Source organism: Lactobacillus sp. B4026 (genome assembly GCF_026535825.1).
GTDB classification, from domain to species: Bacteria; Bacillota; Bacilli; order Lactobacillales; family Lactobacillaceae; genus Lactobacillus; species Lactobacillus panisapium.
This window is the reverse complement of sequence record NZ_JAFNPD010000005.1, coordinates 1-57,671: the sequence shown is the minus strand read 5'-3', so window position 1 is coordinate 57,671 and position 57,671 is coordinate 1. Positions and strand designations below refer to the sequence as shown.

Annotated in this window: 50 protein-coding genes, 2 tRNA genes and 1 riboswitch (1 of these 53 running past the window's edge); of the genes, 5 read left to right on the top strand and 47 right to left on the bottom strand. The window is 39.1% G+C overall.

The genetic code is table 11. The features are described 5' to 3' along the window. The 23 genes from J3U69_RS05620 to trpS form a co-directional block, all read right to left on the bottom strand. Window positions 1–1,664 carry the 5' portion of a glucose PTS transporter subunit IIA gene (locus tag J3U69_RS05620; protein ID WP_267413339.1) on the bottom strand. Its footprint begins 307 nt before the window's first position, so the window shows 1,664 of its 1,971 coding nt (coding positions 1–1,664); the start codon lies at window positions 1,662–1,664; its stop codon lies beyond the left edge, outside the window. Between the two features lie 204 nt (window positions 1,665–1,868). Continuing rightward, the gene (locus J3U69_RS05615; protein ID WP_220220165.1) at window positions 1,869–2,351 is read right to left on the bottom strand and encodes an isochorismatase family cysteine hydrolase; all 483 of its coding nucleotides are present in this window, start codon (window positions 2,349–2,351) and stop codon (window positions 1,869–1,871) included. Window positions 2,352–2,594: 243 nt separating this feature from the next. Beyond that, the gene (locus tag J3U69_RS05610; protein ID WP_267413338.1) at window positions 2,595–3,644 is read right to left on the bottom strand and encodes a DUF871 domain-containing protein; all 1,050 of its coding nucleotides are present in this window, start codon (window positions 3,642–3,644) and stop codon (window positions 2,595–2,597) included. A gap of 142 nt (window positions 3,645–3,786) precedes the next feature. Further along, a complete protein-coding gene (locus J3U69_RS05605) occupies window positions 3,787–4,884 on the bottom strand; it encodes a DUF871 domain-containing protein (protein ID WP_267413337.1) in 1,098 nt (365 codons plus the stop codon). 10 nt (window positions 4,885–4,894) lie between these two features. Then, window positions 4,895–6,259 (bottom strand): PTS sugar transporter subunit IIC, encoded by a 1,365-nt coding sequence (locus J3U69_RS05600; RefSeq protein WP_267413336.1) that lies wholly within the window; start codon window positions 6,257–6,259, stop codon window positions 4,895–4,897. Window positions 6,260–6,585: 326 nt separating this feature from the next. Continuing rightward, window positions 6,586–7,917, bottom strand: a complete 1,332-nt coding sequence (locus J3U69_RS05595; protein ID WP_267413335.1) for a PTS sugar transporter subunit IIC — start codon at window positions 7,915–7,917, stop codon at window positions 6,586–6,588. Window positions 7,918–8,096: 179 nt separating this feature from the next. After that, entirely contained in the window at window positions 8,097–9,428 is a 1,332-nt protein-coding gene (locus J3U69_RS05590) for an alpha-L-fucosidase (protein WP_267413334.1), read from the bottom strand. Beyond that, window positions 9,421–10,404, bottom strand: coding sequence for a LacI family DNA-binding transcriptional regulator (locus J3U69_RS05585; RefSeq protein WP_267413332.1), 984 nt, complete (start codon window positions 10,402–10,404; stop codon window positions 9,421–9,423). The genes J3U69_RS05590 and J3U69_RS05585 overlap by 8 nt, the downstream gene beginning before the upstream one ends. Window positions 10,405–10,433: 29 nt before the next feature. After that, window positions 10,434–11,804 carry a glycoside hydrolase family 1 protein gene (locus J3U69_RS05580; protein WP_267413331.1) on the bottom strand — a complete coding sequence of 457 codons (1,371 nt, stop codon included), beginning with the start codon at window positions 11,802–11,804 and terminating at the stop codon, window positions 10,434–10,436. A gap of 189 nt (window positions 11,805–11,993) precedes the next feature. Next, complete coding sequence (locus tag J3U69_RS05575; protein WP_220268502.1) at window positions 11,994–12,386, bottom strand: nuclear transport factor 2 family protein; 393 nt, start codon at window positions 12,384–12,386, stop codon at window positions 11,994–11,996. 88 nt (window positions 12,387–12,474) lie between these two features. Next, entirely contained in the window at window positions 12,475–14,025 is a 1,551-nt protein-coding gene (locus tag J3U69_RS05570; RefSeq protein WP_267413330.1) for an SLAP domain-containing protein, read from the bottom strand. A 182-nt stretch (window positions 14,026–14,207) separates the two neighbouring features. Beyond that, window positions 14,208–15,551 (bottom strand): MFS transporter, encoded by a 1,344-nt coding sequence (locus tag J3U69_RS05565; RefSeq protein WP_220220170.1) that lies wholly within the window; start codon window positions 15,549–15,551, stop codon window positions 14,208–14,210. A 96-nt stretch (window positions 15,552–15,647) separates the two neighbouring features. After that, window positions 15,648–17,033, bottom strand: coding sequence for a bifunctional UDP-N-acetylglucosamine diphosphorylase/glucosamine-1-phosphate N-acetyltransferase GlmU (gene glmU / locus J3U69_RS05560; protein ID WP_103752270.1), 1,386 nt, complete (start codon window positions 17,031–17,033; stop codon window positions 15,648–15,650). Between the two features lie 58 nt (window positions 17,034–17,091). After that, complete coding sequence (gene purR, locus J3U69_RS05555; protein WP_103752269.1) at window positions 17,092–17,922, bottom strand: pur operon repressor; 831 nt, start codon at window positions 17,920–17,922, stop codon at window positions 17,092–17,094. A 119-nt stretch (window positions 17,923–18,041) separates the two neighbouring features. Next, on the bottom strand, window positions 18,042–18,287 hold the full coding sequence (locus J3U69_RS05550) for a Veg family protein (RefSeq protein WP_103752268.1): 246 nt from the start codon (window positions 18,285–18,287) through the stop codon (window positions 18,042–18,044). Between the two features lie 85 nt (window positions 18,288–18,372). Further along, window positions 18,373–19,260 (bottom strand): 16S rRNA (adenine(1518)-N(6)/adenine(1519)-N(6))-dimethyltransferase RsmA, encoded by an 888-nt coding sequence (gene rsmA / locus J3U69_RS05545; protein ID WP_267413329.1) that lies wholly within the window; start codon window positions 19,258–19,260, stop codon window positions 18,373–18,375. Beyond that, window positions 19,253–19,825 carry a ribonuclease M5 gene (gene rnmV, locus J3U69_RS05540; protein WP_267413328.1) on the bottom strand — a complete coding sequence of 191 codons (573 nt, stop codon included), beginning with the start codon at window positions 19,823–19,825 and terminating at the stop codon, window positions 19,253–19,255. The genes rsmA and rnmV overlap by 8 nt, the downstream gene beginning before the upstream one ends. Continuing rightward, complete coding sequence (locus J3U69_RS05535; RefSeq protein ID WP_267413326.1) at window positions 19,812–20,579, bottom strand: TatD family hydrolase; 768 nt, start codon at window positions 20,577–20,579, stop codon at window positions 19,812–19,814. Before J3U69_RS05535 ends, rnmV begins: the two co-directional genes overlap by 14 nt. Then, complete coding sequence (gene metG, locus J3U69_RS05530; RefSeq protein ID WP_267413325.1) at window positions 20,579–22,555, bottom strand: methionine--tRNA ligase; 1,977 nt, start codon at window positions 22,553–22,555, stop codon at window positions 20,579–20,581. Before metG ends, J3U69_RS05535 begins: the two co-directional genes overlap by 1 nt. Before the next feature lie 319 nt (window positions 22,556–22,874). Next, window positions 22,875–25,568 (bottom strand): magnesium-translocating P-type ATPase, encoded by a 2,694-nt coding sequence (mgtA, locus tag J3U69_RS05525; RefSeq protein ID WP_374106523.1) that lies wholly within the window; start codon window positions 25,566–25,568, stop codon window positions 22,875–22,877. Between the two features lie 87 nt (window positions 25,569–25,655). After that, window positions 25,656–25,820, bottom strand: a riboswitch (M-box (ykoK) riboswitch). 63 nt (window positions 25,821–25,883) lie between these two features. Then, a complete protein-coding gene (locus tag J3U69_RS05520) occupies window positions 25,884–26,429 on the bottom strand; it encodes a TPM domain-containing protein (RefSeq protein WP_267413323.1) in 546 nt (181 codons plus the stop codon). A 40-nt stretch (window positions 26,430–26,469) separates the two neighbouring features. Beyond that, window positions 26,470–26,949, bottom strand: coding sequence for a deoxycytidylate deaminase (locus J3U69_RS05515; protein ID WP_103752263.1), 480 nt, complete (start codon window positions 26,947–26,949; stop codon window positions 26,470–26,472). 4 nt (window positions 26,950–26,953) lie between these two features. Beyond that, entirely contained in the window at window positions 26,954–27,973 is a 1,020-nt protein-coding gene (gene trpS, locus J3U69_RS05510; RefSeq protein ID WP_103752262.1) for a tryptophan--tRNA ligase, read from the bottom strand. 96 nt (window positions 27,974–28,069) lie between these two features. Here trpS and J3U69_RS05505 point away from each other — a divergent pair, with 96 nt between their 5' ends. Together J3U69_RS05505 and J3U69_RS05500 are read left to right on the top strand one after the other, a co-directional pair. Then, the gene (locus J3U69_RS05505) at window positions 28,070–28,675 is read left to right on the top strand and encodes an SOS response-associated peptidase family protein (RefSeq protein ID WP_103752261.1); all 606 of its coding nucleotides are present in this window, start codon (window positions 28,070–28,072) and stop codon (window positions 28,673–28,675) included. A gap of 98 nt (window positions 28,676–28,773) precedes the next feature. Further along, window positions 28,774–28,844 (top strand) — tRNA-Gly (locus J3U69_RS05500). A gap of 52 nt (window positions 28,845–28,896) precedes the next feature. On the opposite strand, the gene J3U69_RS05495 is transcribed toward J3U69_RS05500, so the two are convergent. The 3 genes from J3U69_RS05495 to greA form a co-directional block, all read right to left on the bottom strand. Next, window positions 28,897–29,559: a CPBP family intramembrane glutamic endopeptidase gene (locus J3U69_RS05495; protein WP_103752260.1), complete on the bottom strand. Its 663-nt coding sequence runs from the start codon at window positions 29,557–29,559 to the stop codon at window positions 28,897–28,899. 230 nt (window positions 29,560–29,789) lie between these two features. Further along, on the bottom strand, window positions 29,790–31,103 hold the full coding sequence (locus J3U69_RS05490; protein WP_220234811.1) for a nucleotidyltransferase: 1,314 nt from the start codon (window positions 31,101–31,103) through the stop codon (window positions 29,790–29,792). Window positions 31,104–31,183: 80 nt separating this feature from the next. Beyond that, the gene (gene greA / locus J3U69_RS05485; RefSeq protein ID WP_103752258.1) at window positions 31,184–31,645 is read right to left on the bottom strand and encodes a transcription elongation factor GreA; all 462 of its coding nucleotides are present in this window, start codon (window positions 31,643–31,645) and stop codon (window positions 31,184–31,186) included. Window positions 31,646–31,857: 212 nt separating this feature from the next. On the opposite strand from greA, the gene J3U69_RS05480 reads away from it, so the two are divergent. Beyond that, window positions 31,858–32,286 carry an Hsp20/alpha crystallin family protein gene (locus J3U69_RS05480; RefSeq protein WP_103752257.1) on the top strand — a complete coding sequence of 143 codons (429 nt, stop codon included), beginning with the start codon at window positions 31,858–31,860 and terminating at the stop codon, window positions 32,284–32,286. 144 nt (window positions 32,287–32,430) lie between these two features. Further along, window positions 32,431–33,747: a C1 family peptidase gene (locus J3U69_RS05475; RefSeq protein ID WP_220220177.1), complete on the top strand. Its 1,317-nt coding sequence runs from the start codon at window positions 32,431–32,433 to the stop codon at window positions 33,745–33,747. Between the two features lie 68 nt (window positions 33,748–33,815). Here the strand turns inward: J3U69_RS05475 and J3U69_RS05470 are convergent, their stop codons facing one another. The 6 genes from J3U69_RS05470 to J3U69_RS05445 all read right to left on the bottom strand — a co-directional run bounded on the left by J3U69_RS05470 (window position 33,816) and on the right by J3U69_RS05445 (window position 40,760). Further along, window positions 33,816–34,754: a nucleoside hydrolase gene (locus J3U69_RS05470; protein ID WP_267413322.1), complete on the bottom strand. Its 939-nt coding sequence runs from the start codon at window positions 34,752–34,754 to the stop codon at window positions 33,816–33,818. Window positions 34,755–34,763: 9 nt separating this feature from the next. Further along, window positions 34,764–35,720: an ABC transporter permease gene (locus tag J3U69_RS05465; RefSeq protein WP_103752254.1), complete on the bottom strand. Its 957-nt coding sequence runs from the start codon at window positions 35,718–35,720 to the stop codon at window positions 34,764–34,766. Beyond that, entirely contained in the window at window positions 35,720–36,865 is a 1,146-nt protein-coding gene (locus J3U69_RS05460; RefSeq protein ID WP_103752253.1) for an ABC transporter permease, read from the bottom strand. Before J3U69_RS05460 ends, J3U69_RS05465 begins: the two co-directional genes overlap by 1 nt. Continuing rightward, window positions 36,858–38,393, bottom strand: a complete 1,536-nt coding sequence (locus tag J3U69_RS05455; RefSeq protein WP_103752252.1) for an ABC transporter ATP-binding protein — start codon at window positions 38,391–38,393, stop codon at window positions 36,858–36,860. Before J3U69_RS05455 ends, J3U69_RS05460 begins: the two co-directional genes overlap by 8 nt. Window positions 38,394–38,472: 79 nt before the next feature. Next, window positions 38,473–39,543 (bottom strand): BMP family lipoprotein, encoded by a 1,071-nt coding sequence (locus J3U69_RS05450; protein WP_220268515.1) that lies wholly within the window; start codon window positions 39,541–39,543, stop codon window positions 38,473–38,475. A gap of 125 nt (window positions 39,544–39,668) precedes the next feature. Continuing rightward, window positions 39,669–40,760, bottom strand: coding sequence for a BMP family lipoprotein (locus J3U69_RS05445; RefSeq protein WP_103752250.1), 1,092 nt, complete (start codon window positions 40,758–40,760; stop codon window positions 39,669–39,671). Between the two features lie 334 nt (window positions 40,761–41,094). Here J3U69_RS05445 and J3U69_RS05440 point away from each other — a divergent pair, with 334 nt between their 5' ends. Further along, window positions 41,095–41,595, top strand: coding sequence for a methylated-DNA--[protein]-cysteine S-methyltransferase (locus J3U69_RS05440; protein WP_267413411.1), 501 nt, complete (start codon window positions 41,095–41,097; stop codon window positions 41,593–41,595). A 5-nt stretch (window positions 41,596–41,600) separates the two neighbouring features. Here J3U69_RS05440 and J3U69_RS05435 read toward each other — a convergent pair whose 3' ends face one another. From J3U69_RS05435 to J3U69_RS05365, 15 genes are all read right to left on the bottom strand, one after another. Next, on the bottom strand, window positions 41,601–42,254 hold the full coding sequence (locus J3U69_RS05435) for an HD domain-containing protein (RefSeq protein WP_220220181.1): 654 nt from the start codon (window positions 42,252–42,254) through the stop codon (window positions 41,601–41,603). Between the two features lie 24 nt (window positions 42,255–42,278). Further along, window positions 42,279–42,351: transfer RNA gene (locus J3U69_RS05430), tRNA-Thr, on the bottom strand. Between the two features lie 59 nt (window positions 42,352–42,410). After that, the gene (locus J3U69_RS05425; protein ID WP_103752923.1) at window positions 42,411–42,749 is read right to left on the bottom strand and encodes a heavy metal-binding domain-containing protein; all 339 of its coding nucleotides are present in this window, start codon (window positions 42,747–42,749) and stop codon (window positions 42,411–42,413) included. A gap of 126 nt (window positions 42,750–42,875) precedes the next feature. Beyond that, the gene (locus J3U69_RS05420; protein ID WP_267413320.1) at window positions 42,876–43,265 is read right to left on the bottom strand and encodes an NUDIX domain-containing protein; all 390 of its coding nucleotides are present in this window, start codon (window positions 43,263–43,265) and stop codon (window positions 42,876–42,878) included. A gap of 128 nt (window positions 43,266–43,393) precedes the next feature. Continuing rightward, window positions 43,394–44,659, bottom strand: a complete 1,266-nt coding sequence (gene tyrS, locus J3U69_RS05415) for a tyrosine--tRNA ligase (protein WP_267413319.1) — start codon at window positions 44,657–44,659, stop codon at window positions 43,394–43,396. 270 nt (window positions 44,660–44,929) lie between these two features. Then, window positions 44,930–47,905 carry an LTA synthase family protein gene (locus tag J3U69_RS05410; RefSeq protein WP_267413318.1) on the bottom strand — a complete coding sequence of 992 codons (2,976 nt, stop codon included), beginning with the start codon at window positions 47,903–47,905 and terminating at the stop codon, window positions 44,930–44,932. 40 nt (window positions 47,906–47,945) lie between these two features. Then, window positions 47,946–48,563, bottom strand: coding sequence for a glycerol-3-phosphate acyltransferase (locus tag J3U69_RS05405; protein ID WP_220220184.1), 618 nt, complete (start codon window positions 48,561–48,563; stop codon window positions 47,946–47,948). Further along, on the bottom strand, window positions 48,563–49,678 hold the full coding sequence (locus tag J3U69_RS05400; RefSeq protein ID WP_267413317.1) for an LCP family protein: 1,116 nt from the start codon (window positions 49,676–49,678) through the stop codon (window positions 48,563–48,565). Before J3U69_RS05400 ends, J3U69_RS05405 begins: the two co-directional genes overlap by 1 nt. 106 nt (window positions 49,679–49,784) lie before the next feature. Further along, the gene (locus tag J3U69_RS05395; RefSeq protein WP_267413316.1) at window positions 49,785–50,351 is read right to left on the bottom strand and encodes an aldose epimerase; all 567 of its coding nucleotides are present in this window, start codon (window positions 50,349–50,351) and stop codon (window positions 49,785–49,787) included. 345 nt (window positions 50,352–50,696) lie between these two features. After that, on the bottom strand, window positions 50,697–50,984 hold the full coding sequence (locus tag J3U69_RS05390) for a type II toxin-antitoxin system HicB family antitoxin (RefSeq protein WP_220220187.1): 288 nt from the start codon (window positions 50,982–50,984) through the stop codon (window positions 50,697–50,699). A 249-nt stretch (window positions 50,985–51,233) separates the two neighbouring features. Then, window positions 51,234–52,673 carry an MFS transporter gene (locus tag J3U69_RS05385; protein WP_267413315.1) on the bottom strand — a complete coding sequence of 480 codons (1,440 nt, stop codon included), beginning with the start codon at window positions 52,671–52,673 and terminating at the stop codon, window positions 51,234–51,236. Between the two features lie 361 nt (window positions 52,674–53,034). Next, window positions 53,035–55,089, bottom strand: a complete 2,055-nt coding sequence (locus J3U69_RS05380; RefSeq protein ID WP_267413314.1) for a BglG family transcription antiterminator — start codon at window positions 55,087–55,089, stop codon at window positions 53,035–53,037. 102 nt (window positions 55,090–55,191) lie between these two features. Next, window positions 55,192–55,482, bottom strand: coding sequence for a PTS sugar transporter subunit IIB (locus J3U69_RS05375; protein ID WP_103752936.1), 291 nt, complete (start codon window positions 55,480–55,482; stop codon window positions 55,192–55,194). 34 nt (window positions 55,483–55,516) lie between these two features. Further along, a complete protein-coding gene (locus tag J3U69_RS05370; RefSeq protein ID WP_267413313.1) occupies window positions 55,517–56,914 on the bottom strand; it encodes a PTS galactitol transporter subunit IIC in 1,398 nt (465 codons plus the stop codon). Window positions 56,915–56,935: 21 nt separating this feature from the next. Further along, window positions 56,936–57,391, bottom strand: a complete 456-nt coding sequence (locus tag J3U69_RS05365) for a PTS sugar transporter subunit IIA (protein WP_267413312.1) — start codon at window positions 57,389–57,391, stop codon at window positions 56,936–56,938. Between the last annotated feature and the right edge of the window lie 280 nt (window positions 57,392–57,671).

The following is a 57,671-nucleotide window of genomic DNA, read 5'->3' as shown; positions in this document are numbered from 1 at the left end:
GTTAATATCCGCCCATCAACAGGCGCAATAATGGTACCTTCATTAGGAATAACAGCGAAGCCGTCTCCAAGCATTTTTTTAGAAAAAACATCATCTGGAACTGCCGTTAGGCTCTCAATCTGACCGCTTACGGGACTGGCCAATGTAATTTCTGTTGCAGTCGCAGACTCTGCTGGCTCTGCAGTACCAGCTACTAATGAGCCATCTTCGTTTTTAGCTACCATTGCACTCTTAGGAATGCCCCAAAGGTAGGTAAGAACAAAACCGCCAAGATAAGCTGCTAATAAACCAAAACAGTAAATCAACGCCTTGTTATTAGCAATCAACGGAATTAACGCAATGCCTGAGGTACCGATAGCAATTGATCCGACATTACCAAAGGCTCCCAGAACGGCACCACCAATTCCGCCGCCAAGGCAAGCAGTTATAAATGGCCGACCGAGTGGTAGCGAAACACCGTAAATAAGCGGTTCGCCAACACCCAAAATGCCGACTGGCAAGGCACCCTTAATTAGTTTAGTGAGTTCTTTATTTTTCCGGCATTTAACCCACAATGCAATCGCCGTACCAACTTGGCCAGCTCCAGCCATTGCTAAAATTGGCAAAAGCGGTGTATAGCCCATTTTTTGAATCATTTGCAAGTGAATTGGCGTCAGAATCTGATGTAAACCAAACAGAACCATTGGTAAAAAGGCGGTACCTAAGATAAAACCAGCAACTGGCCCACCAACATGCAAGATCCAATTTATGCCACCGACTAGTGAATTTGATATCCAACCGGCAAACGGCATAATTAGAAAAATGGTAACTAATCCCATAATTAATAAAGTTAAAAATGGCGTAAAAATTAAATCTAATGATTCTGCCATGTGATCATGGAAAAATTTTTCAACATAGGACATGAGCCAGACGCTAAGTAAGACACCGATGATTCCGCCTTGACCCGCTGCAAGAGGCAACTTGTCAAAAATATTGGGAATGGTCATTGGTGCAACTACTCCGGGTAAATAAACAATCCCGCCAATAATCCCACCTAGTCCAGGAGTGGCGCCAAATTCTTTGGCCGCATTAATACCGACGTAAATATTTAGGTAAATAAAAAGCCCGTTGGCAATGACGCCAAGAACAGTAACCCCTAGGTTCCAACTAAGCGGAAGCATCTTGGCTGTCATCATATTACGTAAGATTCCAGCTACACCAGAAATCAGTCCCGCACCAACAAATGCTGGAATTAGTGGAACAAAAATAGCTGAAATATGCTCCAATGCACTGCGCCACCAAGTATTTTTTAAACTAGCCTTTTGGGCGGTGTGAACGCTAGCTGCCTTTTGCATAACCGCTGTTTTATTTTCGTCATATGAACTAGTCGAGTTTTGCTCAAGATTCTCCGGAAAAGGATCATTTTCTTGAACACCAGCAGCCTTAACCATCGACTGTGCTACCTTGGTATTAACACCTGGACCAACAACTACCTCTAGTGTCTCCCCAGCTACAACGCCGATAACTCCAGGAACTTGCTTAAGCTTTTCAAGATCGACTCGATCTGGATCTTTAAGTGCTATTCTGATTCTAGTCATACAATGGTAAAGCGATTTAACGTTAGCGATTCCGCCAATCTGCTCGTAAATTTGCCTACCCATTTCATCATATTTGTCTGAGCTCATTTTTCCCTCCTATTTAAAATACAAGCTAAGTATATTATTAAATAGACCAATTTTCAATTGTTACCGCTCAATCAATTGATGTTGACTTTTATTTCTTTTTATTTTAGGGCTATACCAATATATCAAAATTAATTATATTATTGCCATAACGTAAAAAAACTGCAGCTAACGCACTTAAACGTTCCTGCAGTTTTATTAACTTTACTATTTAACTAATAAAAATTCGTCAGTCGTCAGCCGATGTGCACCAAGCTTAGTTAACAAGTGGTTATAATGCTCACGGATTGGCTTTACAACTGAATCGTGGTTATATGAAATTAGCGTGATCGAGTACTTTTCGTCCAATGCACTCTGAACAGTTGCCTTCAAACAAGTTTGACTCATTAATCCAACCACAAAGATATTCTTTGGTCTCATTTCGTGAATTCGCTGAACAAGGTTTGATTGAGTAAAGGCACTCGCAAATTTTTTAGTATAAACAGGGGCTGAATCTGCTACTTCCAATTGAGGAGACAAGCTACCATGATTTTCCTGTTTAATGTAAAAAATAGGTTCATTACTTTTTTCAAAGGTTTTAATAATACGATTAATTTGATTAATCCTTCTTGTTTGTCCGGCTTTTCCTCCCCAGAATGGCTTTGATTGCTCTTGAACATCAACAACTAACAATAAATTATCGGCTGACATAGTTAACCTCTCGCTTGATGAAAAATAAATAAGATCTAAAACTTTTGTGTATACTATATATGCATACATAAACTTAAAGTTCATCGATTCAGCAACTTTTCTCTGAATCTGCTTTCATTATAACGCGATAATGTCAACTTTCAATATAATCATTATTACAATTAAGAAAAATTGTAATAAATTGGTAATAATCGCTCTATGACGGTCTTTTGAACGAATTGTAATTTCTATTTTTTTAGAATTTTATTCTGCCGCCGTAAAAATTAGCTCTTGCCCCGCTTCAACTTGATCAAGCAAAGCCAAATCGGCCGAAACGACATTAGCAATCACATTAACGCGCTCATCAGCTGGCAGGTCACGCTTGGTTATTTGTAATTCACCTTGATAACGTAAGTAACGTTCATTATCACATGTCAGACTTCCCTTGGGACGTGGCTTAGGACTTGTTTGCGCATTCACATCAAATAACTGCCTTTTTCTACCTTCCACTAAGCGCACAACATCGCGGGCAGCATCAGGACGATTATGCCATTCATTCGTCAATAATTCAGGCACTTCCCGATCCAAGTGTAAAGTAAGGGCATTTTTCTTTGTATAATTAGTGAAACTAGCAATTGTGGTCGCCTTTAAAGCAGCATCCCCAATAAACACATGATCACAGCCTAACTTTTGCAATTCCAGCGTTGCTGCCAACGGATTTTCATTGCGGTGCTTTTCTAAAGTTGGCAAGCCAGCATGAATAGGTCCGCGCCGACAACTATCCCCAGCAACAAAAGCAACGGTCTTCAGATTTGCTTGGTGCAACCATTCATTCTTTTCTTTAAGCCATGAGCTAGCAAGCCCAGTCTCAGGTCGTGGATAAAAATTGTGCCATGCCTGCAAATGATCAAAATTAGCACCGTGAACGCGCAAAGCAGCTAGTTCATCTTCGCTAATTGTACTTGCATTCAAGGCAATCGGCATTTCTTTTGATAGCCTTGCGATTGTATTAACATTCACACCGGCATCGATGCGCAATCCCGATAAATTCAGCTGACTAAGCTGCGTCACGTCGTTAATTGCTACTCCTAATCGTTCTAAGCCATCTCGCGAAACATCGGCAATAATTGCTGTTTCCAAGTTCTGACACCATTTAGTCAGTTCATGCAGACGTTTTAAAACTTGCGCGGGATCATCTTCCGGAATATTTAAGGATGTAAAAACTGTGGTTAAGCCAGCATTGCGCATTGCAAGTAGATAATTATAGTCTTCAGCCGTTAAATCATGATTAAGATATATTGAAAAGCCCAACATGTCTTTTTGCTCTCCCATTTCTATTATTAAAGTGAAAACACTTACAAATAATATTATACTATTTTAATTCACTAATTGATTATAAAACAAAAAGTCGTGATTTTTTTCACGACTCTTCATTTATCCATATTTAATTTGTATATTAGTTCTCTTGAAGGTTAAAAGTACTCCAAGGTTCTACCAAATCGAGCAGGTCTAAGTCATCTGCTCTTAGGTGTCCGACTACGTTTCGTCTACCATCATTTTCAAATGGGGTTAAGACAATTTGTAATTCACCTTTATAACGTGGGTATTGCTCGTTAACAACAACGATGTCCCCACATTCAAAAGTAGTCTTTTGATTGTTATGGGCAGGAATATCTTCCTTGGCATAAACAACACGTGGTTTAGTATCTCGCAACAAAAATTCCGATGCATCTCCGCGGTATAAATGCGGTTCTTTCAAGCAAATTGTGCGTTCAATTGGCAAAACATCGCTTTCAAATTCTATTCCTAAAACTGGAAATGGACTATTAAAAGCCTTGGAAGCTGCTGCCAATTCTTCTTCACTAGCAAAAGCATTACCGATAATAATATCGTCAATCATTTTACTTAAGCGTAAATGTGTGACTTGACTAGCAATATTGCGCAAACGGTCACTTTCCATTGTTGGCAAGCCTTCATGAACAGGCCATGGACCAAACTTAGCATTTTTAGAAGAAATGAACGCAGCGGTATGCAACCCGTATTCACGGTACTTGAACGAATAATCCATAAAGATATCTTCGCTCAGTCCCGTATATTCCTGAGGATAGAAGTTGTGACAACCAATTAGGTTATCAGGCTCTGGGTCATAGGACATAATACTGTCAAGGTAATTTGTACCACGACTCATATTTAGTTCAATTTTCAGACCATATGGATTATGCGTCATTGCCGCTTCTTCCATTCCGCTGAAGCCTTCATCTAACCGAAGACCCCAAACGCCTAAATCATGGAAGAAAACCAAGTTGTTGTAATCAATCTTTAATTCCTTAAATAATCCAGGGTTGATATCAACTACGGTCGTAAAGCCTAACTTATTAGCATAAGCAATATCTTGCTTTAATTTAGCAAGCAGGTCTTCGCCATCAGCACTCTTTAATTGCAGAAGTGAGGTGAAAATTCTGCGATAGCCATATTTGTAGGCTAAATCCATATATTTCTTATCCTGTTCAAATGTGCTCTGCTCAGGATAAAGTGATATACCTAACTGTTTCATATTTTACTCCTTAGGCTTTATTAACTTTACTTGGATCGACATTGTTTGAAGCAATGACGAATGGGACATAGATTAAGAAGCCAACTACCATATTAACAATTTGTAATACTAGTGAACGCCAATCAAAGGTTGCCAAAATAGCATTTAAAAATGGTGGCATTGACCAAACAGATTGTGCTCTAACTGGGTTAACCCATCCTAAGCTTAGGGCACCGTATGCAATGGAAACCATAACCATTGGTGCAAGGACAAATGGAATTAAGTAAATTGGGTTCAAAACAACTGGAATACCAAACATTGTTGGCTCGTTAATATTGAAGAAACCTGGAATAATTGAAAGCTTGGCCACAGCACGCTCATCTTCACGTTTAGAGAAGACTAAGATAGCAAGTAGCAAAAGTAATGTGGCACCTGCTCCTCCGATCCAAACATAAAGGTCAAAGTCTGTTCTAGTCCAAAGGTAAGGCAATGGCTTTCCTTTTGAACTAGCATTAACATTAGCAACTAAAGCGGTCATCCAAATACTTTCGGTAACTGGTGCCAAGACATTGGTACCGTGAATACCGAAGAACCAGAATAATTGAACTAAGAACGTAATCAGTAAGACTGACCAGTACCCTTGTCCGATCTTCATCAATGGCTCTTGAATTGTTTGTGAGATAAAGTCAATAACTGTTGTACCATTAAGGCTAAACAGATAGTCGATAATACCAACAACATATAAACCGGCAATAGCTGGAATAATACCAGTAAAGGCATTTGCAACTGCAGGAGGTACGCTATCAGGCATCTTAATTGTAATGTGTTTCTTCATTAAGAAGATGTAGATTGCAACAGCAATACCACCCATAATCATAACAGTGAAGAAGCCATAAGCGCCAAAGTATTTATTAAAGTTGAAGTAACCCCAAGCACTAACATTTTTACCAGCAACAGCTGCGCCAGCATCAGTTAAGCTCTTGATATCACCTTTAGTCAAAGCAGTCTTTAAGTCTAAAGAAAAACTTTGTGGCAATCCCATGATAAAGGTACCTAAAGTAACCAAACCACCGGCAATAGGCTCAGCCTTGTATTGTACACACATGTGATAACCAAACGTAAAGGCAAACAGTAAACCTAAAATAGCTGTCGAACCTGTCCATACAGTAGCGTTAATGTTAATTAACCACTGCATTGAGTTAACAAAGCCCATCCAGCCAAATTTAGTAGGCATATCTCTAACTAAAGCATTAAGAACATTAGCAATAGATCCAGCCAATACTAACGGCATAATGGAAATAAACGCGTCACGCAAAGCTACAAGCCAGCGAATTGACCCAATCTTGGCTGCGACTGGGACGACATGCTTATTTAACCAATTTATTAAAGCATTCATAATAATTCTCCTTACTATATTTCTACTCCAACTGAATTATAACACATAATTTGGAAACGCTTTAGTATTTTTGGGCAGAAATCCGCGTGGCTGTAGCACTGACGGCATTGGTATACACCAAAGTAAGCTCTTAATCACGGTGTATTTATTGATTATCATTAATAATGGTATATACCAAAAAACTTTTAAAAAAATACCATAAATTAAATTACAAAGAAAGCTTTTTCAGCGTTTGTATAGCAAAGACAGGCAATTCTGAGAAAATTTCGCGACAATCTTTTTGATTGCAACAAAAAACCAAGCAGTAATTACCACTTGGCTTTTACTTATTTAGTTTTTGCCATTTTTATTCCTTTATTGCTGGCCAGTACAAATGGTAGATACAGGAAGATATCTAAAATAAAGAGGAGTAGCGACAAAATGGTCGCAGGTATATCCCCAGCAGTAGTAATCCAGGTGGTTAAGATCGGTGGAATCGTCCATGCTGGGATAACAACGCTTTTGGCTACCAGTCCAAGAACCGTCAACGGATAAGCGATTGCTAAGTTGATTAAAGGAACAAAAATAAAGGGAATTAGAAAGTAAGGATTCATGACCACCGGCATTCCAAACATAATTGGTTCAGAAACATTGAAGAAGCTCGGTAATAAACCCAACTTAGCAACATCACGGTAGTCTTTTCGCTTGGAGGCAATAAAAATTGCAATCAAAAATGGTAGAATGGCACCCGTCCCGCCAAATAAGGTATACATTCCAATCCAAGGATTAGTAACGATGTTGGGAACAGCTTTATGTGCCGCAAAAGCTGCCATATTTTGTTGAATTGCAGCAATCATTGATGGCGAAGTGACCGAAGCAACAATATTTTGGCCATGAAGACCGAAAAACCAAAGGAACTGGGTTACAAATTGAATTACAAACAGACCGAGCCAAGATTCCATTGCCACTTGTAGGGGTCTGGAAATAACGGCTTGCACTAAATCCGTAAAGGATTGATGAAAAATTTGAACATACGCAAAACTAACGACTGCAAAAACAATTACAACAAGTGATTCTGGAATCAGTGAGTTAAACGACTGGGCAACTGCTGGCGGAACACCTTCAGGCATTTTTATTCGTAATTTCTTTGCCCGGTAAAAAAACAGCAGAAGTTCGGTACTTAAAAGCGCAGCAATTAAGCCGACAAACATGCCTCCCGAAGAAGTCAGGGCTTGTGAATACACGCCTGTAACCGTCACGTTTTTAATGGTTCCTGCTACCACGGCTTGATTATTTAACGGAAATAGAATTAATGCCGTCGCTACGCTTAAAATTCCGGCATGGATTGGGTTGATGTCATTTGTTGTAATCTTACCATCGGCAATATAACTATTAAGTAACCGGTAACCAATAATAAAAGTTACAAAAATTGTCATAAAACCCATGGTACCATTATTTACCATCGTTCCCATTTCTGTGAGCTTAGTAGCATAGGGAAAGGCCTTTATTACCGCTGAATTGCTAAACACTAAAGAATTAAGCAATATAAAAAGCGAATTAACCATAATAATGGGGGTTATGTCGACAAAGGCGTCACGGATCGCAACAAGATGGCGCTGATTACCAACTTTGACCGCAATTGGCAAAACCAATTTATTAATTTTATTAGTAATACTCATTTTTACTCCTTGGATTTTCTTAATGGATGATAGTAATGAGGTTTTATATTTTTGAAACGTTTCAATAATTGTATTATACACTGCTGCAGCAATTTTGTAAACGTTTCAATTAATAAAGAGTGACTTATTCTTAAGCACGATACCAAAAAAAGAAGCTCAACAGAGCTTCTAATCTGGGGCTAGTTGCTTTCTGCGGTAATCTTTAACACACCATAGGGGTAAGCTGTAACTGGCAGAACAACCATATTATTGGTTACCGCCACCGTTTTATTACTTTCAAGATCTACTACTTTACTATTTTTCAAAGGTAGTGCACAAAGATTTTTCGCTTGGCCGCTTTCCTCCTTAGCAAAAAAGAGATAGTAAGTTTTACCCTTTTTCGTTAGCCGCAAGTTCTTGCTGACAGCCTCGGGACATCCCCGCGTCCCATAAACCGCGTCGCCAAAAATCTTAAGCCAATCACCTAACTGCGCCATTAATGTTAGTGCTTGTTGTGGCAATGTCCCATCGGGCTTGGGCCCGACGCCTAAAATAACATTGCCACCCAAAGTAATGATTGCAACAATATTACTCAGAATTTCTGGAAAACTCTTATATTGATCATTGGGAACATAGCCCCAGTTCTTGGCTAATGTGATATTGCTTTCCCACACTTTTTTAGGTGGAATGGCAGGAATCTTCCGTTCTGGTGTTACATAGTTTTCGTATAATCCGCCAATTGTTCTATCTACGATCAAAGTATCAGGCTTAATCTTCCAGATTTTATGAGCAATTTCTGCCATCGGCAAGTTTTCATGGTGCATGCTATTCACCCAACCCGCATCAAGCCAGAGAATATCAATCGGTCCGTAATTTTGACAGATTTCCACTAGTTGATTTTCGACATAAGTTTGAAATTGGTGCCATAACTGCGGCTTTTCTTGCGGATCATAACTAGCATAGCGTCCCTTGGGATCAGAATTAGGCTCCCAGTAAGCCGAACTATGCCAATCTGCTTTTGAATAATAGGCTCCCGTTGCAATCCCTTCATGCCGGAAAGCATTGTTGATATCTTTTAAAACATCCGCATGAGCGCTAGTATGGAAAGCACAATTTGCATCAGTAATCTTGTAATTACTATATTTTGTATCATACATATTAAAGCCATCATGGTGCTTAGTCGTAAAAATCATGTACTTGAACCCAGCATTTTTAGCCGCCTTAGCCCAACTTTCTGGGTTAAAGTTAACGGGATTAAATTGCCGTTCCAAGTTCCAGTAATCGCGGCGCAAAGTTGCTAAATCACTGCGCCAGGCACTGTGCTTTCGCGCCCAATCATCTTCTTTGGATAATTGCCATGATTCCACAATTCCTGCTTGTGAATACAAGCCCCAATGAAAAATAACTCCTAATTTTTGATCCTGAAACCAGGCTAATTTGTTTTTAATTGCTTCCGGTAAGTCCTGATAACGCTCTTGCTCGGCTGCCTGACTTTCGACAATATCTAGTCTGTCATTATTTTGCTTATTCACCCGATAACTCCTTTTGCCAGAAAATCTGGTCCTGAATAAATGTTTGATGTTGAACCGCTTGGTGATCAAGCAACTTTAAGGTTACTTCCGCCACTTTTTCAGCCACCATATCCACCGGCTGTTTGATCAAAGTTACCGGCAATCTCATATTAAGCAAAAAGTGCGAATATCCGAACCCAGCAACAGCAATATCTTTACCAACTATTTTTTTCGCATCTTTAATGCTTTGAACTACTTGAATTGCATTCGTATAATTGGTTACAAAAATGGCATCAAATTCCTTCTCGATGAGCTCGGTAACTGCATCATATGCCTCGGTAGTGCCATAATTGACGTATTTAACATAATCAGGCGGTAACTTCTCCTGAACGTCGTCAAAGGCCGCATTAACGCCTGCCAATCTTTGCTGAAGAACATAGTCACTTTCAGTTGGAATGATAAAGGCCGTTTTTTTACGTTTCAGTAGCAATTGCTTGACGACTTGTTCGGCGGCACACATGTCGGCGGTTAATATTTCCGGAACACTTTCATTGGCAAGCGATGCCTCTACCGAAATTACCGGTACATTCAGATTGCCGATTTCTTGAAAAGACTGCCATTCACTCTCAGCTTTTAAAATAATTAAAGCGTCAACCGATCTCTCGATTAGTTTGTGCAGCTTATAATTAAAAGTTTTTTCACTGTTACGGTGACTCGTCAAAAGCAAAAAATAACCTGCCCGGTCGAATAACTGTTCCAACTTCGCTAATAACTGGGCACTATAAAAGTTATCCATGTTATCAACAAGGATGCCAATTGAAGACGATTTATTCATTTTTAAAGACTTGGCGGTTTGGTTGGGGATATAGTTCAAATCCTGAATTGCTTTTTTTACTTTCTCTTCGTTTCCCTGCTTTAAGCGATAACCATTCAAGTAGCGTGAAACTGACCCCACCGAAACACCGGCTTGAGTTGCAATATCCTTAATTGTGACCATTTTAGTTCTCTCTTCCAGTTTGTTTATTTTTAATCTAGCTCAGCTCCATTAGACTTAATTACTTTTTGAAACCACCAGTAACTTTTCTTCGGAATCCGCTTGAGATCGAGCAGTTCGTGATTAGTACGGTTAACATAAATCATCCCATAACGCTTATCCATGTCTCCGCTAGAGCTGGGAATATCAATTAAGCCCCAGACTAAGTAACCGATAATTTCGACGCCATCAGCAAATTTTGCTTGTTTCAATGCCTTTAAATGCTCTCGGTGATAGCTGATCCTATCGTCATCACTAATTTGCTCACCCTGATATTTATCACGAATGCCAATGCCATTTTCAATTGGAAATAATGGCAAATGATATTGATTATAGGTTTTGGTTAAAATATCCCTGAAGCCGCTTGGATCAATCGACCAACCCCATTCATTTACAGGCAGAAAGGGATTTTCCTTACCACCAAATTTAAGATAGTAGTTTGGTGCCGTATTTTCCGGAACCAGAGTACTACTAATTGTTGCACTTTGATAATAACTAAAGGCAAAGTAATCACTGCGTAAATGACTTATTTCTTCCAGATCTTCTGGAAAAACGTCCTTGGTCAAATCGTGTTTTTGAGCAAAATGCACGACTTCTGTTGAATAATGACCGTAAACAAATGCATCAAGCAAATTTTTATTTAAAAATTCATCAATTTGGCGAGCATATTGAATGTCCTTAGGCAGCGATGAAACAGGATAAACCTCGCTATATGCAAGCATGCCACCAATTTGACAATCGGTTTTTTCATGCAAATAATTGGCAATCCGCGCGTGTGCCAGCATCACGTGATGACTAATGGTATAAATACCACCCAGTGTTTCCTTGCCCTTAAGACAGCCAGCAATTTTATATGCTCCTGGCATGAAGTAAAGATTTTGCTCATTAAAGGTAAGCCAATATTTTACCCGCTTACCAAATAAATCAATCATTTTTTTGCCATAACGGACAAAGGCATCAACCACGTGCCGATCTAAGAAGCCATTATACTTTTGCGCTAAATTTAACGGCATGTCAAAATGATATAGACAAATCATAGGCTCAATTTGGCGCTTTAATAACTCATCAATCAATTTTGAATAAAAGTCGATTCCATCTTGGTTAAAGTCCCCATCTCCTTTTGGGTTTACCCTACTCCAAGAAATCTGAAAACGATAGCAATTAATTCCCTGCTTAGCCATCAAATCTAGATCTTCCGCATAACGGTGGTACTCATCAATTGCATCATCCCAGACTGAAGAACCATCATTATTGCGGTAAGTATCATAAACAGACGGACCTTTTCCGCCCTCATGAACGCCACCTTCAGTCTGCATACTTGAAGTTGAATTGCCCCATAAAAAGTTCTTAGGTAGTGCTTGCATATCTATTTTTACCTCATTAAGTTAAAATTGAAACGTTTCAATACTATTATAATAAAGCGTGTTATAGTTGTAAAGCTCAAGCAAATGATTTATGGTTATCTATCCGCTCCTAGAAGTTATTACCTAGCCAAAGATAGCAAAAAGCATCCCAATCCATAATCGAATTTATTTTAGGGATGCTTTTCTTTGTTATTCGGTTTGATAAGGTCGATAAGTTTTGTGTTCAGTTGAATATTCCACTACCCTTTTGATCTTTAGTCCAGAAAAATCGATCAGGGACACACCATCAAAACAGTATTCCTTTTCCTCTCTTGCTTGGAAAAACCACGTAACAACAAATTGACCCGAGGTGGTTTGTTCGATCTTAAAAATTGTCCACTTTAAGACCGTCTGTTTCTGGGCCGCCACTTTAATATATGCTTTAAGTTCAGCTAGACCTTGGTAAGTAGCTCCGTAACACTCACGGTAGAACATGTCTTGTTCAAACCATTGATCAAGCTTGGAAAAATCTTTCTTAACCCAGGAATCAAAATAATCTCTGATAATTTGCTCCTTTGCATTCACAATCTGCTCTTTAGTCATAGTGCATATCCTTTTTTATTTACTACTGCAATTTACCTTAGAAAAAAAGGCGGCACCTATTCGGCGTCGCCTTCTATTTTTTACGTGACTACTTGTTAGTAGTTGCGTAATCAGATATGTTCAAAACTTGTTGGAACCCATTTGCACTAGTAATTGTTAAAACTGTATTGTTGTTACTAAACTGAATAGCACTCTTGTCTACCCCATTAACAGTTGCAATTAATTGCACAATTTGGTCAGCTTCAGTACTAGTTAAGTTCTTTAAATCAGCAACTACAACTTTTTTACCGTTAAGAGCTGCTTTTGCAGTATTAATTTTACTTACCGCATCATTAACTTGCGCAATAGTTGAACCAGCTGAATTAATTTGGTTACCAGTGGTAATTGCAGCATCGTAAGCATCACGAAGTGACTTAGCTGAAAGCTTGTAAGCGTCACTTGCCTTAACCGTTGCATCTTGGTTTAAAAGATCTTGCAAAGCCTTCTTATCGGAGGCAGCAGCATTTACAGTGGCGTTTTTAGCTGATTCCGGTGTATTAACTGGCGTCAGTTTTTGACCACTGATTGTGCTGACATCGTCTTCTTTAATGAAGCCATTCTTATCGCTTTGCAGCTTGTAGAATAAGACAGCTTTATTTTCAGCTTCAACCCAAATATAACGCAGTTCGCTTACCCGAGCAGTGTGACCCTTAGCAAACGTCTTGGTAGTTTGAAGAACACCTTTATCGTTGTATACATTAGCATCACGAGCAAGAGTTACAAGAGTAGAGTTAGGATCTTGTTCTGGCTTAGAATTTGCTGGTTTTAATTGCTTACCGGTAATTACACCTACATTATTCTTCTTAACCCATTGATCAGTACCAGGATAATTGCTGTCGCTAATCCGGTAGTATAATTTACTTCCGATGTATTGCAATTTATCAACTTGAATTTGTTGACCAGTTCTAAGCAATTTCTTAGTTGAATGGCCTTCACCATCATAGATGTAGGCATTGTGGCTCAATGTAATAACAGTTGGGTCATTTTGATTGTCACTTGGTGTGTTATCAGTATCAGCAGGCTTTAACTTACCAGAAAGCTTGCCAACATTAGCTGCCTTGATAAATTGATTATCTTGACCACTAATTCTGTAGTACAGCTTTTTGCCAATATGAATTGATTGGTCAAAGCTTACGGTTTGACCCTTCTTGATCTTCTTTTTATTGGTCTTACCCTTAGCATCATAGATATAAGCATTGTGCTTAATCTTGCCTGTTACAGCTGTATTTGCTGCTGGAGTTGTTTTACCAACTTTCTTGCCGTCAACATAGCCAACGTTAGCAGCTTTTACAAAAGCACCATTACCAATGTCATAGTAGTCCTTGCCAGAAATTGTAACCTTTGAACGGTAATTCAAGGTAATGCCCTTAACAATTTTAGTATTCTTGGCACTGCCCATGTAAGTCTTCAGGCGCTTTCCATCCTTGTCATAAACATATGCATTATGACTTAACTTAATTGTGCCTTTTTTCGAAGTTTTCTTCTTAGCCGTTGCCTTTTTGGCAGCTTGTACAGTTACAGCTTGACTAGTACTTATTACTGGACTAACACCAATCAGTGCAGCAGTCGATACCATCATTAACTTATGACTTAGTTTCATCTATTTATCTACCTCGTTTTAAAAAACAATCTCAATACAGTAATTGTATACTAAAAAAGAGATTTTATAAATCAAGTTGGTAATAACTTAACTTTTCTTAATACTCTTAATTAAATACTAAAAACAAAAGTTATTGCGCCAATTTTTGTAATAATTATACTTTACTTTGCTAAAAGAACAAACTATTCAGCAGCTTTTTTACGCATTTGCCGCTCACTAATTGCAGTATAAAGCAAAAACAGGACTGCTACTATTGATGCACCGTAAAGCACGGTATTGCTGGCAATCCAGCCAAAATGATCAACTAAAATACCAATTAATGCTGTCGCCAATGTCTCGCCAAAAATGTACTGGAAAAAGCCCATAAATCCCGTCGAAGCACCAACGGCAAACTTTGGCACAACTTCATTGATCATTAAGCCAACAAGCGTCAGCGGGGCATAAATCAAGTTACCCATAATAATTAGGGCAATAATAATTACAGTGTGATTGCTACTGAAAAAGTAGCAGGTTAAACAAAGCAGCATTCCAATTACGCAGACAATTGAAACTGTGGCCCGCCGACCCTTTAAAGCGTCAGAAATTGCACCAATGATAATTACGCCTGGCACAGAAGCTAATTCAAAAATACCAATTACCCATTTGGCTGCTGCTGGATCAAAACCCTTATTTTGAACTAAATAAGAAGGAATCCAGCTTTGAATACCATAGCGTACAAGGTATAAAGACATTGATGTTAAGGTTACCGCCCAAACAAGCTTATTTTTCAAAATGTATTTAATAAAAATTTGCGTGATGCTTAAATCTGTTTGATCGGAGGTAGAAACTTGGCCATTATCAAGGATGACTTTGTCACCGGTATAAGTTGAAATATCTGGCAAGCCCACTACCTTTGGCCGATCAGCTCCTAATAGCAAGATCAAGATGCAAATTATGAATGAAATAACCGAGGCGGTGTAGAAAACTGCGGGAATCGAGCCAGAAAAAAGAAAGACCGCTAGTTGTACTATGGCAACGCAGATAAATGAACCGGCATTGTGGGCAGAAGACCAGATCGAATACATTGTGCCCCGCATTCTTGGTCCCCACCAAAGCTGAATCATTTTTTGACAAGCCGCTGCACCCATTCCTTGGGTTACGGCCATTAAAAACATTAAGAGCATCATTAAATATAAGTTTTTGGTTGAGCCCAAGAAAATATTTAATACTGCCGACAAAAACAGGCCTGCCATCAGGTAGCGGTTGGAATCACATTTATCAGCAAAAACGCCCATGAATAACTTAGCCACACCGTAGCCAATGCCAAAGCAGGATAAAATCAAGCCAATGTTAGCCGTGGAAAAATGATAGGCCTTCATAATATCATTTTGCTCGGTTGTAAATACTAAACGAATAATGTAATAACCAATGTAGCCAATACAAGTTGCGAGCAGCACGCCAAATTGCCGCCACTTATACGTACTTGCGACCTTTTCAGGTGGCACAATTTTCTGTGAGTCAGGTTGTTTTAAGATCCATTTAAACATTTTTTCACTCCCTTTTTATTCATGATAGCACTTTCTTAGAAATTTTAAAAAACTAAAAAAGCTTTAGCAATTTTGCTAAAGCTTTAACTATTATAGTTATTTCCAATTTGGATCATCGGCCAACGGTAATTTGTGCCAATAATCTGCTTTGTTAACTTGACGACCGCGAGCAATCGCCATGTCATACTTGTTAACATCCTTAGTAATCGTTGAATCCGCAGCTACAAAAGCGTGATCAGCAATATTTACTGGCGCAATCAAAGTTGAGCCTGAGCCGATAAATGCTCGGTCACCAACATTAATATGGTCCTTTTTAACACCATCGTAATTGGCAAAAATCGTACCGCAGCCAACATTAATGTCTTTACCCAAAGTTGCGTCGCCAACATATGTTAAATGACCAACCTTCGAGTTTTCACCAATTTCAGCATTTTTAATTTCCACAAAGTTGCCAATGTGTGCTCCCTTGCAAATAAGTGAATTTGGTCGTAAATGAGAATTTGGTCCGATATCAGTATGAGCAGCCATTTCCGAATTCTCAATCGTTGATGAAGTTACAGTAACATGATCGCCAATCTTAGAATCAATGATTCTTGAACCAGAAGTAATCAGACAGTCACTGCCAATTTCTGAATTGCCCTTGATAACCACATTACCTTCAATGACAGTATCACAAGCGATTTTAACATCTGCATCAATATAAGCAGTATCCGGATCAATAAACGTTACACCGTTTTCCATGTGCATTTGATTAATCCGCTTTTGCATAATTTTAGTAGCTTGAGCCAGCGCAATCCGATCGTTGACACCAATACTTTCACTAAAGTCACGCATCCTGTAGGCACCAATTCTTTGGCCGGCATTACGCAAGATTTCCAAGACATCAGTCAGGTAGTATTCACCCTGAGCATTCTGATTATTGACATGCTTTAACGCATCAAAAAGTAGTTTATTGTCAAAACAAAAAACACCAGTGTTAATCTCCTTGATCTTTAAATCTTCGGGGCTACCATCTTTTTGCTCAACAATTCGCAGCACGTTATCTTGATCATCACGGATAATTCGTCCATAGCCATAAGGATCAGGAGCCTGAGCTGTTAAAACTGTAGCTGCATTACCCTTGTTCTGATGGTAATCAAATAGTTTTTGGAAGGTTTCACTGGTAAAAAGCGGAGTATCTCCCGTAATTACCAGAGTAGCGCCATCTTTATCAGCCAGTTCTTTTTCGGCAGTTAAAACGGCGTCACCAGTACCCAACTGCTTTTTCTGTAAAGCGAATTCGGATTTGCCAGCAAGCACTTTTTCAACTTCCTGAGCACCATTACCAACGACCGTCACAATTTTGTCAGGCTTAATCGCTTGGGCTGCTTGAACAACGTGTTCAACCATTGATTTACCACATACTTGGTGCAAGACTTTGTAAAGGCGGGACTTCATCCTTGTACCTTTACCAGCTGCAAGAACAACTACAAACTTTTTCATTACTTTTAGCCTCTTTTATTCTCAGATTAATTCTTTATTTTTTAGTATAACATTTATCCTAAAAGCGGTTAAAGTCCGTATGTGCTATAAGCGTGCCCGGTTCGGCCAGGATTACTTTCTTTTTACCGTCAACTCGCTTTATTTTAACTAAAGAAAGATGTCCCTCTATTAGTTTTTCATCTTCAAAATCGGCTTCACATAGTACACAAACACCAGCAATATTACTGTTAAATTCTCTAACTAGTTGCTGCATTCCAGTTAGCGTACCACCAGCCATCATAAAGTCATCGACTAATAAAACATTTGAGTTTTCTTTCAAAACCCTTGTTGGCAACTCCATTTTAGACACGCGATCCAGAGAAGAAGAAATATAATTAACCGAAACGGTGGCCCCTTCTGTCACCTTCGAGCGTTTACGCGCAATAATAAACGGAACGTTCAAATAACGAGCGACAGCCTGAGCAAGTGAAATCCCTTTAGTTTCAATTGTCATCACCACATCTATATCGGCATAAGCGTAACGCGTTGCAATCAGCTTGCCAATTTTTTCAAGGTCTTGGGGATTGCCCAGAATATCAGAAAGATAAACAAAGCCTCCAGCTAAAATACGTTCTGGATCCTCAATTCGCGTTGCCAAATCCTGCAGGTAATGTTGCGCATGCTTTTTACCCCAAAATGGAACATAGCGGACACCACCAGCAGCACCTGCTACAGTTTCTAAGATTCCATCCTGGTTATCAGCTAAAGTATGCTTTAAAATTGCCAAGTCTTCAGAAATGGATGATTTAGCGGCACCATAACGTTTGGCAAAAAACGGTAATGGAATTAAGTCGTGTGGTCGCTCCATTAAATATTTAGTCATGTCAACTAATCGCTCTGAACGTTTCATAAAATCTCCTCCCCAATGTTTGTTTTTTACATGTTTCTACTATACACTGAACCACAAAAAAAGACACTAACATTTTTCAATGTTAATGCCAAAAAATTATTTTTTCACCCTAACTTGATTTATTCAGCTGAATCATCAAATTTTAATGTAATATTTTTGGTTAACAAATCCGTGTAACTGTAGGAAACATGTTCAAAGTTATTTTGATCTTGGTCTAAATCGACTACAAAAACTGCTGGAAATGTTTCCTTTAATACACCGCGTCTCTTGGTAACCTTCTTACGTCCTGCTCTTGCAACAACAGTTAAAGAATCTCCTAAATGTGAATCTAATTTCTGCTTTATGGTAGTAATAGATGTTGGCACTGATAACAACTCCTTTAGGAGCCTATTTTACCACAATATTATTATTTTTTCAATTCTTTTTAAGAGCAGCCCAAGGTCGCTTTCATCAACCAGCAGCCGGGATTTCCTTTGCCAATTGAATAAATTGGGCAATTTGTAATTGTTCGGGCCTGATGCGCGGTTCTACTCCGATAGCGGCAATAATTCGGGCACGTTCGTCACTATCAGATACCAAATTTTTCAAGTTATTGTTTAAAGTTTTTCGTCTTTGAGCAAAACACATTTTTACTACCCAATTAAAGTGTTTAACATCGCCAACATCTGGCTTATCTGCTAAAGGCTTAAGCACTACAACGCAGGAATCAACCTTCGGACGTGGAATAAACGAACTGCTTTTAACAGTTAAAGCATTCCGAACACTCATCTGCGTTTGAACAGCAATTGTTAGTGGTCCGTACTCCTTGCTATTGGGCTGAGCGCCAAGACGCTCGGCTACTTCCTGCTGCATCATTAAGGTTAAACTAGTGAAGTTTAAGTCTGATTGATTTAAAAAGAAAATAATTGGAGTTGTTATATAGTACGGTAAATTTGCGACTACTTTGATTGGTTTATTCATATCAAAAAAGCCACTTAGATCCTTAGCAAAATCTGCTTTCAAAATATCTTTTAATAACAGTTTGAAACGGTCCTGCAACAATGCGCCATTAACTTTGGCTGGTAACTCATTATGCAAAATTTCAGGCAAGCTCTCGTCAACTTCATAAGCAAAAACTTTCGCGCCTGCTAACAATAATTGTTCCGTCAACGAACCAATGCCTGGTCCAATTTCAATTACTTGGTCATCAGGTTTTATTTCAGCCGCTTGAACAATGCCCTGAATAGCATCTAAATCAACCAGAAAGTTTTGACCAAGATTTTTCTTTGCATGGACGAAATAACGGTTAATAATTGCTTGAGTCCTGACAAATGAGCCAATTGGAATTTCATTATTCATTTTTTGCCTCCTTAACTGCCTGCTCAAGCTCAGCAAGTGTCACACCAAAGGTATGCAGCCTTTTATAAAACTGCTTGGCATTGCCATAGCCAACCCGCAATTTTATGCCGACTTGCTCTCGTAATTTGCGAGAATCTACACCGCTGGACAGCCCCAGCCTCTGGTAATCGCTTTTAGTTAAGTCACTTGGTAAAGCTTGGCTTTCATGTAAGTCCTGCAAGGCTTTCACGAGTGCTTGTTTTGAAGCATGCTCTACCCCCAATGAACTACCGCGACCATGCTTAGTCGGTTCTCCTTCTTTGCGCGTGATAAACGCCTGCTTGGCATTAGGGACAGCTTCTGTCACTAACCGCCGAATTCGTTCACCGTTGAGATCTGGGTCAGTTAGCACAATAATTTCACGCTTTTTAGCCAATTCCTTCAGTTCTGTTAAAACCGCCTCCGGAACATCTGAACCGTTGGTTTCAATTGTTTCGATCCCAGGAAAAAATTGGTTTAAGCGAATCGTATCATCTTTGCCCTCAACGACCACAACAGCATTAAATTGTTTTTTATTTAAGACCATAAACCCTCATTGTATTTGTGTACGTGGCTTCTGCAACTTCTTCTAACGAAATATTTTTAAGCTGAGCAATTGCTTTTGCTACATAGTAGACATTACCCGGCTCGTTTTGACGGCCACGGTAAGGCTTAGGCGTTAGAAATGGTGCATCGGTTTCTACTAGCAAACGGTCGAGCGGCGTATTTTTGGCCGCCTCATGAACCTCGGTTGCCTTGGTAAACGAAACAACACCCGAATATGAGAAACAAACATTTAAGTCCAAAAACTTTGCTAGCCACGATGAATCGCCGTTAAAGCTATGGAGAACTGCACCGTATTCCAGATTGCTATTTTTTAAAATATCATAACAATCAGCAAACGCATCCCTTGTATGGATGTCCACGGGCTTCTTCAATTCGTGGGCAACCTCAATCTGGCGGGCAAACACTTCACGTTGCTTTTGGCGCGGAGACTCATCCCAATAATAATCAAGGCCGATTTCTCCCATTGCAACAACACCAGGTATTTGCAACTGCTCGATTAATTGGTCTTCAGCTTCTTGATTGTAATCCTTAGCTACATCGGGGCAGTACCCCACCATTGCATACACTTGGCTAAAGCGCTGACTGAGTTCAATCGCACGCTTATTAAAATCCGGATCTTGCCCGACGCAAATTAGTTTAGTTACACCTAACTTTTGCGCACGATCAAGGTAAAATTCTTCTTTTCCTCGAAAAGGCTCATCCTGCAAATGCATATGGTTATCAATTAATTCCATTAAGCTAAATCTGCCCCAATTTCATGTTCATCGCCAACTAGTGCCAATTTGACTTGACCATTCTTTTCGCTTGAAAGCAGCATTCCTTGGCTCAGATGACCTAACATCTTGCGTGGCTTTAAATTAGTCACAGCCAGAACTTTTTTACCTAATAATTCACTTGCATTAGGGTAATATTTCCGAATACCGCTCAGAATTTGCCGCTCATCACCATTACCAAAATCCAATTGGAATTGCAGCAATTTGCTTGAACCTTGAACTGGCTCAACTGCTAAAATTTTACCAACTTGGATCTTAACTTTATCAAAATCATCAATCGTGATTTCTGGTCCTTGTTCTTTTTCACTCCGGCTTTGCTTTTTTGGCTTAGCCTTTGCCATTTCATCTTGAATATACTTAATTTCTTCTTCAGGCTTTAAGCGTGGATAAATTGGTTCTGGCTTTTCAGTAACTTGGACATTCCAGTCGAAATCGCCAAAGTGAAGCTTCTTTTGGTCCTCATTATTCCAGTCCAGACCAAGTTGCTTAAACATTTCTACTGGTGTTCTAGTCATAATTGGCGCAATTAATAACGCAATAATCCGCAAGCTTTCAGCCAGGTTGGTCATTACACGCGCTAAATCGTCCTTTTTACCTTCTTTATTCAAGGCCCAAGGCATCGTTTCATCAATATATTTATTAGCGCGACTAACTAGTTGCCAGATATCTTCGATGGCTTGAGTGAAGTGAAGTGTATCCATTTTCTTCAGATAATCAGTGATTACGTTGTTAGCAACTTTAATTAGATCTTGACCTAATTCATCTTGCTCTGATGCAATTGGGCTAACCTTGCCGTCTTGATACTGATTGATCATAGATACCGTTCTGTTCAATAAGTTGCCTAAATCATTAGCTAAATCATAGTTAACTCTCTCAACGAAATCTTCTGGAGTAAAAATACCATCTGCACCAAATGGCAATGCACGCATTAAGTAGTAGCGCAAAGCGTCAACACCATAACGGTTAATGATTGATTCTGGGTAAACGGCATTGCCCTTAGACTTGGACATTTTACCGTCTTTCATCAATACCCAGCCATGACCAATAATGTGCTTTGGCAGTGGCAATCCTAATGCCATCAACATAATTGGCCAGTAGATTGTATGGAAGCGAACAATCTCTTTACCTACAAGGTGAACATCAGCAGGCCAGTATTTCTTAAATAAAGAATCGTCATCAGAGCCATACCCTAATGCAGTAATATAGTTGGACAACGCGTCAATCCAAACATAAACCACGTGCTTAGGATCACTTGGCACAGGAATTCCCCAAGAAACAGTTGTCCGCGTGACGGAAAGATCTTCAAGACCTGGTTTAATAAAGTTATTAACCATTTCCTTTTCACGTGAATGAGGCAAAATGAAATCAGGATGATCTTGATAATACTGGTAAAGTCTATCAGCGTACTTGCTCATCTTGAAGAAATATGATGGCTCTTTAACTAATTGCACTTCATGGCCTGATGGTGCCTTACCACCAATTACATTGCCTGTGTCATCTTTATAGACTTCGGCCAATTGCGATTCTGTAAAGTATTCTTCATCTTCAACTGAATACCAGCCAGTGTATTCACCAAGATAAATATCACCCTGCTTTAAAAGCTGTTCAAAAATCTTTTGAACACCCTTAACGTGCTCTTCGTCAGTAGTGCGAATAAATTTGTCATATGAGATATCTAGGCTTTTCCATAACTTTTTGTATGTTTTAACCATCTTGTCGACAAACTCTTGGGGTTTAATACCTTGTTTTTCAGCTTTTTGTTCAATTTTTAAGCCGTGTTCATCGGTACCAGTTAAAAAGAAAGTATCGTAACCCTGACTACGCTTGTAGCGTGCCATTACATCAGCCGCAATTGTTGTGTATGCATTACCAATTGTTAGACGACCAGACGGATAGTAGATTGGGGTTGTAATATAAAAAGTTTTTTTATCAGCCATGTTCATTTTCTCCTTAAGATTCGTTTAATTTCATTATATTATACTACATCAATAAAAAAGAGAATTCCTTACGGAGTTCTCTTTTTTACTATTTCATAACGTAATTTGCTTAAAATAGCCTGCTTTTTGCCCTTTTGCTTAGTACTTGGTCCTAACAAGCTCTCTGCGCTTGGAAGACGCAGCTTTAAGAAATAACCTGAAAATTCTTTAATTAAAAAGTGCGCTTCTTTACCACTAAGACGTAGGACTGAATATTAAATCCCCTGTAACTAAAGGTTTTTTTATACTTTTTAGCAGACTTTTTTAGGCAAGTATAACCTTAGATTAAAAACTTTTCGTTTTTAAGGTAGAAGTGCTTAACAATCGTTGTTAACAGGATGTAAAGAACAAGAATTGCCAAAACTACCCAAATAAAGCTGACGGGCATTTTGCCAAAGCCCAATTTATTTGCAAGAAATGAAAACGGAATTAGTGTCCCAATGACGCCGGCGCCAAAAGTTGCTAGCGTTACGCCAGGTGCAGCATGTTGACCAATAAACGGCAAGCGTGGGTCCCGCAATGCATGAATAACCATTTCTTGCGTCCACAGTGATTCAATGAACCAACCAGTGTGGAACAATGCAATAAAGGCAGCTTGCTGTGCTGGATTAAGCGTTTGATAGCTGCCACCAACAAGGTGTGGACAAATCACAAAGAAGAGTAAGCCAAAAGTCAAAATATCAAATATTGATGATGTTGGTCCAAAATAAAACATAAATTTAGGCAATTTTTTCGTCGACCAACTACGCGGCTCACTTAAAAATTCATTTGACATGTCATCAAATGGTAACGACAAGCAGCTTGTGCCGTAAAGCAAATCTAAAACTAGTAACTGTAATGGCAACATTGGCAAAAATGGTAAGAAGGACGAAGCCACCATGATTGATAAAATATTACCGAAATTGGAAGATAAAGTTATCTTAATGTATTTCATCGTGTTGCCAAATACTTTGCGCCCGATTCTTACTCCGGTTTCCAGCACATTTAAGTCTTTATGCAGCAAAATAATATCAGCGGATTCCTTTGCAATATCCACCGCAGTATCCACAGAAATCGATACATCAGCGGCCTTCATTGCTGGCGCGTCATTGATACCGTCTCCCATATAACCGACGGTATGACCATTTTGCTTGAGTAAGTTAATAATATTGGTTTTATCTTCTGGCGATAACTTAACAAAGATATTGCATTCTTCTACCATCTTAGCTAATTCTTCTGGCTTTTTGCCTTCTAAATCAGCTCCGGAATAAACCGTGTCGACATTGAGCCCAACTTGCAGGCCCACAGTTCTTGTAACGGCTTCATTATCACCAGTTAAAATCTTAACGGTAATCCCATCCTTTTTAAGTCTAGCCAAAGCATCTTTAGCACTTTCCTTAGGTGGATCAAGGAATGCTAAGAAACCACAAAGGATTAAGTCGCTTTCATCTTTGACCGAGAATTCGCCTACTGGAGCAGGATTACGCTTGTAAGCAAGCATAATTACCCGTAAGCCGTCATCATTCATGTCATTGACTTTTGCCATTACTTTCTGCTTGCGTTCAGGTGTTAATGGCAAAATCTGTCCGTCAACCTCGATCTTAGTGGAAACAGCAATCATTTCCTCGGACGCACCTTTAGTCACAAGTAGGTGTTCGCCGTGCTCACGGTCAGAATTTTCCACAACAACGCTCATTCTTCTACGAGAGAAGTCAAATGGAATCTCATCAATTTTGTTATAATCACGCTGAATTTCATTGATATCAAGCTCATCACCAGCAGCTTCAATGATGGCCTTATCAATTAGATTTTTCATCCCCGTTTGGTAGTAAGAATTGAGGTAACCCAGTTCCAAAATAGTGGAATTTTCGTGTAAATTTAAGTCATAATGCCGCTCCAAAACAACTTTGTCCTGCGTCAAAGTTCCAGTTTTATCCGTACATAAGATATCAGCTGAACCGAAGTTTTGGATTGAATTCATCTTTTTGACGATTGTGCCCTTTTTCGACATTTCGATTGAACCCTTAACAAGGTTAGTCGTCACAATAACGGGCAGCATCTCTGGCGTTAAACCAACAGCGGTTGCAATTGAGAAAATCAGTGCGTTAACCCAATCGCCTTTAGTCAAACCGTTAATAATAAAAACAAGCGGGGCAATAATTGCCGTCATAATAATTAACAGCTTGGAGACATTTTTAATCCCAACATCAAAGGCAGTATTTTTAACATCGTGGTGTGAAATATCATGAGCAAGCTTACCAAACATGGTTCGTTCGCCCGTCGCAAACACGACACCCAAGCCTGAACCCGAAACAATTGTCGTCCCCTCATAAAGAATATTAGGGTAATCCAGATAGTCACGGTCAGCACCAATCTTGGGCTTTTTAGTCGCAATTTTCTCAACCGGATTAGATTCACCGTTAAGAGAACTTGAGGAGCAAAAGAGGTCTTTGCTTGAAAGCAGCCGCATATCTGCTGGCACCATATCACCAGCAGCCAGACGAATGACGTCTCCTACTACCACTTCACTGGTATCAATTTCCTGGTCTTTACCGTCTCTGATAATGTCAGTTGTTACGGAAACCATCTTCAATAATGAATCAACCGCATTTGAAGACCTGACATTTTGAATAAAGCTTGTAATCCCAGAAATGAATACCATTATTAGCATAATGGCAACAGTTGTTAAATCTTTTTCACCAGCAGGAACAAAGATATAATCCGTAAATAGCGACAGGGTCGCTAAGACCAGCAGTACTAATGTAAACGGCGTAATAAATGCTTCCGCTAAGAAACGTAACTTAGAATTATGCTTATTGGACGCAATCGTATTTGCCCCATATTCCGCGCGATTTTTTTCTGCCTGCCTTGTGGATAAACCATTACTGCTAGCATGCAGTCTTGCTAAGGTCTCTGATCTGCCTTCATTAGCAATTGCTTTGACCAATGCTAGATCTTTGTTGCTGGTTGTCTCACTTGGTTTTCTCAGCATCATTCTCACTCTCCCTTTTTCCAAAAACGCAAACAAACTAAAAAGGGACCCACCTAAGCTGCCGCTGGTGACCCCCTTTTAAACAAGGTATCATTATACTCGTCGTTCAGTTTTAACACTACGCAACGTAAGCCTATAGCTAGCTATCTGGTTACCGCCTTATGTCGACGGAAACTATTTAACTCGTTGGCATCTCTGGATGTTTCCGGGCGATAGCATATGTTCACGTAGGAGTCTCACCTAACAGTTTATTTGTTTACTTATTTAATTTGCATTGTGAGTGTAATACAAAACTGCGCATTAAGTCAACCTTTTTACTTATTTTTTCAAATGCAGGTTATTTCTAAAGAAGTACATTAAGCCGCCAATTACTAAAACTAGACAAAGTGCAATTGGTAAGGCAAGTCGACGAGGATGTGACAGTTGAGCACGCTCTTCACTTGAAAGATCATATTTATCTAACGCGTACTGGTAGCGCTGATCAATCGTGGTCGCACAGGCACGAAAGACAAAGCGCAATCCACGGTTAAATTCTTTTTTATTATTACTTCGCAATTGGTTAGACTGCGAGCGGATAATCGTTCCCCTAACATCAGCCGTAAAAGCACCGTGCAAATCTTTACTTGAATAGATTTGCACATTACGTTTCTTATTGGCACTACCTACAACAATAAAAACTGTCCGCTTATATTTGTTTAACTTTTTGGGTGTTAAATGGTCAACCCGATTGACCGTTTTTACAATGATTACTGGTTGCTCGCTTGTTTGCAGGTAGCGATCATTTTTTTCCTTAATCAGCTTACTCGTTTTCTTTTCTAATAAATGCCCATTATCGTGAACATATGGGTTAGAAAAAGCAGTCATCGTAAAAAAAATGCCCAGTAAAGCTGTTAGCAAGGTCAGCTTAATTCTCAGCTTCCTCCAATTTATGTGCCAATTGCTCCACATATTTACGGTCAATTTTAATTTGTTCATAAGGAACCCCACAATCTTTAAATAGTGCAATTGCCAGCGGACTATCATGGTAATCAAAATAATAATTGATTCGTTTAATACCCGCTTGAACAAGAGCCTTAGCACAATTATAGCAAGGAAAGTGTGTTACATAAATTTCTGTGTTATCAGTTGAAACACCATTGCGTGCACATTGAATCAGTGAATTCATCTCGGAATGAATCGTTCTTACGCAGTGCCCATCAACGAGCTGGTGACCGACATCATCGCAATGGGGCTCGCCGGTAACCGAACCGTTATAACCCGTCCCGATAATCCGATTATCCTTGACTAAAACACTGCCAACAAGAGCACGGTCACAAGTTGAGCGCTGGGCAATTACCAGTGCCTGCATCATAAAATACTGCTTCCAAGGAATCCGGTTGTGCATTTTTTTACCTCTTAAAGTAATTCAAACCGATTGCATCACGAACTTCATCCAAAGTCTGATTGGCAACCTCATTAGCTTTTTTCGAGCCTTCGATCAGCATTTCGTAAACTTCATCCTGATTTTGCTCGTAGCGTGCGCGACGCTGACGAATTGGCTCTAGCTCATTTTCTAAGACGGTATTTAAATAGCGCTTAATTTTAACGTCACCCAAGCCGCCTTTTTGGTATTCTTCCTTCAATTCTGCTACTTTATTCTTGTCAGGATCAAAAATATCAAGATAAGTAAATACAGTATTGCCTTCTACCTTACCTGGATCTTCGACATGAATATGATCAGGATCAGTATACATCGACATCACTTTTTTCTGAACTGTTGCAGCGTCATCCGATAAATAAATTGCATTACCCAAAGATTTCGACATTTTTGCATTGCCGTCCAGCCCTGGCAATCGACCCTGGCCTTTTTCTGGGAAGTAACCTTCCGGTTCAACCAAAACATTGCAGTGATATACCCGATTAAAGGTGCGGACAATTTCTCGTGCCTGTTCAAGCATTGGTTCTTGGTCGTCTCCCACCGGTACAAGTGTTGCTTTAAAAGCAGTTATATCGGCTGCTTGTGAAACTGGATAGTTCAAAAATCCGACTGGAATTGAATCGTTAAAGCCTTTTTGCTTAATTTCGGCCTTAACTGTTGGGTTGCGTTCTAGGCGACTAACAGTCACTAAGTCCATATAATAAGCAGTAAGCTCGAATAAGGCAGAAATCTGAGACTGAACAAAAATAGTTGAAATTTCAGGATTAATCCCCACAGCCAGATAATCTAGGGCAACTTGGATTAGACTAGCCCGAATTTTTTCAGGATCACGAGCGTTATCAGTTAACGCCTGCGTATCGGCAATCATAATATACGGATGATACTCACCTGAATTTTGTAGCAGCACGCGGTTTTTCAACGAACCAATATAATGACCTACGTGCAACTTTCCCGTTGGGCGGTCACCTGTAAGGATAACTTTTTTATTCATTGTCTTTAACCTTTCCTAAAAATAAAACCTGCTTTAATGTGATAATTACAGTTAATTCTACCAAAAATTAAGCAATGATTAAATATGGAGGATAAAATGTGCAATCAATTTCAACTGCCAAGTTTGGCAGATACCAAAAAGTATTTAGTTAGTGACCTTCATTTACCTTTAGAAGAACCATCATTTGACTTTCCTGAAAACTGTAGCGTTTTTCCTAAAGGGATTGCGCCAGTGCTGCTTTATCAAGATAATCGCTTGGAGCTGGTTCCTAAAACCTGGGGTTATCCCAGTCCATTTGACCATAAAAAGGTTGTTTTTAACGCTCGCATTGAGCGCTTCTTCGAAAAAAAGCGGTCGATGTGGGATTCTTCCTTTGCTAAGTCAAGGTGCATCATCATTGCTAATCAGTTCTTCGAATCTGGGCGTAAAACTTACACTGCCACCAACAAACACCAGTATCACGAACGGTTTACCTTTCATAATCCAGATGAACCATTAACTTTAATCGCCGGGATTTATCAAAATGATTATTTTTCAATGGCAACTACTAAGCCAAATTCTGTTATGGCGCCGGTACATGACCGCATGCCGCTAATTATTGCACCTAATGAACTGCGCCAGTGGCTTTTTCAGGACTTTTCTAGCTTAGTCGATCGCAAGCAAATAAGCTTAACTTCCGCCAAAGTCCCCAACCGAAAGTAAATTTTGCTTACCCAACTACACTTAAAGCTAACTTCTTGCATTAGACCAAAAACAAAGCTTGGTTTTACCGCTAAAAAATGGTAAACTTATTCAGTAATGCGGGTATAGTTTAATGGTAGAACGTTAGCTTCCCAAGCTGAAGATGCGGGTTCGATTCACGCTATCCGCTTAAATTAAAAGGCAATGATTTAAACATCATTGCCTTTTTTGTTGTTCATAAATTAGGTCATAATTAGTAAAATAACGCCATTTAATGCCGCTAAATAGACCGGCATCCACATTGTTTGCGTATATAAGTACGACCAAGCAAAAATCGCCCCAAATAGTGCATTAACCACCAACAAGGGGACAGAGCTTTGCCAGTTAAGCAGACTAAATAAGATACCAGAAGTAATAATTCCTAAAATGGCTGTTGCCACCGTATTACTACGGAAAGCATAATTAAATAAAAAGCCAGTTGTCAAAAATTCCTGCAAAATTGGCAAAACCAAGCCAACTGCTACCACTAGGAACCAATAGGTCGCGACAGATTCATGCTGCAAATAAGCAATTTGAAAACCATAGAATTTAATTTTGCCATAAGACTGCAACCAGGCAGTACAAATTCGCAAGGCGGTCACAACTATCGTTAAGCTGATAATCAGACCAAAATTGCTAAGCCAGGAGCCAGAAAAACTTCGGTCAAAAAAGCGCTGTTCACGGTTAAACCGATAAATAAAAAATAGTAATATCATCAAAGAAATTGTTGCAAATAAAATCAGATCCCAGATATGGATTGGCGAATTTTTAGCAACTAACTTGATTACGCCAGCAACCATTAAATAACCAATAAAATAAACGATGTAGCGTATAAGGTTGCCCTCTCTTGATGCTGGTGTATTCACTAAAATTACCTCTATCCTATATGTACCTTACAAATTCCATATTATAGCAAAAAAAGCTAATTTTATGAAACGCCAGCTTAGATTTTTCAGTTTGCTTTTTATTGTTAGCATCTTGCACTCAAACCAAGCCTAAGTGCTTATTTTAAAAAGGATTTTTCTCGGCAATACTAAATAAGCGCAAATGCTTTTGGTAACAGTCAATTAAGCGATACATGGCTACTTTATCACAATTATTCGTACGCGTTTCCGCCATTATGACCACCCACTAGGCTGCTACGTCTTATTGCCGTGGCGCCTTCCATTAGGCTGGAGGCTTTAACCAAACTTTTAAAGCCATATTTTCGCCTTATTTGGTCAATCGTTTCATCAATTTTACGTTTCTTTATTTGGGTAGAAGGCTGCATAAAGAAGGTTAATTGCTGACAAGTATCCGGAATGAGCCTGCTGCAGCTGACTCCCAGCGCCCGAACTGTTTCACCACGCCAATTTTTGCGAAACAAAGCCAGTATTTCTTGTACGAGTAAATCATTGTCATTAGTCGGTGAAATTTTCCGCTGAACATTGAAGCCCGTTCGATCGCCTGTCGGTTTATACTGCGAAAAGCCAACATACAAGCTAACACATTGGGTTTGAAGCTTATGCGCACGAATTCTGGCAGCAACTTGCTCACCAATTTCACGCAAAACAATTTCGAGTTCACGCTGATTAGTATAATCCTTGGTTAAAATTTGCGAGTTACCATAATTTTTCATTTTTGGAAAAAACTTTTCGCTAATAATACTGCGATCAACACCCCAACTCATTGCAAATAATTGTTCGCCAATTACGCCAAATTCTTTCTTCAAAATCGCGGGATCGGTATGTGCTAATTCATACATATTATTAATATGCAAACGCCGCAAATGATGCGCTGTTCTTTTGCCAATTCCCCAGACTTCTTCCATATCAGTAATTCGCCAAATTGTATCAGGAACATCAATATAATGCCAATAGTCAATCATTGAATGGCGGTGCTTAGCAGAAATATCCATTGCTAGTTTGGCAAGAAGCGGATTTTCACCAATTCCGCAAGTAGTATATAAGCCCAACTTATCCCTAATCTCACACTGAATTTTACGTGCGACTAAATAGGGATCATCCCCAAACAAATGCCAAGATTTAGTCATATCGATCATGCTTTCATCAATTGAATACGCATGAATATCTTCATCCGCCGCATACTCACGAAATATATCCAGCACTTGCATGCTGCGCTTAATATATAAATTCATGTGCGGATCAACCAGCAATAAATCAGGTGCATCTTTTTTAGTGGGCAAATCGCGCACACGCATCACGTTAGTTAAACCATACTTTGCTTTTGCTAAAGGAGAAGCCGCCATAATTAACCCTGAACCATACTTGCTATCAGGCTGATGGGACACCACTGCCAGCACAGCCTTCATGGGATTAAGTCCTAGTTCTAGCGCCTCACAGCTTGCAAAAAATGACTTATTATCAATCATAAACACTACGCGGTGGGGTTCATAACGATAATCATACATTTTTTCCACTCCTTGTTACAAACCTTTGTTCGTCTAAAGTTAATTATACAAACGCTAGTTCGATTAATCAAGTGCAAAATTTAGTCAATTGCCATAATAGTAACGTGATATTCTCCCGCAGGCGCCATTACGCTAACTGTCGTATTCACCTCTTTTTTCATTATTGCTTGCCCAAGAGGTGAATCAAACGCAACCTTTCCGTCGGCAATATCTGCTTCCATCCGGCCAACTACTTTATACTTCTCTGTTTCGTCATCATCATCAAATTTAAGTGTGACTGTCTTACCAAGGTCAACCTTCCCATCAGCGGTTTTATCAACAACATCAGCATATTTTAGTTGTTTTTCTAAGTACCGCACGCGGCTTTGTAAGTGACCCAGATCACGCTTGGCCTCAGTGTATTCAGTATTTTCCGACAAGTCACCCAGTGCCCGGGCCTCTTGCAAAATCTTAATTCTGCGCGGACGATCCTTTTTCAATTCAGCTATTTCGTTCTTAATTTTTTGGTAACCTTCCGGCGTCATTTTCTGATAATAAACCAATATTTTTACTCCTTTTGTTTGTTAGAAAAAAATTTTCCACAAGCTATTATTACTGCCACAACAGTTTTCAGCTTTTATTCTTAGCACTCGAAAATAAAGAGTGCTAAATGCTTTAATTTTAATTTTCTAGGTACTATAATAATAACTGTAATGAGGAAATAGCAAACACCCCATTACAAAACTTAATTAAATTTGAAAGGAAGCTTTTTACTATGGCAAATGATATGATGAATCGGCACAATGACTTATTTGATGCGATGAACGATTGGTTTGATCTTCCAAGAAAATTTTTTGACGATGGCGATATGGCCAAATTAATGCAATCAGACGTTGTTGAAAATGATAAAGAATACATTATCAAAGTAGACATGCCTGGAATGGATAAAAACGATATTAACTTAAACTACAATAACGGCATTTTGAGCGTATCAGGCTCTAGAAAATCATTCAAAGACCTATCTAATGATAAGAATAATAGTCTTATTCACCGTGAAAGAAGCGAAGGTCACATTTCTCGCAGCTTCAGATTACCAAATGTGGTTGCAAGTGAGATCCATGCAAAGTATGATAATGGTGTATTGACTATTACTTTACCAAAACAAAGTTCTGGTCAAAGTGATAATTCAATTCAAATTGATTAACTTATTTAATAAAGATTGCAAGAAGTTCAAGATAAGTTGCCAATACAAATAATTCTCTAAAACGAGTTCAGCTATTGAACCCGTTTTTCTTTTGGCTTAAAATATAAAGTAATTTAAAATTAGATTAAAAAAGGAGAATTATTAATGGGACACAAAATTACTGTTCAAGAGCTTGAAAAGTTTGCGAACAATTTTAATGACAACCCCAAAAATCAGGTTGTTGCCCGTGCTGCTCAAAAAAGCGGCGTTTCGATGGCAGCTTATAACGAGCGGGTTCAAAATGAACTAACACGTGTTTTTTCAACAGAATTAGATACTGAAAATGTTACTAACCAACTTCATTCAGGCCGCTGTTGGGAATTTGCCACTCTGAACATACTACGTCATCAATTTGGTAAAAAATATCACTGCAAGAATTTTACTTTTTCACAAAGTTATAATTTTTTCTGGGACAAAATTGAACGTGCCAACACTTTTTATGACAACATTTTGGCTACCGCTGATGAAAAATTAAATTCACGTACGGTTGAAGCCATCTTAGGCGGAGCCGGCGAAGATGGCGGACATTTTCATATGGGTGCTGCTTTAATCGAAAAATATGGTGTCGTTCCGTCATACGCCATGCCTGAAAGTTTCAACGCCAATAACACTGATGCGTTTGGCAAGACTTTAGGCGATAAATTGAGAAAAGATGCATTAGTATTGCGGGAATTGAAGCAAGCGGGCAAAGACAAAGAAGTCGAGCAAGCACGCGAGCAATTTTTAAGTGAAGTCTACCAGATGACGGCAATTGCAGTCGGTGAGCCACCAAAGAAATTTGACCTTGAATACCGCGATGATGACAAGAAGTACCACTTGGACAAAGACTTGACACCACTTGAATTTTTACACAAGTACATGGGCGAGGTTGACTTTAATGATTACGTTGTTTTAACTAACGCTCCTGATCGTGAATATAACAAGTTGTACGGCATCCCATTTGCTGATAACGTTGGCGGCGTCTGCAGAATTAAGTTCTTGAATGTACCGATGGAATACTTGGAAACTTACGCTGTTAACCAGCTAAAAGATGGTGAAGCCGTTTGGTTTGGTAATGATGTCCTTGTTCAAAGCGACCGCAAGCAAGGATATCTTGACAGCGATTTGTACAAGTATAGTGACTTATACGGCGTCGATCTCAGCATGTCAAAAGCTGACCGTCTACGGACCGGTTCAGGTTACGCCAGCCATGCAATGGTATTAGTTGGTGTCGATGAAGATAAAGGCCAAATTCGCCAGTGGAAAGTCGAAAACTCCTGGGGCGAAAAGAACGGTGACAAAGGTTTCTTCGTTATGAACGACAAATGGTTTAAAGAATATGTTTATGAAGTAGTTGTCCACAAAAAGTACCTAACTTCTGAACAAGTTGCCTTAGCCGAAGGTCCAGTAACTGACCTGCCAGCATGGGATTCAATCGCCTAAACTAAATTTATATAACTTAAAAGACGAAACTCGTTAAACGAATTTCGTCTTTTTTGTCATTATCAAACTTATTCTGCCCGCATCAGAATTTCGTCAAATTTCTTGAAAAATAGCTTCTTATCAGCTTTAGTTACCAAGGTAATCTCGCGGCCGTTAGGATCATCTTCCATTCGCCCGGCTGCAGTTCCGGTTGTAACTACCTTAACCCGCCTTTTTTCTGAAGCTAAAACTACTTCAGGATAAAGAGCACTAATTGCCGTTAAAACATCCCAGAAGTAGAGTTGCATCGTTTGAATTGGCGGATTAACGAGGAGACTATAAGCCTGCCCCACTAAATCAATTGCAGGATACTTGCGTAAACTTGCCCAGTGCATCTTCAATTCGTCCGTTAAAGGCAACTCTTCACTACTTTCAAGGCCGATAACTTCCATTGCAATATTTGACTTAAGAACGCGTTCGACCGCAAACGGATCCCAAAAAGCATTCCATTCTTGGGTACCATCAGCGTTAACTTGAACCACATTGCCGTGACCATCAAGCGAGCCACCCATCCAGTAAAGCTTGGCAATTTTATCTTCAATCGCTGGGGCAGCATCAAGTGCACGTGCCAAGTCGGTCAATGGGCCTGTCATTACCAGCGTCACTGGCTTTTGGGCATTCTCCAGTTTAGTTACGATATCAAGATGAGCTGGTTGATCAGCTTCTTTAGTCGTCATCTTACCAGCCTCATTTAATAGCGGCAAAGAGTTAAAAGAATAGGACGCTGTTCGCCAATCGGCCGGGAATTGATTGACCGCCCGAGAATTGGACTTTGCTATTGCTAATTGGTCTCCCCTTAAATTAAACCGATCCGTCATTTTGCGGCAAACTTCCACAGACGGATCAATATAACCGTCGGCATCAATTGCACTGACGCCAAGCAATTTAATATCGGGTGCGAGTAAGAAAAGCAAATACGACACTAGATCGTCGATATTACCATCATGATTAAAATAAATTTCTTTCATTTGTTCTCCTTATTTTGACTTAATATAATTTTGTCCGTCTGCTGCGGGTGCAACTGATTTACCAAAGAATAATACCAAAATGACAATCGTAATTACATACGGTGCAATTTGCATATAAACTGATGGGATATGATTGAAAAATGGCAGCTGGTTACCAATAATACTAATACTTTGCGCAAAGCCAAAGAATAATGATGCCAGCATTGCTCCAAGCGGATTCCATTTACCAAAAATCATTGCGGCTAACGCCATAAAACCTTGTCCCACAATAGTTGAAATGGAAAAATTACCAGAAATGGCCTGTGCAAAAACTGCCCCACCAATTCCTCCTAAGAAACCGGAAATAAGAACGCCCGCATATCTCATGGCGTAAACGTTAATTCCCATTGTATCAGCTGCTTGGGGATTCTCACCACAAGAACGTAAACGCAAGCCAAAACGGGTTTTATATAAAATCCACCATAACAAAATAGAAACAATAATTGCCAGCCAAGCAGGTGCAGAAGTGTTTTTAAAGAAAATTGGTCCAATTACTGGAATATTGGCCAAGCCAGGAAAGCTGAAATAGCCAAAACTTTGCGTAATGTTTTCGGTTTGACCTTTATCATAAATCGCTTTAACGAGAAAGACGCCGAGTGGTGGAGCCATCAAGTTCAAAACCGTCCCACTAATGACATGATCCGCATGGAAGTTAATTGTTGCTACCGCATGAAGCAGTGAAAATACTAAACCGACTATTCCACCAACAATTAACCCTAGCCAAGGAGTGGCTTTGCCAAAGGTGGATGCAAAAGTCAGGTTAAAGACTACTGAGGCAAAAGCGCCCATGGTCATAATTCCTTCAAGGCCAACGTTTGTAATCCCAGAATTTTCACTGTAAACGCCACCTAGTGAAGTAAAGATTAGTGGCGTTGAGTAAACGAAGGTGGAAGACACCAATAAAGATAAAATGGTAAGCAAATTCATTAGTTTCGTCCTCCTTCAGTGCTGGTTGCACTTGGTGCCTTGTCCTGAGTAGTAGCTATCTTTTCTTCTTGCTGCGAGTCACTAGCAGTTACCCGCTTATTTTTAAAGAGCAAGCCAATCACATATTGAATTGCCACAAAGAAAATAATTGCTGCAATCACAATCGAAACTATTTCATAAGGAATCCCGGCAATCGTCTGCATCCCCAAACCACCAATTTTTAAAATTGAAAATAAAATTGCTGCTAACAGGATGCCAATGGCAGTTCCACCACCCAGTAAGGCAACAGAAAGACCGTCCCAACCGATATCCAAGCTAGTTGTCTGGGTAAAATAATTTTGATATGTTCCTAATCCCTGAACAACACCGCCTAAGCCGGCAAAGCCACCGGATAAAAGCATTGAATACAGAATATTTTTCTTCGTCGACATTCCGGCATAACGGCTGGCAAATGGGTTGGCACCAACCGACCGAATTTCAAAGCCGGTGGTTGTCTTTTTCATTAAGTACCAGTAAATGAACACACCAATAATAGCTAAGAAAATTCCCGCATTAATCCGCGAATCACCAAACATCGAGCTGAGCCAGTCAATTTTTAAACTACCATTAGCAGCAATTGTTTTAGTTGTGTCCGTATCAATTCTCATCGTTTTCGGCATAATCTGCTGCATTAAATACTGGCAAGAATAAAGCACAATATAGTTCAACATAATCGTAGTAATCACTTCGTTGGTCCCAAACTGAGCCCTCAGCCAGCCAGCAATTCCGGCAACTAATGCACCGGCAGCAATCCCGGCAATAATTGCAAGTGGCAGCAATAATGCTTTAGGCATATTAGGATTAGCAAGCACCACCCAAATTGAAGTTAGCCAGCCAGCTTGTGCCTGTCCGGGTAACCCGATATTGAAAAAGCCGGCGCTAGAGGCAATGGCAAAACCAATAGCCGTAAAAATCAGCGGTGTAGCTTCACGAATAGTTTCACCGATTCCATTCATATTGCCCAGAGCACTCGAAAACATTGACGCATATGCTTCAAACGGATTATAGCTCCATACAAGCATAATTAAAGCACCAACTAAAAAGCCGGCGAGAATTGAAATAATTGGTACTAAGATTTTTTTAGTTTTGGGATTTACTTTAAGCAAGAGCGTTGCCTTCTTTCTTGATACCCGTCATTAACAAGCCTAATTCTTCATCACTGGTTGTTTCGGGCTTTACTTCACCCGAAATCTTACCGTCATGAAGAACAATAATTCGATCAGACAACTGCATAATTTCATCTAGCTCATAGGAAATTAATAAAATTGCTTTGCCCTTAGCCCGTTCAAGGAGCAGCTGTTTATGAATATACTCAATTGCACCAACATCAAGTCCACGCGTTGGTTGAAAGGCAATAATTAAATCGCTATTAAGGTTAAGTTCACGTGCAATGATTACTTTTTGCTGGTTACCACCGGATAGGTCACTAACTGGCAGATTGCTGCCTGTAGTCCGGATATCAAACTTCTTAATCAACTGATTAGCATGCTGATGAATGGCATCATAATGCATTAAATGATGGCTAGAGTATGGCTCACGGTAATAATTTTGTAATGCCAAATTATCAGAAATTGAAAATGGCAAAATCAAGCCGTATTTTTGCCGATCAGAAGGAATATAAGAAACGCCCTTTTCAGTAATCTTGCGGACCTTTTGGTTAGTCATGTCTTCGTCATTAATCATAACCTTGCCGGAATCAACGTGCTGCATGCCAGTTAACGCCCGAGCTAATTCGTCTTGACCGTTGCCATCAATTCCTGCAACTCCTAAAATTTCACCTGCACGCAAGTTAAAAGATAAGCCCTTAAGCGTTAAAATGCCTTGCTTATTTTTTACCTTTAAGTCACTAACTTTAAGCGTTGTTTTACCTAACTTGGCTTCAGGTTTATCCAGTCGCATATCAACATGACGGCCAACCATTAATTCAGCCAAACGATTATTAGATACATCTGCCACTTCAAACGTACCCACACTTTTACCAGCACGGATAACCGTAACCCGATCAGCAGCCCGCTTAATCTCTTCCAGCTTGTGCGTAATCAAGATGATTGACTTTCCTTCTTTGGCCAATTCTTGCAAGATCTGAATAAACTCGGTTATTTCCTGCGGGGTTAAAACAGCAGTGGGTTCATCAAAAATCATAATATCAGCGCCGCGATAAAGGACCTTCAATATTTCTACTCTCTGCTGCTGGGCAACTGTTATTTCGCCCACTTTTTTATTTGGATCAACATTTAAATTATACCGAGCAGATAACTCCTCAATCTGCTTTTGGGCTTTTTTGAAATCAAGTTTCGGGCCCTTAGTCGTTTCGTGGCCTAAAATAATATTTTCCAAAACCGTAAATGAATTCATCAACATAAAATGCTGGTGAACCATGCCTATTCCTAGATCCTTAGCTACAGTCGGATTTTTGACTGCTACTTTTTGCCCGCGAACAATGATTTCACCAGAAGTTGGCATGAGCAGTCCTGACAAAATGCTCATCAAAGTTGACTTTCCCGCACCATTTTCACCAAGAAGGGCTAAAATCTCACCTTTTTGCAAAGTAAGGTTAATATCATTATTAGCCTTAAAGCCGTTAAAGTCTTTGACTATATGCCGCATCTCAATTACATTAGTCGTATTTTTCATTTCAATTATTAATTTCCTTTTGTAAAAAACTCTTTGCATATTAATACACAAAGAGTTCTTAAAAACATTTAACTAACTGCTAATTTTGCGCAACTTTAATTTTGCCAGCAATAATTTCTGTTCTCGCCTTTTGGACTGCTGTCCAAGCTTTAGGCGAAAGGTTACCCTTAGTGACGGAAACACCGTTACCCTTTAACGAGTAAACTAAATGCTTGCCACCCGGGAACTTGCCTTTAACAGCGTCATCAGCTAAAGATTTAGTGACAACATTTAAGCCTTTCAGCACTGAAGTTAAAGTAAAGTTAGCTTTTTTACCATCTTTTGCCTTATATTCGCCCATGTTTTGCTGGTCAACGTCAACACCAACAACCCAGACTTTTTGATCAGCTAGACGTGTTTGGTTATGTGCTTTTGCTTCTTGGAAAACACCATTTCCGGCAGAGCCAGCAGCTTGGAAAATCACATCACATTTATCTGCATACATCGATTGCGCCATTGATTTAGCCTTATCAGTCGAAGTAAAGTTGCCAACATATTGGGAACTGACAGTAATTTTCTTGTGCATTGCCTTAGCTGCGTCTTCAACGCCTTGCTTAAAGCCGCTTTCAAATGAGCCAATAATCGCTGACTTGGCACCACCAATAAAACCAACCTTGTTAGTCTTAGTGGAGTACGCTGCAGCAACTCCGCCTAAATATGAAGACTGGTTACTCATAAAAGTTACAGAAGCAACATTCTTTTGACCAGTAATCACATCATCAACAATTACAAAGTTTTTCTTCGGGTTCTTTTTAGCAGCTGCGCTGACAGAGTCCTTTAACAAATAACCGATACCAAAAATTGTCTTATAGCCTGACTTAGCAGCTTGATTAAAGTTAGGCGTGTAGTCAGTGGCACTATTTGACTGGAAATATTGATAGCCACTGCCTTTTTGCAAGTTGTGCTCTTTACCGTAAGCTTTAAAGCCTTCCCAAGCAGCCTGATTAAAAGACTGGTCGTTGATACCATTACTATCTGTAATTAAAGCAATACTGTCCTTTTTACTTTGCGCGGTTGAATTCTGTTTTTTACCAGAACAACCACTCACCAGTAACGTAAATGACGCAGCAAGTGCTCCTAAAGACAAAAGCTTCGTAAATTTCTTACCCATAATTTTTTCTTACCCTCCACAAAATACGAACTTTTCATTAACTACTTTATTATAAAATACGTATAATTTCAAGAATAAGATGTAATATAAAGGGCTTAAAAAACTATAGTTATGTTAAAGGCGAACTATTTAGCAGGGTGAATTGGCACTTTAATCTTACCAGCAATAATTTCGCTGCGTGCCTTCCGCGAATAGTTCCATGCAGTATCATTGATATGACCACGCATAATGGAAACACCATTTGTATCAAGGCCGTAAACTAGTTGCTTACCACCAGGGAACTTACCGTTATATGCACGGTTGGCAATATCATGAGTAGCTACATTTACGCCTGTAATGACGGAGGTTAGGACAAAATTATCTTTTTTACCGTCCTTAGTCTTGTAGTTGCCGAGATATGATTGGTCGACATCAACGCCGATAACCCAAACTTTTTTATCTGCAGCACGGTTCTGGTTAATAGCTTTGGCTTCTTGGAAAAGACCATTTCCGGCTAATCCCGAAGCATGGAAGACAATATCCGCTTTTTTAGCGTACATTGATTGGGCAATTGCTTTTTCTTTATCAGCACTAGTAAAGTTGCCAACGTATTGATTTAACAGGGTAATTTTCTTATGGAGCTTTTTGGCTTGGTCATTCACACCTTTAGTAAAGCCAGCGTCGAAGAGGTCAATAATATCACTGTGTGCACCACCGATAAAACCAATTACATTAGTCTTAGTTTGGGTAGCGGCAGCAACACCGGCTAAATAAGAAGCTTGTTCACTCTTGAAGTTTGCAGAAGCAACGTTCTTTTGGCCCTTAACCACGTCATCAACAATAACGAAGTTTTTCTTGGGATCCTTTTTGGCAGCTGCGCTAACAGCATCTTTTAGACTATAACCAATACCAAAAATGGTTTGATAACCGGCCTTGCTTGCCTGATCAAAATTTGGTTCGAAGTCTGCTGCACTGCTTGATTGGAAGTACTGGTATCCATTACGGCCACGCTTGATGTTATGTTCTTTGCCGTATGCCTTAAAGCCGCGCCAAGCTGACTGATTAAATGAATTGTCATTAACACCAGCAGTATCAGTAATCAGCGCGATTGAATGCTTAGCATTATTGGTAGAATTACCACTACCGCCCTGTTTTTTGCCAGAACAAGCCGTCAGGGCAATTCCCGCCGTAACTGCCACCGTTGCAAGTGAAAAAATCTTCTTAATATTAGTCCTCATCTTTTGACCTCCTGTTTTTTTACATTACCTAAAATATCAATATTTAGTAGCTATGTCAAAAGAACAGCACAACATAGAGTGTTGATATCATGCGGTTTGCATTTGGTATAGACCATAATGTAAGCTTAATGCTATCTATTTTTGTATGCAACAAGCACAAAAACAAAATTTTTTTGATTTTACGAATTTATGTAAAGTTATCCTGATAGGAAACTTCTTTACTCGCTATTAAAGTAAAAACTTTTAGGCTAAAATAAGCTTAAATATCAGCAATAAAAAAGAACCACGATTGACGTGGTTCACTAAAAATTAACGGTTAAATTCTATGAACAAGATTTTATACAAAGCAACCTATCAGTCGCCTCTTGGCGAAATGATCCTTTTAAGTAGTGATCAGCACTTACTCGGTCTATGGTTTAATGATCAAAAATTTTTCGGCGCAAACTATCAGCTAGAACAAGCGGATGAAAAAATAGTGTGGCCACTTAAGCTGACATTACAGTGGCTAACCGAATATTTCTCCGGGCAACAGCCCGATCCATTCGCGGTTCCAATCAAACCAGAGGTAACACTTTTTCGTGAGCAAGTTTTTCAGGAATTACAAAAAGTTCCTTACGGACAAACTACAACTTACAAAGAGTTATCTGACCAGTTGCAAAAACAGGAATCGAAAAAGATTAACAAGGCACGGGCGATCGGCGGAGCTGTTGGTCACAATCCTATTACCCTGATTATTCCTTGCCACCGAGTTATCGGCCAGGATGGCTCATTAATTGGATATGCTGGCGGAATTGAGCGCAAACAAGCCCTATTACAAATGGAACAGGCGCTGTAGCACTTTTAAACATCCCATTCCGCCATAAATTCTTTAACAAAAGCACGCATGAATTCTGTTCTTCTGTGTGCTTCTTTTTTACCGCCAGCGGTATTCATCAAATCTTCAAGTTGGAATAACTTTTCGTAAAAATGATTGATCGTTGTTTCCGTATGTTCACGATATTGATCGTGACTGACCAACTTCTGGGGCTTAATTTCAGGATCATAAATTGCATTTCCGTGAGCACCACCATAGGTAAAAGCACGGGCAATTCCCATGGCTCCTAAGCTTTCAATTCGGTCCGCATCCTGAACATATTCACCAGATACTGGCAATTGGTAATGATGCTCAATATTTTGGGAGAAAGACATATGCTGAATCGTAAACAAAATATCCTGGACTTCTAATTCAGTAAAACCAGCCTGGGGTAATAGCTGTTTAATTTGCGCGATAACCGCCTCAGGGTCCGCACAGATCTTTTCGTCAATCGTATCGTGCAGATACCCTCCTGCTTTAATAATTGCCACCATGCGGCTATTAGGTCGTGCATCTGGGTTATCCTGCAAATACATTTGACTTGCTAAATTGGCAACTCGCCGACCATGATAAAAATCATGCCCAGTTTTTTCGTCTTTTAATTGCTGTTTAACAAAACTGGTAATCTTATCTAAATCCAACTTTATCTTCCCTTCCTTTCACTAAGCCGCTTCCCAGATTTGAACTGAGGACCTCCTCCTTACCACGGCGGTGCTCTACCTCCTGAGCTAAAGCGGCAAGAATATTCTATCAAAAAAATATCCACCATGTCCGGTGGATATCTCCGCAGTAATTAATTATTCTGCACTTGAGCGAAATTTCACTGCTGTTCCATAGGCAACAACTGATTGCATGTCACCACCAATTGTACCAGAATCAAAGCGCATCATCACAATTGCGTCAGCACCTTTTTCCACAGCTTCTTGCCGCAAGCGCTCTAAAGCTTGTTCACGTGACTTTTGCAACATTTGTGTATAGCTGCGGATTTCTCCACCAACCATTGACTTTAAACCTGCACCGAAGTCTTTAATCATATTTTTAGACTGGGTCGTTAAACCAAATACTTCACCGATAACCTCGTATTCCTTACCAGGTATATTTTCAGTTGTTGTAACTAATATTTCATCATTACTCATAGGTGAGCCTCCTTTATTAGGGCCTTTTAGTCAATAAGTTTATATTGCTAAAACCAAATTATGAATTAACAGATAGTAACATGTCAATCATAAATCCAAAAATAATAAAACAAATATTTACAGTCGCTATTTAATCACTGCTAGAATCTTGTTGCTTAATGCGGGTGGCATCAAGTTGATTTTTAACAATTCAGACAAAGTAACCCAAGCCGGTCGATAAACATTTGTACTAGTTGACCGCTCTTTTTCTTCGCCGCTAATGTCAGGCACAGCTTTTTGCCGATAATCAGTTAAAAAGAAGTATTCATCATCGATCACAAACAGTTGCCGTAATTGTGCTGACGTTAACTCTATTTGTAATTCTTCATTAATTTCTCTAATGGCAGTTTCTCGTGGCGTTTCACTCCTTTTTGCACCGCCGCCAGGGACTACCCAATAATTTCGCTGCTTTTTTTGCCGATGAATTAATAAAATTGCCGTCAAATCAGGATTATAAATGATTACCCTAGCGCGCATAGCCTATCATCCCCTCAAAAATTAGTTAATTCTATTTTAAACCACTTAATGCCTTTGCCCCATCATTTTGCCAAAAATAAAAACGACCCACTTTGTAAAATGCAGTAGGTCGTTTCTTAATCGTCAAATTAGGCAGTAATATTAACTAAGGTGTACTTTTTCTTCCCTTTACGGACAATAACGTATTTACCAGAGAAGGCCTTTTCCGGATCAACTACAAAATCAACAGATTGTTGCCGGTCACCATTAATATAAATTGCACCGTTAGTAACATCTTCACGTGCTTGGCGCTTAGATGATTCAATCTTTGTCTCAACTAGGAAGTCAACAATGTTCTTTGCACTAGCATCTGCTTCAGCCGTAGGGGCACTCTTAAGTCCCTGTTCAATTTGCTTAACGGTCAAGTCCTTGATATCACCAGAAAATAGTGCATCAGTGATCATTTCTGCTTCTTGCAGGCCCTCTTGTCCATGAACAAATTTAGTTACTTCCCGAGCTAAAGTCTTCTGCGCAGTCCGTTTCCATGGCTCATTCTTAACTTGTTCTGCCAGCTCATCAATTTCTTCGTGACTGAGGAAAGTGAAGTATTTCAGGTATTTAACAACGTCACGGTCATCTTGGTTTATCCAGAATTGGTAGAACTCATATGGGCTGGTCTTTTCCGGATCAAGCCAAACAGCACCACCGGCTGATTTACCAAATTTAGTTCCATCAGCTTTTAGCATCAACGGAATGGTCAAACCAAATGCTTGGCGATCAGAACCCAATAATTTATGAATCAAGTCAATTCCTGCCGTAATGTTGCCCCATTGGTCACTACCACCAATTTGCATTTGAACACCGTGTTCTTTATTCAATTGGTAAAAATCAATGGCCTGCAAAATTTGGTATGAAAATTCAGTAAATGAAATACCATTTTCTAACCGATTGGCTACAACATCCTTACTTAACATGTTGTTTACTTGGAAATGTTTCCCATATTCACGCAAAAATTCGATCAGACTCAGTTTATCCAACCATTCAGCATTGTTAACAATTTCAAAGTTCTCGGTCCCAAACAGTTTTTCCATTTGTCTGGTTAAAGCCAATTCATTCTGGTGAAGTTTTTCTGCACTAAGCAATACTCGTTCAGAGCTTCTACCAGATGGATCACCAATCGTACCTGTTCCACCACCGATAACAATAACTGGGTGGTAGCCTGCAAGTTGAAATCTCTTCAAAATCATAAAAGGAATTAAGTGACCAATATGAAGTGAGTCACCTGTTGGATCTGTACCACAATATAAGGCTAAATCATCGTGCTTTTCAAGATATTCAGCCAAACCTTTTTCATCAGTTTGCTGGTTAATTGCGCCGCGCCATTTTAAGTCCTCTAAGATATCAAAATTCGCCATCATTTTCCTCCAATAAAAAATCCCTAGATTCTAAATCGAATCTAGGGACGACTAAATTACTTTTTCATAGCCGTGGTACCACCCACGTTTGCGTTCAAATAAACGCCTTAACTTGGTCTTTAAAGAAACCACCCTGTTATTTGTATTTCGCTTTCTTCGACCTGTCTAGCTCACACCAGCCGCTAGTTCTCTGTCCGCTGAATCGAAGTGCTACTTAAATTGATTATAAATGATCATACTCATTTTTATTTAATAAGTCAATATCCGTTTTTACTTGTAGAATCCTTTAATTCCCAAACCATAAGCCTTACCAGCAGTCATATCATACTGAATAGTCTCATAGTCGGACAATAATTCTTGTTGCTTCTTAGTGAGATATTTTGGATCAATTACTTGACCCTTGCGACCAATTAACTCATAACCCTTATCGCCATCAAAGTTAATGGTAATTGCAGGCAGTTTCTTATGAACCTCAGTTAAGAGTGCTTGGTATGGCGTTACCTTTGAATCAGTTTGTTCCAACATCATTGCAATAAAGTCACTGGAACTGACAAAGTTATTCGCCTTCCGTGGCAATCTCGTCTTAGCACCGTGTTCACGCGCATATTTATTTGAATAAATAAAGTAGCGAGTTGAGTGCATTTGTACCGGATATTTCGCAGTATAACTTTGTGAAATAATGCTTGGGTAGTGGTCACCATAGAAGACCAAGGTAATCGGCTTCTTAATTTTATCAATCTGACCGATAAATTGTTTAACCGCCTTATCAGTGTATTGCGTCCCCTTGACATATGTTGCCATCTGTTCACGGACAGCAGGGGTGTTAAACAAATCACCGGAAATCTTGCCCATGTATTCGTTATGCGGATACCAATTGTTATAAGGCATGTGGTTCTGAATTGAAATCAGGTTAATAAACTGGCCGCCCTTACGTGAATTAATTTGGTGTAAACCATTTGCATACGTTGTAAAGTCGGAATTATAACCACTCTTGCCCAGTTTCTTTTGGTCAATAATCTTATACTTGGAACCGGCATAAACAAACTTATCGAACTTAAAGCGGCGATAATCTTCACGTCTTGAATAGTATGTACCAATAAATGGGTGAACAGCAGATTTGTAATCAAAGTTCATTCCAATTGTTGGGTAAAAGTCATAATTTGGCACAACCTGAACATATGGTGTCAAAGTTGATTTAAATAGACCCATATTCAGTCCGGTTAATGTCTCCCACTCCATGTTGGCAGTACCACCACCGTATCCAGCACTAAGCATCGTACCATATGAAGAACGTGACTTCATTGATTCAATAAATTTAACTGGATTTGGAGCGGAACGCTCAAATTTGATTGTTGGGAAGGTATTTGGATCAACAAAACTTTCACTCAAGTTAAAGACAATTGTTTGCTTTTGCAAATCGTTCTTGCGGTTTTTGTTAATCCTACTTGCTACCTTAGAATACTTGTCATTTAGCTGCTTGATTGTTGAAGCAGAATAGCCTGTTGCAGGCTGATCCATAATCTGCAAATCAATGTAGTTCAAGAAGTTTAAGACTGGCCCATTAACCTGAATATCCCGCTCAGGATTCCTAAATTTCTGCCGGTTATCAAATCCACGGTTAATGTGGTAAATAACCCCACCATCATGGTTAAAACGAAGTGGCGTCATGAATAAGAGCAAACTAATCAGTGCCCAGATCCCACGCTTTTTCCATGAACCATGTTTTTTGACTGTAAATTTAAGTTCTAAGAAGACATCAAGTGCGATGACAATGACAATGGCTATCAAAATAACGATAACCAGCTTCTTGCCGACCATCGGCAAAAGTGTCTTCCAGTTAACGATTTCACTAATTTCAGTTGGGTAAATAGGTTCCCCGCGAAGAAGAAGCTTAATCTTATTCGCAATTGCCCAACCAATCGCAATTAAGCTGACAAGCATATTGGAAGTCCAATACCTAGTCGTAATAAAGTAAAAAATGGAGAACAAAGCATCTAAAAAGATCGTTGTCAAAATGATGGCAAAGAACTTCGTGCCTAGCAAGTAGACAATCGCATTAATAGTTGCAGCAGTACTGATTTGAATCCGCAGATTGTCTGACTCAATTAGAAACGAGCCAAAACTCAGGATATAAAACCAGGCCCATGTTAACAAGTTAACCCGGTTTCTAATAATAAAGCGGGTAAATATTTGCCAACCTTTTTCACAGATCTTGGCTAAACTGGACTCATGGTTTAAATAATCAATTACTTTTGCACAAGGCTTTAGCTTAAATAAGTACCGCTCCAGTAACTGATCCCAAATAATCGCAATAATAACCATGAGAACAATCATGATTAACTTGTTAATCATAGATGAGCCAGTGAAACGGAAAGCATTCATGAACCGATTAGAAATCGGTGCGTCCATCAACATAATTACGGGTATGAAGTAACGCATTTGCTTTTCACTAAAAGTCATGATTACTTTCTTGAAAAGCAGAAAGGCAGCAACTACCAGTAAAAACATAAATGGCGAAGACGGATTGTTTAGAAATTCCCGATTCCAATCACCACCACCGTTGCCGGAAATGATTTGTGACCAATAAACGGCATCAAAACCAGAAACGCCGATTACTACAACAAAAAACGAAACTAAGCCACTTAATAGTGCAAGGACTAAAACCTTACCCTTAATTTCAACGTTAGCTAAGAACATCCCCCAAGCAAAAAATAAGATGAGGTATAGTCCATACAATGAATACTGGAATGTCAAATTCCCCGCACTCAAAGCAAAGCCTAGCAAGGTTAGAATACTTAAAACTAAGAGATTTTGCTTTTCTGTTAATTTGTGTTGTAAATCATAAAGACGTGGTTGCACCAGCATACTGAAAAACAGACCCGCAAATAAAACGGAAGTGCTAGTGATAATTGGAAATAGCATCCCAAACACACGCCACATATTAAAGCGACCAGGCACCTTAATGAAGAAAAGAATGTAATAAACAATTAGCGTGACAATTGCCATCAGCCAATACTTAAAGCTTTCGCTCACGCTTTGCTTTTTCTTGCTATAAACAGCACCAAAGACCATTGGTACAATCATGATCGTTGCGTTGTGCAGCATATTCGGCATAAAGCGAACAAACGAATAATGTGCACGGGCAGCAATTCCCTTCAAGCTGTACATCTGGATCAGCATGAAAAGTGTAGCTGCTAGCAGACAAACAATCTGCACAACTTTTAACGTTTTTTTATTTTTATTCATGTTTCTAGTATCTGTCCTCACTAAAAAATGATGCTATCAATTATTGCACTTTTATCCCCAATTTTTTCTTAATTGAGTATAAAACATCAACTTTTTTGCCTTTACCCGTAAAAAAGTCAACTAGATCATGCCTAAACTTAAAGGTCATGATTAGTGTAATGAATAATAATACGATGCCGGCTTCCTTAACTTGAGTTAATTCATAAAGGCTGAATAATAAAATAAAAACTAGCGGCGGAAGCGTCAGATTTTTTAAAACAATCATTAGTATTAGCGCAATCAGTAGCGTTACAGCCGCAGCCCGAACATCATAGATTGCTGCAAACCAAACAGCTACAGTCACGCCTTTACCGCCCTGAAAATGATCCCAAAAAGGAAAACAGTGGCCTAAAACTAATCCAAGACCTGCATATACGAGTGCAATTCTTTCTGCTAAAAGATGGTGTACAAGTAGCAAACAAATAACAGTTTTGGCAATATCGCCAATGCAGGTAATTATACCCCATTTTTTACCAAAAACAGCACCAACATTTGCAGTTCCCGGGTTACCCGAACCAACTTTGGTGGGATCCTGATGCAAGCCCAGCCGACAAACTAAGACGGCGAATAGCAAGCAACCAAAAGCATACCCAATTAGAGTGGCCCACAATCGTGGCATTAATTTTCACCTTCTTCCTGTTGATCCTGCTGATTCAAATAATCTTTGTAGATATTATAATCTTGCGTTGCAGGATTGGTAAAATTAAAACCATGACGTTTGTTGCGTTTATTTTGGTAAGTTTCATTGTTATTGACTGTCATCGACTTAAGCCCTAATTCGGCGCGTAAATAATTCGAAACGCGTTGCAATTCAGCAGTCGATTGTACCTGGTAAGAGGCACCATCAATTGTAGCATTATGCCCGTGTAAATAGTCATTTTTGACATTCTTAGTCGAACCACGGTAATTAAAGGCAATCTGCTTTAAAGCATCAAAAGGCAAGTTCGTTTTTACATTACCCGAAATAGACGTTAAAACAGAGTCTAGCTGCGGCAACGTATTTAAAGAAACTGCCTTATTAATTAAAGTCGTGATAACTTGACGCTGCCGCTTTTGTCGGCCGTAATCTCCCTCAGGGTCATCATAACGCATTCTTGAATAGGCTAAGGCGCCGCCTCCACCCATATGAGTTAACTGGCCTTTCTTAAAAATATAGCCACCATACTCAAAGCTAAGCGTTGGCCGAACATTAATCCCGCCAACATAGCGAATTAGGCGCATGATTCCCTTCATGTTAACCAGTGCATAGTATTTAATGGGAACATTAACTAATTCCGAAACACTATTCATAGCCATTTTGGCACCACCAATAGGATAAGCAGCATTGATTTTTTCAATCTCAAACTGCTCCGCACCAGCCATTTGCGCCATTGTATCACGCGGAACAGACATTAATGTGTACCGCTTTTTTTGCGGATTAACAACTGCGATGATGATTGTATCCGTATTGCCGATTTTTTCCTTACGATCAAGCGCGCCCGTATCTGTCCCCATCAGTAAGACAGCGAACTTCTTTTTACCATCAAATTCGCCCTTTTTAATTTGGACGTGATTATTGCTGTCATAGGTATTATCAACTGCGTTCTTTGTTCGAAGATAAACATAAGACGAGTAGCAGACAGCAGCAATTAAAGCCAGACCGATGAAAAACTCTAAAATATGCCGTCTTTTTTTGTAATTTCGTTTATTCACTTCAACCCGCGTCTTTGCCGGGTGGTTATCGTTGTGATCCATATTTTCTTTTATTTACCCAATTTTTACATACAATGAGTACATTATAGCAAAAAAAACAAACCGCTGTCGGTTTGTCTATAATATCTTATTAAAATCATTAATTTATTTAACTTAATGTAAGAGTTAGTGTTAACTCCACGTCACTATCACCGTCAAGCTTAGCTTTATCAAGCATGGCAACGATCTGCTTATTTTTAATTGCTAAGTCAAAATTAGTAGATGCAAGCTTAATTGTTACATCCTTTTTGCTTAACTCAATTTCGTTCACATTTTCACTTTCTGTCCAACCGTTACTGATTGGCAAAGTAAATAAGACGGAAAATGGCATCTCCTTATGTGAATTGTTTTTTAAATAGTATTTAATTGCGACGCGATTGCCTTCAAGTATGTAAGACAAGATTGCTTCAAAATGATACGGAAACCTTTTATAGCTCGCACTATCATCAATCAAAGCTAAACTAACCCGTGCATCTCCTTTATCGACAACAGTCCAAGGCAAGAGCTCAGCCCAATTTTCACCTTGGTCATCACCCATAAAGGCAATCCCTAACTTCTTCTGTGAGTCGCCATCTTTGAAATAATCAATTTGATCATGTTGTGATACAAAATTAACTAATTGTGCATCCTTTTCATCAACAGCAGCACGCAGAATAGAACTTTCTATTGTTTGCATAGCTTACTCCAAACTTTCTCCCTCATAGAAAATAGCACGTAAATGGCACTTATGTCAATTCAGGCACGAAAGCCAACAATTTTCTAGCGAAAACAAATATTAAGAAAATTTAATTGATAGAAGATTATACTATAAAATCACTTAATAATGGAAGAAAAAAGAAAATAACCGCTAATCGTTGACTTGGCACCATTTTTTACAACCTATTTTTTAAAGAAAATAGCCTAAATTATTAGCAAAAATCACTTTAATATACTATAATATGTTTGTTCCCGAGAATTATAATTAGTTTTTGGAACAAGTTAATAAAAAGGGCACCCCAATAATTTGGGGTGCTTTTTTTAGCTAAATTTCATAATTAATTCGATCACGTGAGGCCTCAGTTAAATCAGCTGAAACTGGAGCAATAAAAGAACCATCATCAGGAAGATGAATCTCGCTTTCTTTACTGCATTTTGGTAATTCAACTTTATTATACAACCTGCTAGCTAAGGTATCGGCAGCCATTTTCATTGACTCGCGCAAACCTTCGCCTTCAGTAATTCCACCTTTAACATCAGGAAAATTAATTACATAAACATCATTTCCTAAGGGCTTAAAAATAGCTGGATAAGTTACAATTCTATGGCTCATCTACCAAACCTCCTCAATCTCGCTTGGTTTATTTTTACCTATATACCATCATATACCTAAAATAGTGCTTAGAAGAAATAATTATGAAAAAATTATTGTTTATCTTATTTTTTGTTAGATATTTTCCATTTTGTTAACTAGGCGAATACCATCCACTTAGGACACTAATTTTTAAATCGAACGCAAAAAATGTTGCTGCATTTCTGCACCAACATTTTTTCTTTAGCATATTTTTAATAAAAAAAGCAATTACTTTTGTGCGTCTTTTTTAAATAAGCGCCAACCACTTAAAATAACAGTTATGAGGCAAATAATCATTGAAATCATGAAGACAACATGCATGCCGTAAATGAAAATTTCTGGTTGTTTAGGCAAATATGCGGTAACCCGTGCACCCTTAGCATGACTCATTGCAGCAAATAAAATCGTTGTTGCACTTGAAATACCAATTACCATTCCCAAATTACGTGACAGGGAGTTAATACTGCCGGCAACACCAAGGTCTTTTTGTTCAACAGAGCTCATTACCAAAGAATTGTTCGGTGAACTAAAGATACCACTACCAAGCCCCATAATAGCGATGCTCACAATGAACAGCCAAATGGATGAGTGCAGATTGCACAGACTGTAACCGATCTGACTGATTAGGAGTAGTACTAACCCAATGAAGGTAATTAATTTTGGTCCAATCTTATCAGAAAGCGTACCGGCAACTGGTGCGGCAAAAAGTTGAACTACTGGTAAAATCATCAAAATTACGCCTGCTTGGCTCGGTGCCAAATGAAGGGCATTTTCAAGATAAAATGGCGTAACAACATTAAAGAAGAAATTCGTGATAAAGATTAATAATGCACACAACAAGCTGACTGAAAAATCAGGATTTTTAAACAAGTTGAATTGCAACAACGGATTAGTTGTATGATTTTCAACATAAACAAACCAAACAAAACTAGCTATACCAACGATTAACATAACTAAAACAGGCATTGCGGTAAAGCCAAGTTGCTGACCTAAGAATACGCCACCAAACAAGGTAACCATCCCCAAGGCAAAGCTGAATGAACCAGTTTTATCAAGCGGTGCATTAGTAAAGGTAATGTCTTTTGGTAGGTAAATTGCACCAATAATAGCAGCAATAATACCGACTGGAACATTTAGCCAGAAAATATATGACCATGAAAGATGGCTTAAAATTAATCCGCCAAGGCCAGGTCCGGCAATTGAACCCAAGGCCACAAATGAACCAATAGTTCCTAGTGCCTTCCCGCGTTCAGTTGATGGGAAAATTTCGGTGATAATCCCATTATTAGTTGCCATCGTCATTGCAGCACCAAACGCTTGCAATGCCCGGGCAGCCAGCAAAAAGACTAGATTAATCCTTAAACCTGATAACAGTGAACCAGCAATAAAGAAAATTGCTCCCAACCGGAAAATTTTGATTTTTCCGTGAAGATCACTCAGTTTGCCAAAGAACAGAATAAAACTGCAGACTACTATCAGGTATAAGGAAACAACCCATTCCGACTGGCTCATTGGAATATGCAGGTCATTACTAATTACCGGTAATGCAATATTAACAATTGTTCCGTCTAACGTTGACATAAAGGTAAATAACCCAACTGCCACCAATATCCACCATCTATTTTTTTGCACCTTTTGGTTAGTTTGGTAACTCAAAGTTTGTGTCATTCTTACCAATCCTCTCAATTTCAAATTTAGTTAGGTACCTTAATGATTTAAATTATACACTTTTTTTCTTAGGTGCCAAGAAAAAATACGGCCACATTATATGATGTGACCGCTTACTTTTATAAGTAGCTGTAAAAGCCTTGAGGCTGTAGGTAATTCAGACCATTATTATTTTAAATTTTGTCCAAAAAATGGTAAATAAATTTAGCTAATTCACACTTAGCCGGTATTAGGTTGCAGTTTTTGACCCAAAGAGTTGTCGACTGGTAGAAATTTACCGATTAGGTTAAAAATAGCTGGGAGTAATGCTAAATTTGCCAGTTAAAAAGCGCTCATTTTGCAATGAACGCTTTTTAATTATTTAGTAAAACGATAATAAGAATTGGCGCACTTCCTGCGGTGACTTAGCCTTCAATAGACGATTAATGTTTTCCTGGTTTCTTACAATGTCTACAAGTTGTTCAAGTGCTTTTTCGTGCTCTTTTTCTTTTCCCGGTGAAAGGACAAACATGCATGTTACCCAGGCAGATTCCCCACGTGAACAAATTTCTAATGGCTGATCGAGTAAGATTAATGATAAGCCAACTTTCTTATTGCTATTACTTGGGGCAGCATGGGCCAAAAAAATGTTATTGGCAATCAACATATACGGACCATAACGATTAATCAATTGAACAATTTTTTCAAAATAAAATTGGTCGATGATTTCGTCTTGTTCAAGTAAATTACACCCCCATTTTAAAACCGTCTGCCATTTGAGTTGATCTTTTTTCTGCAAAACTTTAATGTGTTTAGCCGGTAAAAGATTGCTCAGCGTAGGCAAGTCTGCTTTATAATTTTTTTGTAAACCCGGAAAAATAAATTTATCCAAGCTAAGCCGTAAGCCCTTTTCATCTTTTACATCTGCATATTCATTAATAATGGAAACCAAGCTGTTTACTGCGCTAGCATTATGTTCGAGTTTACGTGGAACTTCCTGGCGCAAAAAACTGTCAATAATTGTCTGGTCATGCTTAGTTAAAACGGCTTTGACCTTTACGGCTGGAATGGGATATTTGCCCTTAGGCAAAGTCGTGGTACTAATAATCAGTTTGGCCTGGTAATTATGTTGGAAAATTTTAGCCAAATCGCGAATTTCTAGCGGTAAAGAAAATTTGATTAGCGGATAAGTTTTACTAAGCTCGTGGTATAGCATCGCTGACGTCCCAATTCCACTCGAACAAACCACTAAAACTTCGGCAAGCAATGCCCGTTTTAACTTATCACTTTCAGTAAATTCCTGGTATTCCCGATTATTGACCGAACCAAAATAAAGACAAATCAAGGCAACTTCTTCACTAGGTAATTTTTTCCGTAAATAATGCTCTAACGGAGCACAAGCAATTGCCGTAAACTTGATTAACACGGGATACTGCCACTTAATCTCATCAACCTCACTGGAAGAAAACGGGATACCGAATTTTACCCGGAAAAAGGTTGCATAGAGATGATTACACAAAGTCTTAGTAAACACACGGTACGAAATTTGCTGTTCAGTTAATTGTTCGTAGCGAAAGATTATTTCCTGAGCAATATTATTAATATCGTGGTACAAATTTTTATTAATACAATCAACTTCTGTTGCCTGGGAGCACAAGAAAATTTTACTGAGAAAAACAATTTCTCCTTTTAACTCCTTATTGCCACCAAGTTTAACAAGTAATTTGGTACAGGTAGGCAACACATCTTTAGTATTTTGAGCTATCCACTGCCAGTTTTCACTTCTATCAATAGTTTGATTGTGCGTGATCCGCCACTTAGTAAACAACAACAGGTACGTTAGTTGCTGCAGCGAATTTTCAGAAAAGCTCATGTGCAGTTGTTGCTGCGCCTTGATAACCAATTCCTTGGCTTGAGAAAACGAATAATTTAAGCGATTGATAAAAGCATAAACGAGTTTGTCTTGCCGCAGTAATAATTCATAAACTGTCAGCCGAATAGAGTTTTCATCACTAATAATACGGTGTCCTAAACGCGAACTACCGATTTTTAGTGCCGGAAAATGCCGTTTGAGAGCCTTAAAGTCCTTAATAATGGTATTGCGAGAGCAATGAAACATCTTAGCTAATTGATTAATTGACAGGTAATGCTTTTGATCCAGCAGTAATAAAATTATCTCAGTTTGCCGCTCATGCGCATTTAAAATAGTTTCATGACCCATCTGCGGCGATGACACCTTCGCAATTTTTTGCGTAAGACTTTTCTTAGTCCGGTCAGTTAGTTTATAGCCGTAACGCGGAATATTAACTACTTGATCTAATTTTTGCGCTTGAAGCTGCTGATTAATTGTTTTCAACCAGTTAAAAGCCGTCCGTCGTGAGATTTTAAAAGTGGTTAAGATTTCTTTCAAACTGACAAACCCAGGTGCTTTTGCCAAATAGTTTAATAACTCCCGAGCTCTTGTTAAACTGGCAAAATTGCTTGCCGTCACATTAATCACCCTTTAAATGCAGTAGTATAAGAATTTAACAGCCTCAGATTACAAATCTAACTTATCGATTACTTCATCAATAACTTGGTCAATCCCAATATTGGTTAAAAGCGGCAAACCATTAATGACGGGAATTTTAACCGCATCATTATCATATTGCGTCGTCGTAATAACTAAATCGTAGTCCCCAGCTAATGATTCAATCTGAGCCACAGAAGATTGCCCTAAAGTATATTCATCTTGCGCTATTCCCCTGTTAGCTAGTTCTTCTTGCAGCTTATTCATTGCTGATGTGCTAGTAACAACACCAGCTCCACATGCAACTAAAATCTTTTTCATCTGTTTTCTCCTTTATCACTATTTATAATTAAAACTATTTCTTGTTTTGGTTAGCAGCCGCTGCCTTTTCTTCTGCAGTAATCTTTTTACAATTCCACCAGCATAAGCCAACAATTAGCACAATCCCAATTGCATACGCCGCAATTTTATAAGGTGCGATTTGAACAATTAACCAAGGATATGGGTTAGAACCGTAATCAATACTTGAAATGAGGGATGAACCCTTTGGAATGGCAAAGTGGGCTGCACGGGCACACTTAGTTATTAATGGTGCCAAATTAGTCCCGATCCAAAGACCAATAATGACATTAATGGCCCCGATAATAAATGATCTAAAGAAATCTCCGTGGGTGATTGAAACTATCAGTGGAAACATGAAGACAAAGCCGACCAATCCAATCGTTGGTAGAAACTGGTTGCCTGGCAAAATAAAGGCAAACAACAATGCTACTGGAATCATTAAAGTGGCACAGGCTAAGACGACTGGACTACCAATTCCGACAGCAGTGTCCATTCCAATGTAAATCTTTCTTTTACCGGCAAATTTTTTCTGGGTAAATGACTGAATTGCATCAGATACGGGAACAACTCCTTGCAAAAGCAAGGCAGCCATCTTTGGTGTAATAATCATCACCGCTGACAAAGTAACGCCCATTAACATAATTTTGCCCAACTTAGTTGCAATGGACATCCCTGGAATAAAGCCATAAGCAAGAATGCCAATGATAATGCCGATGGCAAAACCAAGCAATGTAGGTTCTCCCCATGAGCCAAATTTCTTATTGAAATCCTTGGCATCCATATGGATTTTATTGATACCCGGAATCTTATCAATTAACCAGTTAAAAACAACTGCAATTGGCACAAACGAACCAGCATAGCCGTGGGGAATGGAAATTCCCGGTAAGCCCAAGTATTTTTCCGATAATGGTGCAGTTCTGTCAGCAGTTACCATGATTACAATCATATTAACACTGGCTAAAAATAGACTAAGTACGATATCTTTGGTTAAGGCATAAACTAACGAGCCACTAAAGGCAAAATGCCAAAAATCCCAGATATCCACGTCAATGGTTGACGTAGTTTTCGTTACCAGCATTAAAATGTTAATGGCAATTCCCAAGGGAATCATACTAACACCAACTGCGGTGCCGTATGCAATCGCTGAGGCTGATGGCCAACCGACATCAATTACCTGCAAGTTCAAATGCATTACTTGAATCATGTTTTTAATCGCAGGATTCATTACATCGGTCAAAATTGAAACGGTGGCGTTCAGACCGATAAAGCCAATGCCGACCATCAAACCACCACGTAACGCTTTAGTAAAAGGCACTCGCACGCAAAGTCCAAAGATTAACATAATTATTGGAATTAGGACGGTAGGCCCTAAGCCAACAATATACATAATGAAATCAATTACCGGTTTCATAAATAATTCCTCCCAATCTTCTTACCTAATATATTCAGATACAGCTTCGTATAGTTTCTGTTGATCCGTCATTTTCTCTAACCGCTGCAAAAGTTCTTGGTCTTGAAACAATGCCATTAATTTTTGCAGTATTTTAACCTGACTATGCGGATTTTTGAGCGCCAGCATAACAATAATCTGAACATTGACCGTTTCGGCAGTAACCGCCATATTATGAAAGGCTACCGGTCTTGCCAGCGTCGCAAACGTAATTGCCGCCTCTTTAACATACTGAACATCAGTATGGGGAATCGCAACTGCAATCTTGCCACTGGGCAGACCTGTTGGATGAATCTGCTCACGCTTAAGAACTGCTTGCTCGAAATCAGCCTTAACCTTTCCTTGTTTTTTTAGCTGACCCGCCAGAAAATGAAGGGCTTCAGTAGCATTATTTACTTTAAGATGCGCAAAAACTAAATCTGAACTTAAAAGTTCCATTAATTCACCTCCATTCTTTAGGTCATTTCACCGTTAATTTAATCATTACCACTTTTCCGTGATAAGTCTCTGGTGCCGGTAAAATTCGGTGCAACTAATGCACTAGCAAAAGTTGGTGATAAATTACGTGCTTTTCTCAGACTATATTCAGACCATATTTAGAATAAATTTCGCCAAAATAAAAAATCACATCTAATTGAAGCTAACCCCTAAAACTGGACGTTAGTTTTATATCATTTTACTTAAGGCTTGATTCCGATATTGAATCGGAGTTAAGCCT

Excerpts from the sequence above, each read along its gene's own strand:
- J3U69_RS05615 (WP_220220165.1), bottom strand. The coding sequence starts at position 2,351 with ATGTCAGCCGATAATTTATTGTTAGTTGTTGATGTTCAAGAGCAATCA.
- J3U69_RS05610 (WP_267413338.1), bottom strand. The coding sequence starts at position 3,644 with ATGTTGGGCTTTTCAATATATCTTAATCATGATTTAACGGCTGAAGAC.
- J3U69_RS05605 (WP_267413337.1), bottom strand. The coding sequence starts at position 4,884 with ATGAAACAGTTAGGTATATCACTTTATCCTGAGCAGAGCACATTTGAA.
- J3U69_RS05600 (WP_267413336.1), bottom strand. The coding sequence starts at position 6,259 with ATGAATGCTTTAATAAATTGGTTAAATAAGCATGTCGTCCCAGTCGCA.
- J3U69_RS05595 (WP_267413335.1), bottom strand. The coding sequence starts at position 7,917 with ATGAGTATTACTAATAAAATTAATAAATTGGTTTTGCCAATTGCGGTC.
- J3U69_RS05585 (WP_267413332.1), bottom strand. The coding sequence starts at position 10,404 with ATGGTCACAATTAAGGATATTGCAACTCAAGCCGGTGTTTCGGTGGGG.
- J3U69_RS05580 (WP_267413331.1), bottom strand. The coding sequence starts at position 11,804 with ATGCAAGCACTACCTAAGAACTTTTTATGGGGCAATTCAACTTCAAGT.
- J3U69_RS05575 (WP_220268502.1), bottom strand. The coding sequence starts at position 12,386 with ATGACTAAAGAGCAGATTGTGAATGCAAAGGAGCAAATTATCAGAGAT.
- J3U69_RS05570 (WP_267413330.1), bottom strand. The coding sequence starts at position 14,025 with ATGAAACTAAGTCATAAGTTAATGATGGTATCGACTGCTGCACTGATT.
- J3U69_RS05565 (WP_220220170.1), bottom strand. The coding sequence starts at position 15,551 with ATGTTTAAATGGATCTTAAAACAACCTGACTCACAGAAAATTGTGCCA.
- glmU (WP_103752270.1), bottom strand. The coding sequence starts at position 17,033 with ATGAAAAAGTTTGTAGTTGTTCTTGCAGCTGGTAAAGGTACAAGGATG.
- purR (WP_103752269.1), bottom strand. The coding sequence starts at position 17,922 with ATGAAACGTTCAGAGCGATTAGTTGACATGACTAAATATTTAATGGAG.
- rsmA (WP_267413329.1), bottom strand. The coding sequence starts at position 19,260 with ATGAATAATGAAATTCCAATTGGCTCATTTGTCAGGACTCAAGCAATT.
- rnmV (WP_267413328.1), bottom strand. The coding sequence starts at position 19,825 with ATGGTCTTAAATAAAAAACAATTTAATGCTGTTGTGGTCGTTGAGGGC.
- J3U69_RS05535 (WP_267413326.1), bottom strand. The coding sequence starts at position 20,579 with ATGGAATTAATTGATAACCATATGCATTTGCAGGATGAGCCTTTTCGA.
- metG (WP_267413325.1), bottom strand. The coding sequence starts at position 22,555 with ATGGCTGATAAAAAAACTTTTTATATTACAACCCCAATCTACTATCCG.
- mgtA (WP_374106523.1), bottom strand. The coding sequence starts at position 25,568 with ATGATGCTGAGAAAACCAAGTGAGACAACCAGCAACAAAGATCTAGCA.
- J3U69_RS05520 (WP_267413323.1), bottom strand. The coding sequence starts at position 26,429 with ATGACTGCTTTTTCTAACCCATATGTTCACGATAATGGGCATTTATTA.
- J3U69_RS05515 (WP_103752263.1), bottom strand. The coding sequence starts at position 26,949 with ATGCACAACCGGATTCCTTGGAAGCAGTATTTTATGATGCAGGCACTG.
- trpS (WP_103752262.1), bottom strand. The coding sequence starts at position 27,973 with ATGAATAAAAAAGTTATCCTTACAGGTGACCGCCCAACGGGAAAGTTG.
- J3U69_RS05505 (WP_103752261.1), top strand. The coding sequence starts at position 28,070 with ATGTGCAATCAATTTCAACTGCCAAGTTTGGCAGATACCAAAAAGTAT.
- J3U69_RS05490 (WP_220234811.1), bottom strand. The coding sequence starts at position 31,103 with ATGTATGATTATCGTTATGAACCCCACCGCGTAGTGTTTATGATTGAT.
- J3U69_RS05480 (WP_103752257.1), top strand. The coding sequence starts at position 31,858 with ATGGCAAATGATATGATGAATCGGCACAATGACTTATTTGATGCGATG.
- J3U69_RS05475 (WP_220220177.1), top strand. The coding sequence starts at position 32,431 with ATGGGACACAAAATTACTGTTCAAGAGCTTGAAAAGTTTGCGAACAAT.
- J3U69_RS05470 (WP_267413322.1), bottom strand. The coding sequence starts at position 34,754 with ATGAAAGAAATTTATTTTAATCATGATGGTAATATCGACGATCTAGTG.
- J3U69_RS05465 (WP_103752254.1), bottom strand. The coding sequence starts at position 35,720 with ATGAATTTGCTTACCATTTTATCTTTATTGGTGTCTTCCACCTTCGTT.
- J3U69_RS05455 (WP_103752252.1), bottom strand. The coding sequence starts at position 38,393 with ATGAAAAATACGACTAATGTAATTGAGATGCGGCATATAGTCAAAGAC.
- J3U69_RS05450 (WP_220268515.1), bottom strand. The coding sequence starts at position 39,543 with ATGGGTAAGAAATTTACGAAGCTTTTGTCTTTAGGAGCACTTGCTGCG.
- J3U69_RS05445 (WP_103752250.1), bottom strand. The coding sequence starts at position 40,760 with ATGAGGACTAATATTAAGAAGATTTTTTCACTTGCAACGGTGGCAGTT.
- J3U69_RS05425 (WP_103752923.1), bottom strand. The coding sequence starts at position 42,749 with ATGAGTAATGATGAAATATTAGTTACAACAACTGAAAATATACCTGGT.
- J3U69_RS05420 (WP_267413320.1), bottom strand. The coding sequence starts at position 43,265 with ATGCGCGCTAGGGTAATCATTTATAATCCTGATTTGACGGCAATTTTA.
- tyrS (WP_267413319.1), bottom strand. The coding sequence starts at position 44,659 with ATGGCGAATTTTGATATCTTAGAGGACTTAAAATGGCGCGGCGCAATT.
- J3U69_RS05410 (WP_267413318.1), bottom strand. The coding sequence starts at position 47,905 with ATGAATAAAAATAAAAAAACGTTAAAAGTTGTGCAGATTGTTTGTCTG.
- J3U69_RS05405 (WP_220220184.1), bottom strand. The coding sequence starts at position 48,563 with ATGCCACGATTGTGGGCCACTCTAATTGGGTATGCTTTTGGTTGCTTG.
- J3U69_RS05400 (WP_267413317.1), bottom strand. The coding sequence starts at position 49,678 with ATGGATCACAACGATAACCACCCGGCAAAGACGCGGGTTGAAGTGAAT.
- J3U69_RS05395 (WP_267413316.1), bottom strand. The coding sequence starts at position 50,351 with ATGCAAACAATAGAAAGTTCTATTCTGCGTGCTGCTGTTGATGAAAAG.
- J3U69_RS05390 (WP_220220187.1), bottom strand. The coding sequence starts at position 50,984 with ATGAGCCATAGAATTGTAACTTATCCAGCTATTTTTAAGCCCTTAGGA.
- J3U69_RS05385 (WP_267413315.1), bottom strand. The coding sequence starts at position 52,673 with ATGACACAAACTTTGAGTTACCAAACTAACCAAAAGGTGCAAAAAAAT.
- J3U69_RS05375 (WP_103752936.1), bottom strand. The coding sequence starts at position 55,482 with ATGAAAAAGATTTTAGTTGCATGTGGAGCTGGTGTTGTTACTAGCACA.
- J3U69_RS05370 (WP_267413313.1), bottom strand. The coding sequence starts at position 56,914 with ATGAAACCGGTAATTGATTTCATTATGTATATTGTTGGCTTAGGGCCT.
- J3U69_RS05365 (WP_267413312.1), bottom strand. The coding sequence starts at position 57,391 with ATGGAACTTTTAAGTTCAGATTTAGTTTTTGCGCATCTTAAAGTAAAT.